Source organism: Flavobacterium amniphilum (genome assembly GCF_023634845.1).
Lineage (GTDB): Bacteria > Bacteroidota > Bacteroidia > Flavobacteriales > Flavobacteriaceae > Flavobacterium > Flavobacterium amniphilum.
In genome coordinates, this window is sequence record NZ_JAMLJL010000002.1 from 230,686 (window position 1) to 288,356 (window position 57,671).

A 57,671-nucleotide genomic window follows, 5' to 3' on the forward strand; every position below is an offset into this window, starting at 1 on the left:
CTATCTAATCTTTAAATTATTATTGCCATAAATTTTTAAAATATTAATTCATTCAACATATAATGCTAAAATGACTAATCTTCACTAATATAATAAAAACCAACCACATCCCGTAAGAAAAATATTAAATTCAGTATAAATACGTAATACAAAAAGTACATTAACTTTCAATAAACGGCTCCAGAAAACCAATCAACTCACTCCCTTCCCTGTTCCAGCGGATCCCGTTACCGTTTGGGATGCGGATTTCATATACGAGTCCGTGCTTGTAATGAAAGAACACATTCCACCAGGTGGCGTGTTCGATAATGTGCTCCACCAGTTTGCGGACCTGCTTTTCTTTTTTGGCGGTGTTGCCTTCCATGGCGCCCCAGAAATCAGTATGGCCCCGGCCGAGGTGTTTCTCCCAGGCGCGTCTCGCCTGTGTGATTTCAATGTTATACGGTAGCAGGCAGCTTTTAATGAGTGTTTCCTTTTTGGGCGGCAAGGCAGTCTCGTCGGTGGCACTCGACTCGGTGAAGCGTTGCCCCATCACGGCCAGCAATTGGATAAACGGTAATTCCGTTAGCAGACGGGCATATTCCCTTGTAAAGTCTTCAACCGTTTGATGTGTGGCATACAACTTCCGGAACTGCGTGAGCAACTCTTTCAGGTCAATGTGGATTTCTTCTTTATACTGTGGAAGCAAATCTTTGGACTGTCCTTTGATCATCATCGCAATCAGGTTCGCATGAAACCGCCCGAAATTTTCCTCATCCAGAAAATTCCCGTAGCGGTCGAGCCATGCCTCCGGCAGGTATTGTAGTATGTTTTGCCGGAAATCTTCCGGTAGATTGATAGACATTTTTAGACTTCTTAGATTATTAGACTACTTAGACTCTTAGACAATTTACAAATTCCTGAGGACTAAGAGCTATGGACTATTCACTTTAGACTTCTTAGATTATTAGACTACTTAGACTTTCTTAGACTCTTAGACTCTTAGACAATTTACTAATTTCTAAAGACTATTTACTAAGGACTATGGACTAATCACTAAGTACTTCTTCAACTCCCCTTTCAGGTGACTGTGCTGCCATTTGAGGGTTTCGAGTTGGAGCATTGCTTTCTTTTGTGCAGCCGGACCGTTTTCACTAATTTTTTGTTTAGCGATTAAATGCAAATAATCAGCATGCTTATCTGAAGGTCTGTCATCATTTGTTTCTTTGGCTGCGAAATATTCGGAAAGATACAAATTAGCGATACCTTTTTCATACTTCTCCCTAATGTCTTCAATCATCTTACGGTATTTATGCTGACTGCGTTCATTCTTTCTCAGTTCATCTTCCAGGAATTCAATTATTTTTGAATTTTCCTCCTTCAGACCGGGATGTACAAACTCCTGCTTTTGTTTTTCCAGTAAATGAATACTCATATACGTCAGGCTTAAACCCGCCTGAGCAGGTAAATCGCGTTTTCCGGTTTCGTACATCGCTATCCGGCTTATCGGAACTTTTAATATAATGGCCAACTCTTCCTGTGTTAGCCCTAACGCTGTCCTTTGATTCTGTTTTTTATTTATTCTTCCCATGACAAATGCCATGCAAAAACCATGACATTTTTTTAGACATCTTAGAATTTTAGATTTTTAAACTTCCTTAGACTCTTAAACCGGAATTCTTTAAGCACCGTCATTTGTGGGTTGACGCAAAAAATTCTGTGATAAATTTTTTGTGATAATTTTTTTTATCACAGATTTTTTATCACAAAAGTGTGATAAATTTTTCGTGATGATTTTTTTTATCACAGAAATTTTATCACACTTTATTTAGACTTGCTTAGACTCTAATTACTAATTACTAGTCACTAATCACTCCCGAACAAGCTTCTTAGTCACAACACCCTTCTCATCAACAATCTTCAAAACATAGGTTCCTTTCGGGTAATTCCCGGCATTGATGGGATAAGTATCCAACTTGGTTGCCTGGGTTTTTAAATACAGCTTGCCATAAAAATCATATACTTCGATTTGGATTTCATTTTTGACTTCTCCAAAATTCACCACAAAAGTATCTTTGCTTGGGTTGGGTTGTATTCTTATGGCAGTTTCAGCTGCAGTTCTACAGGTATTATTTCTTGTAATATGGTAATTGATGATTGGAGTGCAGGTGTTTCCGCCTAACGTACAAATCTTAATGTATAATTCTTCTTCTATGAAGGCTGGTGCATTTGATGCGACAGTAATGGTACCATCGGCATTAAAGGTAAGAAAGCTTGGCAAAGACTGAACAGCTATTGTTGCATTACTCGCGTTCGCCTGTACACCATTTATGGTCACCGGATTACCTGAGCCACCTAAATTAGTAAACACACTTGGAATTAATGTGGGGAATTGTGAATAACAATTATAATAGGCATATTTTGGATCGGCAATAATTTCAGGATCTGGCAAGGTAAAACCAAAACGGCACAGATTACCGCTTACCCAACCGGAGTCAGCCGAAATATTGGTTAACGTTATTGTTGTGAAAGGTGTGGCTGAAGAAACGGTTATGGTAATATCACTATTGTCTGCATTATTTGGAAAATTACCTTGTATTCTATCCGGCCCGATAATATTGACACCGCATGGATTCGACAAATACACGGGAGAAGCGCCATCTATAGTGATTTGCCCGACATCCTGAGAGTTTACAACAGCATAACCTATGGTTGCATTTATAACAGGCTCACTAAACGTATACGTGATAAAGCCGGTTGCACTGTGGCCTGTCCAGGGTTGATCACCATCAAATGCCATACTAAAACAACCGTTGGCAACTGTTGGGGGAATATAGGCGTGATCTGGATAACTCCCTGTTGAAGTAATTTCTACTCCGTTAAATGTACAAGGATTTGAAGCTTTCTTGTAGCTGTCATACTCTGTTAATGTCCCGGCAGAACCAATGGTTTTATTTGATTTTTGTGAATACGAGAAAGTATTCGACAGGATAAGAAATATAGTGACCACTACCTGTACTGTTTTTTTCATGTGTTAAGTTTAAAGGGTTAGATTTGAATCTAAAAGTAAGATTAAAATTATTAATTAGCTAAATATTTTATCGGAAACAACATTAAATCAGATTGTTAGATTGTTGGAATGTTGAATTATTAGACTTCTTAGATACTTTGCAACCCTGTAACACTGAAAAAAAATCCCCAAGATAACTTGAGGATTTTTTTTTAGACTTCTTAGATTCTTAGACTATGGACTAATCACTAATCACTAATCACTAATCACTAATTACTAATTACTAAGGACTAAGGACTAACCCTTGATAATTTTAACCGTTTTCTTTTCCTGTCCGGAAGTGATATATCCTACGTAAATACCTTGGTTCAATCCCGAAGTATTTAACTGATAAAGGGAACTGTTCAGATTCGAGCTGCTGATCACTTTCTGGCCGTTGACAGCGTACACTTCGATGCTGTCAATTACATCATCTGATGAGATCATTACAAAATCTTTAGCCGGGTTTGGAAATACAGCAAATTCTTTTTCCGTGAACGGATTATTTGAAAGCGTATCGTAATTCAAACGTGCAATACGGTTCTTCCCAATGTTATCATAAGCGGTAAAAGATCCTCCTATCAATATTTTATTGTCAGACAGGAATTCAATAGCGTTAATAGTTCCGTTTGCCCCGCTCACATTACTGTAACTATTGTTAACCGAACCGTCCGGGTTTAAACGCACCAGGTTATTGACACTGGTACCGTTATAATTTGAAAAAGAACCGCCAATCAATAACTTGCCGTCTGCTTCCACTTTAACATCATAAATAAGCGGAACGTTAAAACCCGTCCCCATTACAAAACTGTTGTCCAAAGAGCCGTCAGCATTGATACGTGCCAATCCGTTTACCGTAATAGTATTATATTGGGTAAGATTACCTGCAATGATTATTTTCCCGTTCGGTAAGATATTGATTGCATCAACCGAATCATTGCCTCCGGTTGCCGGATTGAAAGTGGTGTCCAAAGATCCGTCAGCATTCAAACGCGCAATATTGTTTCTGGTAACTCCATTGTATGAAGTAAAATCACCGCCGATGATAATCTTTCCGTCTGGTTGTACTGCTACCGAATAAATGGAAGAAATATTCGTATCGATACCTGTTCCCGGATGAAATCCTGTATCGATAGTACCATTGGCATTTAAACGGATAATTCCTTTTCTTGAAAATCCGGTATAAGAAGCAAAATTACCGACAGCAATAATTTTTCCGTCGGATAAAAGCTGAATGGCATTGATCTTTCCTCCATTGGCATCAAAACCTGAAACGAAACCGGTATCCAATGATCCGTCGGGATTAACGCGCACGATATAATTTTTCACCGTATTCTGAAATTTCTTAAAGGCGCCTGCCACTATAATTTTATTGTCCGGCTGTAATGCCAGGTCAAGAACAGAGTCATCAGCCCCTTCTCCGGTAGTGAATCCTGTATCCAGTGTACCGTCTTGGTTTAAACGCGCCAATCTGTAGGATAAAACCCCGTTGTAACCTACAAAATTACCCCCGATAACTACTTTATTGTCTGGCTGGGACTTAATGACACCAATAGTGCCGGCAGCACCCGTTCCAAGATTATAGGGAGTTCTCGGGTTTCCGTTTGCATTTAAACGGACCAGGTAAGCTCTTCCTTTTTTATTATAATTAGTGAAAGTTCCGGTAACGATAATACTGCCGTCCACCTGTGGTACCACTGAATAAAAAATACTCAGGGGAGCATACCCTGTCGTAAAGGAATTATCCACGGCACCGTTGGTATTTAAACGGAATACGCCGGTTTGCACATCCTGCGCGGCCTGATCACGGTTCGCAACCAATATTTTTCCGTCCGTAAGCACCGCTATATTTTGGACTCCTTCAGTAGCTGAGCTGAAGGCAACTGCAGTAAAATTAAAACCATTGTCAATGGCACCGTTACTTTCCAGACGCACCATTCTGTTCAAAGCCGTTCCGTTATAGGATGAAAAAAGACCACCAACTAAAATTTTACCGTCGGCCTGCAAAGCAACACTGTTTACGGCCGTATCAAATCCGGAACCGGTAACAAACCCTGCGTCCGGACTTCCGTCAGCATTCAACCGTATGATCCTGCCATTCGCAATACCATTAAAAGTACTGAAACTGCCGGCCAGGATAACTTTTCCGTTGGTTTGTATTTTTAGGGTACCAATGTTAGCGTCTGCCCCGGCACCCACATTAAAACTGCTGTCTGCCGAACCATCCGTATTCAAACGTATTACCCTGTTTTGTGTTACCCCTTTATAAGTTGTAAAATTACCGCCGGCAATAATTTTCCCGTCAGATTGTAAAGCGAAAGCATTCACCGTATTATTGGCACCTGATCCCACATTGAAAGAAGCGTCAATTGTTCCGTCAGCATTCAGACAGGCAATCCGGTTCACGGCAGTTCCGTTGAATGAAGTAAAATTTCCCCCGATAAGAATCTTTCCGTCTGACTTCAAAGCAATGGCCTGGATTGAATTGTTCGCAGCCGTACCGGGATTGAAAGTAGTATCCAATGACAGATCAGCATTCAATCTGGCGATCCTGTTTCGGGAAATTCCCATGTAGGTAGTGAAATTTCCACAAACGATTATTTTTCCGTCGGGTTGTGTAACGCTTGAATAAATCACATTATTCGAAGTTCCTCCGTTTCCGAAACCGGTGTCGGAAGTGTTAAAGCTCGTGTCCAATGTTCCGCCTTGGGAAAAAACGGACAACGAAAAAAACAACAAAAATAAAAATGTAAGTTTTCTCATATTATAGATTTGGGTTAAGTTACACAGGCATGGTATTCCTGTACAATACCCGAACTGTGAATACTCTTTTTTATTGTCCTGAAAAACAAAAAATCCCAAAGAATTAACCTTGGGATTTTTTTTTTAGACTTGCTTAGATTGTTAGACTTCTTAGACTTCTTAGATTCTTAGACTATGGACTAAGGACTAGTCACTAATTACTAGTTACTAGTCACTAATTACAAATAAATTCAGATCATCTGAAATCATAAAGTCTCTAAATAATTTTTCAGTTTTTCAAATAAAACCGTATTCCCTTTTTGGGAATAAGACGCCAGATTGTGGTTAAACTTAGAGATGTCAAACAAAAAAGCTTTTAGATTATCCGTTGACAGTTGCTCAAAGTGTCTTCCGAATCCCAGTTTTTCAATATAGGCAGCATTTACAAATTGCTCAAACTGATCTTGTAACGGAAAGGAATACACGGGCTTTTTTAAATAAACAGCTTCCGATATAAAAGAAAAACCGCCATTGGCAATTACGGCTTTGGCTGAGGCTAAGTCTGATACAAATCCTTCCTCGCTAAAGGTTTTGAAAATGATATTTTTATTGACCAGGTCTTTGTTAAAGCCATAGACATAAAAAGTAACTTCAGGGATTTGATGTAAAACTTCGGTTACTTTATTGATATTGCTCGAACTTTGGTACATCAAAATATGATGGCCTGCCTGGGGTTGGGCATTTATAATAGCTTCCCTTACAATAGGCGGAACTAAAATCGTGTCCGCTTTAAGAACTGTTGCGTCAAAAAAGCTACTGATAAAATAATGATCCGCTTTAGGCACTTTTACTTTAACAATAGATTTTGAGATACTGAAATTATTCTTTTCGGAAGCAGGAATGGAAATATCCAGTTTGCACCGGTTGATGACTTGCATATTGTCTATGCTGATTAAAGGCAAATCGTGCTTTTTGGCAAATAAAGTGGTAAAGGTTTCAAAATCGCTGATCACTAAATCGGGTTTGAAATTTTTCTTCAATTCCAGATACTCGGCAAAATTTTGAAAGAGCAGCTTAGAGGCGTTTCTCACATTCAACAAAACTGTTCCTGTTTTAGATACTTTAGAGTCTTTGAACGCAAAATGCATCCCTTCGATTTCATGTACCCGCTTGGGAAAGTTTTTATTTAAAAATTGATACGCTCTGGAGCTTGAAACCACTTGGACATCATGGTTTTGTGCCAGTAAAAAATCGATGATGACTTTGCTTCTGGTGGCATGACCCATACCCTCACCCGGTACTCCGTATAAAATGTTCATTGACTGTTATTTTGAATCATACAAATATAAAACAATAGGCTTAAAGCAAGATTGCTATCCTTCTTAGACTTCTTAGATACTAATACGGAAGTAAAACCTGTTTGTGATAAATTTTTTGTGATAAATTTTTTTATCACAGATTTTTTATCACAAAAGTGTGATAATTTTTTCGGAATGATTTTTTTTATCACACTTTTTTTAGACTTCTTAGACTCTAATTACTAATCACTAATCACTAATTACTAGTCACTAATCACTAATCACTAAGAACTCTACAACTTAAAAAACCGTTCCGCATTCTCCGTCGTGGCTTTCGCTACTTTATCCAAAGAAATTCCTTTGAACTGTGCGATGCTTCCCGCGACATACGGAAGGAAAGCCGGTTCGTTGCGTCGCTCGTGGTATTTCTTCAGTTGGCCGGCCGGTACGTTCTTCGGTAACATGAACGGTGCATCGGTTTCAATCATGATTTTATCCAGCGGAACATAGTTCACGACTTCTTTCAGATGGGCAAAACGTTTCACATCACTGATCGATCCGGTAAAGCCGAGATAAAATCCCATGTCGAGATACGCTTTGGCTTCGGCGAGCGAACCGGTAAAACAATGCACGACGCCCAAAGGCAGCTTCGGTAAATACTCTTTGGTCACGCCCACAAAACGGTCAAAGGCCGCACGCTCATGCAAAAACAACGGCTTTTGTACGGCGACGGCCAATTCCAATTGGGCGGCATAACATTTTTCCTGCACGGGACGCGGGGAAAAATCGCGGTCAAAATCGAGTCCGCACTCACCTACTGACACTACATGCTTTTGCTCGAGCAATTTCTTTAAAGCCGGAATGCTTTCACCGTTAAAACTTTTAGCATCATGCGGATGGATTCCCGCTGTGCTGTACAATACACCCGGGTATTGTTTGGCGAGTTGCGCCGACAGCTGACTGTTGCGCACACTCGTTCCGGTCAGTATCATCTGCGATACTTCTTCTTCCAAGGCATCCTGAATGATGTCGTCTGCGTCATGCTCGAACTGCCTGTTTATTAAATTTATTCCTATATCTATGTACATATTTAGATTTTTAGATTGTTAGACTACTTGGACTTCTTAGACTATTTAGATTATTAGACTGCAAAGATTTTTGGATTTTTAGACACTTAGTACCTTAACCACTGTCTTTAATCAGCAGTGTCATCAACTCTTAGAACGGGTTGTACTACGGAATTATATTTTTCGTAAGGAAACTTCAACCCTATTGTACTCCATCCCGAACTGGTGGATAAAATTACGTCTTCCCAATACGGAATGGGAATATAGGCTTTTCTTCTTTCTTCATACCATTTGTCCAGCTCAGCTTCTCTCGCCAAAATTGCTTCTTCGGTTTCGGTTTCTTCGGTTTCTTCGCTTTCATCTTCGGTACAGTCTGAATCTTCATTGCTTTTTTTAATCGCTTTAATCGCCTTGGCAACTGCAAACGGAGCCGGTTTTTCATCTGCATCCTCATCATCATACTCCCTTTCGTCTAATCCCAGATCCCAACGCAATTCATTAATTAAATGCTCTCTTAAATTTAAACTATACAATAGGGTATCAAATCCATACATGGATATAACATGATTGCATTTTTGGGTGGGTTCCGAAATGAGGTACCGGTGTGAATTGACCGGAATCAGGATGCTTGCCTTTTCCATCCATTTTTCCATGACGGCAATACATTCTGCTTCTGTTTCGGGTCTTGTTCCCCATGCCTTCAGCCAACTTGGCTGGATACTTGAGAAAACATCAAACTTAAGATGTTCCAAAGGATTGGCAAAACGCTCTTTGATCAATTCTTCATCGCGCCAATTATGAAATAAATGATTTTCTCTTAATGTAATTTCATTTGTTTCGAAATCTTCCTCTTCAAAGAAATCGCATTTGTCCACTCTGTGGAGTATTTTTAAAAAACTTTTAAAATCATCCGGAAATTTAATTCCCCATTTGATTTCCAAAGCATTTACTTCTTCATCAGAAAGCGGATCAACCCATTTGGCTCCTTCAAAAAGATCATGCTTTTGGCTCCACCAGTTTCCGTCTTTTTTACTTTCGGAAAGATTGGCCCATCTTTTTTCAGTGGTTTCTTTTACCCAGTATAAAAACTCTTCAAAATTATTTGGTATTATAGTGTTCATTTTTTTTGATTATTAGATTTTCCGATCATCAGATTGTTAGACAAATTACTATTCACTAAGGACTAAGGACTCTTCACTAATCACTAATCACTAATCACTAATTACTAATCACTAATTACTAATCACTAATTACTAATTACTAGTCACTCACAAAAAAAAGGCTTTCCGAATTCCGGTCTGATACGCTTCCAGATTTCGTGGTCGTAGCTTTTATTGTCGAGCATCAGGAAGAGCACTGCCGAATGCTTACACGTCAGAAAATAAAAAGCGGTTTCTTTTCTCGTTTCCAATACTTTGAAATCTTTTTTACATTGGTCTTCAATGGTTTTGAAATCGGATTCCAATTTTGCCTGAATGCCTTTCACCCAATTGAAAAACTCATCGGGAACCAGTTCCAGAATTTCCGATAAGGGCTCATTGTTTTTCAGTTTCTCCCAGATATCCACACTGGACACCTGTGTGATGATACGGTGCAGACGCATATACTCTTCAAACTTTACCTTCAGACGGAAATTGTTCGCAAAACGGATCACAAACCCTTCCTTGTTTTCAGTTTCCAGATTTTTCAGCAACTGAATGTCTTTGATTCCGTCGTATTTTTCAACCAATGGGAATCCGATATCTTCCAATGCAAATTCGTTCCCGGTTTGCGTATCGATTACCGCCAGTAATACCAAAGCCGAAGTAGCGCCATAATCAACTACGATCCTATTCTCAGGGTAAATGATTTCAAACAGGTAGGTTCTCGACTGGTCGATCTTCTCCCAACAGTCTTTGTACTGACCATGCAGCATTTCGGTCGCTTTCAATGCCTGTTCGCTCGTAAAAGAACCACGGCTTGCCATAAACGGTGTTCCGTTGGCCCAGTATAAAATGCCGAGTGAACCGTCCATTTTGTCATAAACTTCAAAAGAAGTATCGGGAATTTCCAATTCCGGTTTTTCGCCCAGATTGAAAAATTTCGGAAACGGACGTGCCACCACATTCATTTCACTGTCAAGGATCAAACCACGGCAGGTAATCGTGATGTCGTTCCATAAACGGTCAAACTGGGCATCCTGTGTATAGTTGTAGATGTACAGATCATAATCAGGATGTTTGTTCACCCTGATATAATTCTGTGCTATCATTTCCTGTAATAATTGTGTATTCATGATCGTAATTAATGGTATGCAAATGTTCCAAAGAACCTGCGCAATTAATTTACGCGGTCACTTTGATAGGCATACTCTTCAGTATTTTTCATTTTCGGAATTTCTTCTTTCAGTACTGCAACCAATTGGTTCACATACGTTTGAATCACTTCCATGTTGGTTTCTGGTTCACGCAACAGAAACGGTTTCAGCTCCGGAAAAAATGCCATGATTTCTTTTTTGGTGTACAATTCGGTTCCGGATGCCAAAGCTAAAGTTTGTCCTAATTGGAACGCCATCATCTTTTTTAAACCGGTTGCATCGGTTCCTTTTCCGAAATCATTCAGTTGCAGTAAATTAATTTCAGCCAGTGTTTTAACTTTCAAATGGACATCTCCTTTCAGAGCTGCTTTCACGACGGTACGGAATTCGGTTTTGGAAACAAAAGACAGCAACATGCGAAGCGAACGGATCAATTTCAGATGTACGTCCCTTTTCAATGTCTTTGTAATTTCATTCCCGAAATCCTGATGATGAAGATCATACGTGGCCAGCACCGAATTATTCAATTCATCGGCCGTTCCTTTATACACGCTAACAATGCATCCGTTGGAACAAACCGCAAGGTTCGCATTGATTACTTTATCCTGGTATTCTTCCGCCAGTTGTTCTTTTAAGGAATTGCTGAGCGTCAGTTTTTCCAGAATGGTTTCCGGCATCGCATCAATCAGGAACACCACATCATAATCAACTGAATCGGCCGAACCAAAAAAAAGGTATGTTACGTTAGTATTTTTCATTCAGCATATCGATTACTTCATTATTGCAATACAATTTTCCGTTTTCAGAACGGTAGGAACCTAATTTTTCAATTACAGCCAACCATTCAGCAATCCGTTTTTGAATGTTTTGTTTATCAACATCACCAATAGCTTCCCGGTAAATAAACGGATGCATTTCAGGCCAATAAGCCACCGCATCGGTTTTGGTATAAATTTCAATTCCATCACGTATCAAAGCCATATTCTGGACCACATAAAAAGCAATTATTTTCCAGATATCACTGTCATTTGCATTTTTTTGGTTGAAATGATCCAGAAGCATGAAATCAATTTTCCGGATCACAGTGATCTTATCGTTAAAATCATGAATCCCTTTTAAAACCGGTTTGATTTCTTTCCGGTAATCCGTCCGCGTCAGGAAAGTGAGCACTGTTCTCACCGCTTTATAAACCGAAAGTGTTTTGTTTCTTTTTTGCAACCGGTCAATTGGCAACGGAAATAATTGTTCATGCAAATGATACGTTTGGAACAAAGCATTGTTCAGGGAATCGATCCATGATTTGGTGTAAATCGTATCCACCATTATACCTTCTTCAATAACCGCCAGTGTTGCATTCCAGTCGAAGTTATAAGTTTGCTGCAAACTCAGGACAAACCTTTTGCGTTCTTCCTGTGTGGAAGGCATTTCCTCTTTCGGAATAACAATAATCACATCTTTATCCGTAGAATCAGATGAACCATAAAAATAATAAGGATATGGTATTGCATTCATTTTGTTTCATTTAGAAGACAAAATTGAAATGTGCCTGCGCAATTATTTTTCGCAGTTATTTTTTGGCTTCAAGTAACAAAGCGACACCATACGGTTTAAACTGTCCGGTTTCACACCATTCCTTACGAATTGTTTTCTCATCGTGTTTCACGAGTCCGACAGCCGGGTCGGCGACATAAAATGTATTTCCTTCGATAGCATAGAGCACAACAAAATGATTATCATTCCAATGCAACATTGCCGGCAACGGTGCTTCCCTCAATTCTTTGATTTTCAGTTTAACCCCAAGAGTCCTGAATCCGAAATGCTCGGCGGCTTCACTTAAATCAAACAGATTTGTCCCTTCCGCTTTATCCAGTTTTGCAACCGTATTGATAGAATCCCTCGGAATCTTTTTGCCGTAATATTCAAAAATCATCTGCAGGCAGGTTGGTCCGCATTCGGGTGCATTGCTTTGCAGATGAAAAGGAAAATCACCGTTTGGTTTTTTACCATTATAGAATTTGGCACCAATACTAAATCCGCTGATCAAAATCAGGTAAATAATATTTTTCACGATAAATCCTTTATTAAAAATTCCCATAATACACCTGAAAACAAGGCAGTTTTAAATCGTTACGCCACATATCCACCACTTGGTTACGGTCATCGAGAATGAATTCGATCTGGTATTTTCCGCCAATTTCCGCGTCGAAGATTTCCCTTTTGATAATGCTGTCTTTTCGGCTGTCACCGGTAGCACGCATCAGCAATGCGTCATATCCGATGTTGTACTGTTCCAGGAAACGCAGCGTTGGTTCACGGTGTTTCTCTTCACGTCCCGACAGTAAAATAATGGCAAACCCGAGATCTTTGTAATTTTTCAAAACATTCGCCACGGGTTCGTTCAGTAAATCCTTATCGCAGTTGGCCGCATCAAAAGGATTTCGTCCGTTCATTAAAGCCAGCGTTCCGTCAAGATCACAAATCAAAGCCTTCGGCAATTGTGCATCCTGCTCGGCATATTCAAGATCTTTTCTTCTGATTCTTTTCACCGGCTGGAAATCGAAATTATTCTTCAGACTCTGCAATTGGTGGTACATCGCATCAATCACCTTCTTCGGGACATTACGGTCACGTTTGGCATTACGTTCGTACAATTCTTCCAATGGCAGATCGAACAGTTTGAATTCTATATCCGCCAGTTCCTGATACTCACCGATATTATTTTTGATGTATTCCTTTTTTGTATTACAACTGTCCAATACGACGTTCCATCCACTGGAAAGCAAAGCCTTCACTTGTTCGTATACCATTTTCGAAATCATTTTTTCTGCCTCAGGCTCCATCGCTTCCTGAAATTGTGAAAAACGGATTTCATCACGGCTGATACGGAATGTTTTCGGTTCCGATTTTACGATCCATTCGGCATATGTACTTTTCCCCGAAGCCGGGCAACCTATCAATATTGTCAGTTTGGGTGTCTTTTTCATTTTTCTTATTATAATCTTGGATCCAATTTCTTCTCTATCTCTTCATTATTAATCCGCTTCAAAAGTAAGAGTTTCATTAGATAATTTTCTTCATTTAAATTTTTATAGGGAATTTCCAGCATCTGACGGTTGATTTCCCAGTCATTGATGGATTGCTCCAGTTTCTTTTTGATATTCCGTTTGTCCAGATAATGCTCAAAATTCGTATCAAAATTAACACCGTAAATCATCGTCAGGTATTTGTTGTTCCTGATTTTGAAACAAGGCGGCAAACCTTTCACATAACTTTTCACGGTTTTAATCATGATCCCTTCCTCGTTTTGCGCGGTAAGCATTTCCATGAAAGCTTTGATTTTATTTACCTCATCTTCTTCATTTTCAGGAGTGAATCGCAAATGCAAAAAAGCATCATCATTAACGGAAGCATAGGTTAAATTAGAATTTGGAATCACTTCTTTACCTGAATCATAAACGATCTTCAGGATGTTGAACGGCTTGAAATGGATTTCCCCTTCCCCACCGAAAATTTCAATCTGTTCCCTGAAAATATCCAGTGACTTCGCCTGTGTTTCCAAATCATACAACTTGAATTGTCCCAATGCTTCATATTGTCTGACGATATGGGATTTGTGTTTCGATTTGAATTCTTTACCGGAAAGATTCTTTTTATCATCCACATAAGCTGTATAATCTGCTTTTTGTTTCACTCTGCTGATTTTCGCATACAAATCACTATTCTGCAAATAAGCATTGTGGGTGTCCAACGCTTCATAATAAGCACAATATTCCTTTTCGATCAGATTGCCTCCCATAATTTTCCAGGGAAGCATTTCCGAAGCGATGATCATGGCATCGAAACCGGGATGCATTTCCAGCATTTTCTGATGGAGACCAACGATACTTTTTTGGGCAGCTTCGGTATCGATATGTTCTATCCGGTAACCGTTTCTCGAAACAAAATAGGTTTCCTCCAATTTGTTTTTCAGGTAAATGGTACAATAGGACCCCATGTATTTCTTTTGGACAACCAATTCGGTTTCGCCACGGCTCAGGAAATAGTTCACGGCCTGACGGATACTTTCAATTTCATTGTCCGGCAGATATTTCGGAGCCGGTGAAATCGTAGGTGAAAATTCATTGACTTTATTTTTACAAAACCATTCAATCCGGTTTTTTACTCTTAGCTCTAACATTTCTTTCTCTTTTTAATTGGCATAAACAATCATGGCACTCGTTGGATGAACTCCGTTGACACAATCCCCGATTCCCGAATATTCCATCCGGTTAGGGAAAATTTCGCCGACAAAAGTGACAAACTCTTCCCTATTGAATTCAAAATCATGGTCGTCATGGCGAAATTCTTCGGTCATTTCATAGTTCACGTTGAAATCGGAATTGGGTGTTGTAATGAACAATTGTGTGAACGATACATTCTCTTTGATCCAAACCAATAGTTTTTTAGCTTCTTCCAATGTATTATGCTCGATTACTTCACTCAAAATCACCTGTCCGCTAAATCCTTTCAGGCTGTCCACATCCGAAACCCAGTTCAGGTTATCCACACGCTCGATTTCCATGATCTTATTGGCCGTTGCTTCATAATCAACTTCGTCATATGCCCAGTAATCATTCCGGTAGCCTTTTTTCATCAGGGATCTGAAGTACTGCATTTCCCCGCAGCCAAAATCCAGCACCGGTTCGTCATGACTGATTTTATCACAGATGAATTCCTTACGTGACTGGTGCGTATCGGTGAACAAAAACTGTATTCTATTATCGAAGTACGCTTCCAGTTGGGGCTTGAACTGTTCAAACTGTTTGGGTGAACGCATCAGCCTTTTAATAAACAGATAGTACACAAAATACGGTACGTTTTTGATGTTCGTCAGATTCGTTACGTGTTTCTGGATGAAATAATCATCTATGAAGGTATGCACCGAATATTTATTGGTAAAATGGCAGAACAAAGCCACCAGTGAAAACTTTTGAAACGCTTCCCGTACCGAATTCCCTTCTACAAACAGTGTATAATTATTTCCTCTTTTGGGAGTCAGTGTGATTCCGTCGATATACTTTGACAACAAGAAGTTTCCGTTCTTATACCATCCGGAATCCAGAAAGAATGTGGGTACTTCAATTGTTGCAGGAACAGTATCCACATCAGCATAGGTTTTATCCAGCCAGGAAATTACGGTCGCATTCAATTGTGTATTTTCTTTATACAAATGGTTGAAAAATTCGGTACCGATGTTCAAAGCCAGCAGCGGACTGCAGTAACTCTGGTAATCGATTGGATTTCCTTCTTCGGGCATGTAACTGTGCTTGGTATCCTGAAACACACAGTGGTATTCATTTGCACTGACACAGTTACCAATTAACACGCCGTCTTTCAGGGATGTGCAGTACAAACCTTCGTCGGTATTTGGGTTCTTGTGTAATATATCCAAAAAGTAAGGATTTTTGGACTTCAAAATCAGTATCATATCTTCTTAATTAATTTCTTTGACAAATGTCTTATGCCGTTGCGCAATTATTTTGCGTGGTTGTTTTTTTGTTTTTAAGTGTTGGTTATGAAGAGGGAAAACAGAATCTGTCACATCTTCATCAATTTTATATTGCAAAGATGTCCAACAGTGTACGCAGTTATTATACGCACTTACATAAATATATATTCTGTAAAAGATAATCCGTCCATGAAAAACTTGTCAGCTGATTTAATTTGAATTCCTTTGGCTGTTTCAGAGAAAACCAGTTTCATGGGTTTGAATTCAAAATGAAGCGGAACCGTTGTTGCCGAGTTGGCATGCGGAACTTTAAAACGCGGAAATTGTGGGTATAAATCCGGAGCAGTACTAACCCTGCTTAATTCTTTCCCAAAATAAAAATGCGTCAAAAAGCGTTTGTCCATTGTAAAACTGCTATATCTTTTTATATAATAAGCAAACGGAGCTTCGGTTTTCATTCCTTGTTTACTGTATAAAAGAAAGAAATCAACATCGAAAAAAACAACCATATCATAGCCGGTTTTATTTTCTATCCTGATTATATTATCTGTCTTCGGAGTTTCATACTGTCCCGAAAAAAAATTATATCCGGTTTGTAGCGTATCTTTAAACTCTTCGGTAAACTTAATTTCTTTTTGGACCGGCTGGTATAAACTTCTGTAAAACGAACTGCTTTCATTCAGCTTTGTATTCATCTTCCCATTTATCGTTTCATTCATTCTTTCCACAACTGTACTGTTCATTTTCTCAGTGCTGTTTGTTTTTCCATCATTCACAAGAAAAATAAAAATCAATATTACGGCAATAATACACCCCAATAAGGTTCCCATAAATTTAAAATCCTTCAATACCCTGTTACGTTCACGGATTTCCTTGGGGTCTGTCGGATGGTCAAATAAATAAAAGAATCCTTTAAACATGGTTTCGAAGAAAAAAACAATACCAGGTTTACTGATATGGTCAATCGTTACATTCATGATTTCCCACTGCTTCTCCCTGATTTGTCCCACTTTTTTATTCAGTTCAAGATCTCCAAGATCTATTACTAAATCTACTAAAGCATCAAATTCGGGTGTGTTACCCTGAATGCTTCCTTCATTGATTCCATTGTAAAATTGGTTCAGTTTACCGTCAACCCTATTGAGCATACTGTCCCGAACCGACCTCGGCAATACTGTTCTAAATTTTAAAATTGCATTGAACTGGAAGAATTCATTTTCCTTTATTTTTTCTGCCACAAAGTGATTCAGGGCATCCGACAGCAGTAAGTCGGTATCCCGGTATAATTCGGCAAAATCATAAATGTTATAATCCGGTTCAGGATAGTTTTTCAGATAATCCATCTTCCCGACGGCAATTCCGTAAAAATCTTCATGCGCATCCAAAAACTGTATGATGGCACTTTTATTCCTGAGTCTTTCAATCAATAAGGTTACATCATTTGTGTTAAAAGCATCATTCTGCAACCGGAGTTCCATTTTAAGCATTTTTTCGGCTCTGATAATATCCTCATTATCAAACTCAAAAAGTCTTTTGCCATTTGACTTCTTCAGGTACTCATAACATTTAATAAAACTCATTTCCGGTAAATATTAGCTTAAAATTAAAACGGTTCTTACAATATTAAACAAATATTATAAGAACCGATAATTGAACAATACAATTGTTTCTTTAAAAAATTAAAAAGAGGCAATAATGATAAACAGCTGGGCTAAGTTTTGATCGAAGTAACTGTTTAAAACGGCACTCTTTGGTATAAGAGCAATAATTCAGTGGAGCTTGTTATCAATTTTGGTACGAAGTAACTCCATTGCACGGCATCTTATATATTTGAAGAAGTAAAAAACGTAAAGTGTATTTTTAACCGGGGCATCTCGTTGCCGGAATCGAACCGGACAGTCATGCCAATTTTACGATTCCCCTTTACATTGGACGAAGTAACACTTCACTACGACATTCTTCTTTTTCTTTCCATTGTTTGTTTCTGAATTTCTTCCAGTTACGCTGGCGGTTGCTTAGTGTTGAATTTGTGGTTTCCCATCCGTGTGGAAAACACCGGCTGCATCCCTGCAAATCACCGTAGCGTATTCTTGAAATTTGTATGTTAGACATTTTTGAAGGAAAATTAATCCCTCCGATTTCATTTTTTCCCAGTGCTTTATAAAAGCGTTTAAATTTTCTCATGATGTTTCTATTGAATTATACCTCAATAGAATGCACCTTTTCGTGTTGTTTTATAATTTTTCATATTCTTTAAAATTAATCAGGGCAACAAGTTAAAAAAGAGACTCTTCCGTAGTCTTACCATTAGACGATACACCAGGAATCGAACCAGGATTGACGGTCCTTAAACGAAGTAACTCTTCTTTACGGCACCTGATTATTATAACAAGGCAAAAAGCAATAAGTGAAATTTTATGCGCTCTACCACTGAGCTACTCTCCCATTTTTATTTTTTTGTGGAAGAGACGGGATTCGAACCCGCGACCTCATCGTCCCAAACGAAGTAACACTTATCTACGGCACTTGTTTTTATTATACTACAAATTTATTTTTACCCTGCGCAATTATTTTACGCAGGATTTAATTCTTTAATAAAAAGTAATTAGTGACTGCAAAACATAATTCTGTTAGTACTTAATAATCATAACTAATCAATAATAATTAATATCTAAAAGATTATAATTAATATCTAAAAGGTTATAATTAATATCTAAAAGGCTATAATTAATATCTAAAAGATTATAATTAATATCTAAAAGGCTATAATTAATACCTAAAAGATTATAATTAATATCTAAAAGGCTATAATTAATACCTAAAAGATTATAATTAATACCTAAAAGATTATAATTAATATCTAAAAGGCTATAATTAATACCTAAAAGGCTATAATTAATATCTAATCACTAATTACTATTCACTAATTACTATTCACTAATTACTATTCACTAATCCCTTACAAAACAATTCTGTTTATATATTGCAATGCCGAAGTTTTATCTTCCAATGCATGCAACACATCAAACACTTTGTCTGACCAACCTGCAATCAGGTACACATCATTTTGTTTAATATCCAACGGAACCTGACCGTAACCAGCCAAATCGAACAAATACAACTTGGCATTTGGTGCCATCGCTTTATAACGGTTCCAGGAATTTTCAAACGAATGTGTTGTGTTGTTACTGTTCCACATCTGAACATCGGTAAACAACATGACTTTATCCACGATTTCGTTTCGTTTGATTAAATCTTCGATTACCAGATAACCATTGGTTGCATAACCTACTTCACCTTCACGGCGGTAAAATTCCTGGACATTGGCCAAAACATTACGTTTCGACATATTGATTACTTTCCATCGGTCACCAAACATACCACTGATCACATTTTTACAACGGGACTGCATCAGCATACCCAACATCAAACCGATGTCATACAACAATACTTTACTGTTCTTTGAAACCGGCTGCTGCATCGAACCCGAAACATCACAGGCTATAACTACCGAAGTACGTGCATCAAAACCTTTGATATTTTCGGAACTGTACATTACCGCATCTTCCAAGGCATCCAGAACCATAGTTGTATAGCGTGATTTTAACTCTTTGATTTCACGGTAGGCCGACAGGAAACGGAATGGCAATTGTTTTGAATTGGCAACTGCATTGGCATTGCTCAAATAATTGCAGACTTTTTCCATATGCGCAAACGAAACACCGGCCTCTATAATATTACGCAGGTTACGCAACATAGCCATATAACCCAAACGGTTGCTGTCAATCAATGCTTCCCAAATTTCCTTAAATGCTTGTTGTTTTTCGGCTTGATTCTTAAAAGCACGCTGACCAACTTCAGACAACTGGGTTTCCCATGTATACGGAACTGAAAGTGTATTCGCTGCAATTTTGTTGAAAACCAACTGTTGTGCCTCATCTTTTGCTTTAGGATGAACCAAAAACAGAGCATCACGCAATTTCACTTCACCCTGACGGTTGTATTTCGCAAACTGGTATTCATCAAAACGGTTGAAGGATTCAGCAAGACCTTTTTGTATTTGTTTTGACAAACGGTTCAGTTTTTTGGTATCGGTACGCTTGTTTGCCATTTGGTAGTAAGCCAGCAACTCTGTTATTTCATCAGCACGCTGGATTACCTTTTGCATCATGGTACTCACCAGATTATTACCAGAACTGATTTTAGCCAATTCGACAGTTAAAACCATCGGCACCGAACGCATGTACATTTCATTACGTACATACACCGCCAGTTTTGCAATAAACTCAGGATTACATTTTTGAATCAATTGCTGGATTCTTTTCAAACGGTCTGAATCCTTTTCATAAGTAACATCATTTAATCCCGAAGTTACCACAGCTGAATACAATTCCATTTCAGGAGAAAGACTATATGCTTTTGCACCTTCGTAGTTTGTTACTACATTTTTTGCTTTGTTAAAATAATTAAATTTCATCTTGGATACTTTTAAATTAAACATTTGTTCCTTTTGACATGGCAAAGATGCTTTGTCTTATACGCAATTATTCCGCGTAGAAAATAAAAGTTCCTGAAAAAAATAATTAAAGAATAAGAAATAGCTTATATAACAAGGCTTTAAGCTAATACAAAATAAAAAAAGCTGTGTAAATTTCTCATATGGGGAAAAAATAGCACAGCTTAAAAAAACCAATAATCTATTAGGACTAATTACTGTTGCTTGTTAAGGCATTTTAGGTATTCCAACAACAACAATATAAAATTAGATTTTAAAAAGACATTTTTTAAAAGTATAAATACCTGATTTTAAATCTTTTAAAAAAATAAATCAATTTTATGAACTTTCCTTATAATAATTATCTTCGCCCTATTGAAAAGTAATTGTATTAGCTATAATTCACAGCTATAAAATATGTATACAAAAAAGAATATCTTCCTTTGGGTTCCAATCTATTTTTGTGGTTTTATCTCTTTCACTCTCTTATATGAATGGTGGAATATAAAAATCAATAATGAAAGTAACCAGTATGCCTGGGGACCGGTCAATGATAATCCGTGGTATTATGAGACTCCTAATCTATATGCCAATGTTATGTTGACAGAAGGAATTGTCCTGCTTTTCCTGGTTGTTATGACAATTAAGGCATTAACCCAAAGACCCAATAAATTCAACTATTGGTTTTTATTTTGCCTGCTGTTCACAGCTTACCTATTTTTTTCAGCGAATGTATAATAGTCTTTTTATAGAATAGGCCACTAGTACTAATTACAATAAATGGAATAAAAAAAGCGTCCCAAACAAATGGAACGCTTTTACAATAGCATTAAAAGAACAAACCTACTACTCCTTCACTATTTTATTTTTAACAACTCCTGTAGCCGTTTCAATAACAACAACGTACATCCCTTTTTTCAGTCCGTTCATGTCAACAGCTACATTATTACTGCTACCATCATATTCTTTCTCGTTCACCAGACTGTTGTTGATATCAAATAAGGAAATCTTTTTGATTAACTGATCGCTTTTCAGACTCACATTCAGATTATCTTTTACCGGGTTTGGATATAATTTCTCCGTTTCGGCCAATTGAGCCATTTCTGCTTCGTCTTTTACTTCAACCACTGTTACACGGCATCCCTGATCAACTCTCAGAAGTGCTCCTCTTGTCATCCAGGTTGGACTGCTTGTTGCCACAGTAATTCTATAGTATCGCTCCTGTCCTGCCAATGCTCCTGCCGTGATATTACCACCCAGCAACACTTTTGAAGGCACCGGTCCTTGAGTCCAGGTTACACCACTTTCGTAGGCAAAATCCTGAAGATTCTTGTTTTGATCAGGTGCTGTTCCTGAGTACCATTTATAAACACTGTAATTACCGCTCGTTGACCACCATCTGTTGCATTCGGTGATTTCAAGAAAATAGGCCGGTTCCAATTCACAATACTTCATATTGATAAATAAATCTGAAATACATAAAGTTTGTGGATCACCATTTGTTGGCGGATTAATTTGCCCCATACCCAATCTGAAATCCGGTTTTGCGCCTTCACAAGTCACTTGTGGTGTATAACTTGTAACTGTAGCGCAACCATTTCCTGAATAGGTTACTTTAACACGGTAAGCAAATCGTGTTCCCGCAAGCAATTGAGTGTAGCCACTTCCTGAATAAACCCCGTCCGGTGTTGTATCGGCAGGGAAACTTGGTGAAAGTGTCATCTGGCTCCAAGTAGTTTGTGCAACTGGATATAATTGCTTTCTTTCTACACTGAAGGTGTAATAACCCGCTCCGCATAATGAATTGTCAAAACCGGTCAGGCTCAGTTTCACATCATAATACCCAGGGTAAGTGGTACTGGTTGTTACTGTTGATTGTAATGTTACCGTAATTGCCGCAAGTAGTTTGGGACTGGCAAATAATAGAAACATACAGAAGAGTAATGCTCTTTTTTTCATGGTTAAAAGTTTTAAAGTTTATGCTGCAAATGTATTTTCAACATTTCCGTCAACAACCATAAAAACAGCCATTTGTGACGAATACCCTATATAATAGTGATGAATTTCGTATTTATTTACTTACATATTTTTAAAGCTGGGATGAATCAGATTCTTTTTGGGACGATTTAAATCTGTAGTATTTAGCCTACAGGAAATATCCTATTCAGAATTCGGTCAAAATCATATCAGATGAATGGTATCAAAATAGAATTTTATCCAATTCCGGAAGATACGTTTCGCCAACCGGGATTTCATGATGCAATATGTAAACCGCTTTTTTACTTTTCTGTTCAATTTTATCAATACGGATAATGAAGGAACGGTGTATTCTCAGAAATTCAAGCGGATCCTGAACCTGGGAGACAAAATCCCCTATTTTACCCCGCACCGTATAGGTTTTTAATTGGGTCACGATATCAACATAATTCCCGGAAGATTGCACAAATAAAATATCGGAAGTCTTGATACGGATTTCTTTTCCCGATTCTTTAAATGAAAAGTAATTGTCTTTCATTTTGATTTTCTTCAATAAGAGACGGAGTAATTCCCTTACGATGTCTTCGTTATACGTCAATACCCTGATTTTAAAGAAAAAATAAATAACAACTCCCAATAAAGCCAGCATCAACCCAATAAACCAGAAAGTTTTCCAAAAAGGCTTGCTGATATGCACCGGAATGACAATGCTTTCATTGGAAAAACTTCTGCCGTCGTCCATTACTTTTACCAAAAGCTTGTAATCACCGGGAGGAATGTAAGAATACGATAGTTTGCGTTCTTTGGTATTTCTCCAACTTTTATCCAAACCTTCCAGTTTGTAACGGTATTCAATTTTTCCGTTACCGGTAAATGAAACTGCTTCCACACCAAAATCAAGCTGGTTTTCATCATATCCCAACGATAATTTCTTTTCATTTCCGATTGCATAAAGCTTATTGTTTACTTTCAACTCTTTCAGCCGTAAAAAATAATGCTTTTGAAGTTGCATTTCTGCAAATTGCCGCTTCGATAATGAACATAAACCTTTTGATGTACCAATATAAATGCTATCCTTAATTATTTCCACATCCTTGATCTGATTGCTGATCAATCCGTTTGCCGTGGTGATGTAATCAACTTCATAGGTTGACGGGCCGGTAAAACGGATCCTATTCAAACCATAATTAGTACAGGCCCAAATCGTTTTGGAATCTTCAATATAAACCTCGGTTACAATATCATCAGACAATCCCTTGCTCTTGTCAATGGCATAAGTCAGGCCAGTAACCAAATCATAAACAACGACACCTTTACCTAATGTCGCTGCATACAATACTTTATTGGTATACGAATAATCCAAATCATCTATTCGGTATTTCAGTAATGCTTTTTTTGTTGGAAACACTCTCCTGTTCTCCGAAATTTTCAAACCGTCAATGGTTCCGAAATACGTTTTATTGCCAATCCGGGAAATATCATGAATTCTGAAGTTCATCGTATCGGCCACTCTTTTGTTATCCTTCCATACGGCATACAAACCGTACATCGACATGCTGAGCTCATTTGGGCTATCATCAGAAATCTTGGTCACCTGTGTATAAGTCCGGCTATACAGCTTATCATTAAAGTACATTTCGCTTCCGTTACAGGAAACCATAATTTTATCTTTTTGGTAAAACTCAACAAAAGCAGGAAAATTGACTTCTGCCTTCCGGAGCATGGCAATGGGTTTTACCGGTTCTTTCTTATAAACATCTCCGTTATAAGTACCGATAAACAGATTATTCTTATCATCCTTCGTAAGCGACTGAATCACATTATTCTGAATAACATACTTTCTGATTTTATTTGGCGGCAGATAATAGACTCCATAATCAGTGGTACTTATCCATAAACCCCCATAACAGTCTTTTATAAAATTGGAAACCGTTGCATGCGGTAAATACGAAGCGGTGCATTTTCCATTCAAATCATAAAACTTCAATCCGTTATTCCGGTAACCCACCCAAAAACCGGTACTGCCAATACTGCCTCCGGCAACCGGTACCGTTCTCCCGATTGGTACAACCAATGTTGGCTTATTCCGGTGGTAAACATGAACCATACTGTCGGCAATCATAAGCTTACTGTCTGATTGCAATGCTACCAATTGCCGCTGCACTCCGGTATATTTCGGGCGTATGAAATCTGATTTTACATTTGAGCAATAAACAATTCCTTCATTTGAACCAATTTTAACAGTGTGCAGGTATTTTGAGTTGTTATAAAAAACATCATCATTTCTTTTATTATGCTTTCCATACGGGTAAGCATGCTCGGTAAGCTTTCCTTTTGCATCAATGGAAAAAAACATGGCGCCGCCGTTACAAAAATAAACTGTGCCGTTATTGGATACAATCAGTCTCTTTATGTATAAAGTTGACTGCGAATACTTTTTAATATAAGCATCTATAACATGGTTATACTTAAAAGGGACAAAGCGGTTGGTACCGTTTTCAAAATAAAATATCTTCTTATTAAATGTACTGCACCACACCTGCCCGTTTTGCTGCGGAAAGAAATCAAAAATGGTAATATCGGTTAAACCGTCTTTGGGTGCATACTTTTTAAACTCATATCCGTTGTATTGGCACAAACCTCTGTCAGTGGCAAACCAGACAGAACCGTTTTTATCCTGGAACACATCATATACTTCATTACTGGGAAGGCCTTCTTCGGTAGTGAAGTTTATAAAATCCTGTGCAGATATATCAAAAAAAACAAATAGAAAAAGAAAAGACAAAAAGTAGTTTAATTTCATAGTGGTTGGGGCTTTAAGAAATTTAATATGTCATTCAGTAATTTCAGCTAAAGGCTTCCAAAAATAATAATAAAAATCTTACACTGACTTTTGTTTCTAAAAGCATCAGAACTTCTATTTTTCTGACAACCAAAGCTTCATGGATGCAATTTTCTCAAATATGCAATTCTGTTGCGCAGGATAAAAAGTATTGCTACATTTGGTAAAATTACCGGCATGGACCTACAGAAATTATTTTCCGAATTACTGCTCAAAATTGGTTTTCCGGAAGAAACTATCGAAATCAGATGGAACCAACTCGTGAAAGCCTATTCACAGAAGTCAAGAAAGTACCACAATCTGACGCATTTGGAAGAAATGATTGCCGCTTTTCAACTCTATTTTGACCAATTGACTTTTCCGGATGAAGTACTCTACGCTATTTTCTATCATGATTATGTATACAAAAGCACCCGGAAGGATAACGAATTGAAAAGTGCAGAATTTGCTGTCCAAATTTTACCTGCCAACTCTAACACAGTAAACACAGAGCGGATATTCAACTTAATCATGGCTACCAAAGACCACCACGGCAATGAAAACAATGACCAAAAGTGGCTGATTGATTTTGACTTGAGGATTTTAGCCAAAGAATGGGATGATTATTATATCTATGTAAACCAAATCAGGAAAGAATACAGTATCTATCCCGATATTCTTTACAAACCCGGACGCCGGAAAGCAATGGAACACTTTCTGGAAAACGAATTCATTTACCAAACCAATACATTCAGGGAACTATATGAAACGAAAGCCCGTGAGAATATTTTATCCGAAATTGAATTACTTAAGTAATTAGTTCTCAGCATTCCATAAACAATAAACAACAAACTCATAACTCTAACCCGTGGCTCAAAATAAAAACGCACTCATCCGTTACAAGACAATAGATAAATGTCTTCAAAACCATTACCGTACCTGGACATTAGAGGATTTAATCGAAGCCTGTTCCGATGCATTGTACGAATATGAAGGAAAAGAATCTCCGGTAAGCAAGCGTACTGTCCAATTGGATATCCAAATGATGCGCAGTGAAAAACTGGGATACAATGCTCCTATTGTGGTGTATGACAAGAAGTTTTATAAGTATGATGAAGAAGATTTTTCAATTACCGATATTCCCTTGACCGAAACTGATATCAATGTTTTAACCGAAACGGTTTCAATGCTGAAGCAGTTTAAGGATTTCTCTCTTTTCAGCGATGTTTCCGATATACTTCAACGGTTGGAAGATAAGGTATATGCCGAGAAATCCCATACCCAGCCGGTTATCCATCTGGATAAAAACGATAAACTCAAAGGATTGCATTTTTCAGATGAGATTTATCAGGCCATTATCAAGAAAGTGGCATTGGTTATTACGTATAAATCTTTCAAATCCAAACAGGAACAGGTATTTACTTTTCATCCTTTCATTTTGAAGGAATACAATAACCGTTGGTTTGTCATTGGGAAGAAAAAAGGAAGCCAACCTATATCAAATTTAGCTTTGGACCGTATTGTTTCAATCGATTATGATTTCAGTATTCCGTATCTGGAGGAAGATTTCAATCCGGAAGAATATTATAAAAATGTAATTGGTGTTACGGTTAATGAAGGGCTAAGACCGGATCGTATCGAAATTAAAATTGATGCAAACAATGCTCCTTATGTACTCACAAAACCCTTTCACAGTTCCCAACGGTTGATACAAACCAATGAAGACGGAAGCATCATTATTAATGTATTTCTTATCATCAATTATGAATTTGAACGCTTATTGCTTGGTTTCGGTGCCAGTTTAGAAGTAATAAAACCCAACTATTTCAGGAAACGGATCAAGAAAATCATTACCGGAGCGGCAGCGATTTATGCAGATGAGGAGTCTACTGAAAAATAGATTAATTCAATGAGAACACTATACTTATAGGGATATGGTCCGATATTTTACGTGCCTCTTCCAAGGTTTGGAACTTTTTATAAAAATGTATTGCCTGTTTATTGATTAAATTGGTTTTTTGTGCCTTATACCAAATATTATCAAACTCGGAAGCCAGACAATTATCATTTTGACAAGTTTTTTTCAGTGAAGTCTTTTGATTACGGAATGCTGATGTATACCCCATACTTTTTAAAGGTGTAAACACTGAATGCGACTGCGGACAATTAAAATCGCCTACAAATAAAAGGTTCAGATCAGGATATAATGATGGAAGGTTTTTAAAGTATTTAATCTCTGTCTCCGGCTGTTTACTTTTGGTAATGGCATGAAAATTAGCCAGTGTAAATTCCTTAGTTCCTGATTTAAATGTCGCATAAAATGGTTCTCTGTCAATTAATGTCTGGTATTTCTTTTCCAGCCACGGAGCGCCTTTAAGTTTAAGCAAACTGGTCTTCCATAAAAAAGCGTACCGCTCTGTTTTATAAGAGCTTCCTGTTGTGGGGTTACTCACAACATAATCCCATTTTGAACCTTTACGGTTAAGTGCTTCAGCTAATTTCGCCACAGCTTGGGCACCTCCATATCCAGCCACCACTTCCTGCAAAGCCACAACATCGAAATCTTTTAACGTAGTCGCCATAAATTCGATGTCCTGATCGGATTTTGATTTTCCAATATTTTCAATATTCCAGGAACATAATTTTATTTGGGCTGTCACTGAATTCAGAAACAATAAAATTATTACTAAGTAGGTATAAAAACGGGACATTCTTTTGTATCTCTTTAATCTTCCCAGTGGCAGAGTGTCAAACCAAATTGACGGGCTTCTTCTACTGTTACTTTTTTAATCACATGCTTACAGGAACTTAAACCTCTGCAATACTCCTTGTAATGGTATCGGGTAGCTCCTTTTGAAAAACAAATATACACTTTATCATCCGGAGAATGAGTAGTACAACACAAGAAGAAGATAATACTGATTAGTTTCATGGTATTTGAATTTTAAAGCATTCCTGAATAAACACTATTCTGTTTTCAAGGTATACTTGATTCCTTTTTTATCTTTGCCCTTCAATAAATCATAACCTGTCCATTCGACCTCTACATCAAATGCTTTTCCTGTAGAGTCAATAAGCATTCCGGCCCCGTACTTCCCTTTTACGATAACATTCCCTTTTACATTATTCCCCAGACTGTCGGTCCCCACAACATCATAATTGTATTCATAATCGTTATAAGATCCAGTCCTGTATTCATATTTCCGTTCCGGATTCTTGTGATAAGTTTGCGCCTCTTCGGGTGTTATCGTCTTGATGTCCTCCGGGAGGATTTTATTGACAAACGTTGCTATTTTTTCTTTAGGTTTTGGTGCTTCGTCCTTACAGCTAACAAAAAGTACCCCAAAGAAAGATACAAAAAATAGTTTTTTAATCATAAGCGTTTTTTTTATTTAAAGTTAGTGATGCAATGGATGCTTGTTTTACGGGAAACAGTAAATAGAATATTATTCAGAATCAAAATTTACAGGAATTTTAGTTGTTTTAATAATAGGTTCCTTTAAAATTTTCTTTTCATATATTGGGGTAATTTTATATTCTGTATATTTTTCATCTTTAAATTTTTTATGTTCAACTATAGCAGATACTTTAATGTTAGCATCAATTCCCTGCATGAGATTATCATTACTCAGAACTATATAGTATTTACCTTGCAAAACATTTTGATTAGTAAAGCTTTTATATCCCCCAATTCCTTTTCCAAAATCAAATCCTCTATATTGCTTCCCGGAAAAAAATAAATCCTTATTTGTTTCATCAACCAAACCGTAAGCAACATCTTCTCCAGTAGAAGGCAACGCTAAATCGGTTACTGCTCCTAAAGCTAAAGCTCCCAATGGGGACGTTGTTAGTCCGGCAATACTTTTTACTGTAGTTGAAATTGTCCTTTGATTATTCTTCCAAGCAATATTTGATTCTTCATTTACACCAACCCAGTATGCCCATGCAATGACATTTTTAGATTCATAATTTGTCAGAGTATTATTTGGTAAAGTAAAAAAAACTGCCGTTTTATTGCCGTTTTCATTAGTTGTTGAATGAACTCTCTGAACTTTGTCAAGGATTATTTCTTCTCTTATTTCTTCAGAAGCCAATACTTTTCTTATACCGGGAATTTTAATACTGTCCTGTTTTATTAAAATATTTTCAGTATAAACATTCCAAGTTGTATCCTGCTTAACTATCCATTTGATTGCTGTATTAAAGTTTATAAATTTTTCTTCTTTTGGAATGCGTTGAATTTTAATCTTACATATTCTTCCTGAAAGTGCACTATTGTAAAACTTAAACCTGTAAATAGATTTCTCATCAACGTTAAATACTTTGTTTTCAATTTTTTTTGCTTTAAAATCCGAAAACTTCAAAGTTCCTGGAAAATCCAAAATATGTAGTTCCTTTAATTCTTTACCGTTTACTTCATTAAAATTGAAGACAATTTGATCTCCTTGAGCAAAGCCGTAAATCAATTCTGTTTCGCTGAGAGCACCTATTTTAATTGTTTGTTCGGTAACATCTATCGGTGTTTGGGAAGAAACCAAACTCGAAATCAATACTGAAAAAATTGCTGAAAATAATTTTCTGTTCATAAAACCTAATCAATTTTATTATTATCATTCTTATTTGATTCAACAAGAAACCAAGAAGAAGCATAAGCAGTGAAAGTGCCAAAAAGTCCGACACCCCCGGTCATTAATATTATTGCAATAAGTCTGCCTTCAGTAGTTACCGGATATTTATCTCCATAACCAACAGTTGTTATGGTAACATAAGCCCACCAAATTGCATCCTCAGCAGTTTTAATGTTGCTTTGAGAGTCTCTTTCAACTTGTAAAATGGCAATAGATGAGAATATAATAAGCATAATGGCAATAATACTTACTGATGTAAAAGTGCTTTGAGCTTTGTTTTTAAAAACATGGCTCACAATATTCTTTGTAGAGCGAAAAGCTTTTAATATTCTTAACAATCTTATAAGCCGCAGTATTCTACCAACTCTGACATAATCAATAACTGGAATAATCGAAATTAAATCAATCCACCCCCAATACATAAAACGCAATTTATTGGGAGCCTTTCTAAAATGAATAATGAAGTCAATTAAGAAAATCACACAAACTGCATTGTCTATAAAATTTAGTAACCTTGATGTTTCGGCAGGAAGAGTGAAAATTGCATCTGCAAAAAATGATCCTAAAATATAAATTGATAAAACCAGTATAACTATATTGAAAGGGGTTAATTTTTCTTCTTGGGTTTGTGACTGTGATTTAGGCATATTTGATAAATTAATTCAGTAAAAAAATTTTAAGCTTGCAAAATAAGAGTAATACCCCTCTATATTACTTATTATTAACATATTAAATTTTAATAATGCCATGACTTAGAAAGGTCAGTTTCTTTAATAAACGTGTCAGATAGTGCGAAAACATATTTATGATCTGTAATAATAAAACTAAAAGAATTTATTCCTTAACGATTCACCATAATTACTTGTATTAAGTAAGTATAATTACTTAATTTTTGGTTTTCCTTTCTTAATTTGTCTATACAAATAGAGCTACGTTTATTTAACTATTATTTACACATTTAAAAGAAGCTGTAATTAAACAGCTTCTTTCTAATTACTTCCCTAAATACGTTGCAACTGCTGAAGCTGAAACTCCCACAGCTTTTACAGCTGCTAAAAGTTGTTCTTTTGTTACACCCCATTTATTACACCAATACGCAACTTCCCAGCTTTCGTGAATATTCACTTTTGAAGCGTCCTGTGGGATTTTTTTACTTAAATCATCTGACATAATTATATAATTTTAATATTATTCGATTTATATCCACACTCATTTTGAATCAATAGTTTTAACCATAACAAAATTGAGTAATAGCACCTTACCCATATATAAATCTTAACTTACTTCTAATTTATACTTTTGACGGGCTAAAAACTATATTCGCTAACTAGTGTGACAAGCATTACAGCATGTCTTACATCCATTTGATTTTGGATACGTTTTCTTAGCTTCTGCAACTGCATCTTTGCAGTTTGAATAACTGCCTAAATATTTTCTATTTGATTCACTTGGCAAATAGATACAATTCTCTGTATGCACTTCATGATCTCCATTAGATTGTGCATTTTTGTTTACGTAGTACTTCATAATATTAATTTGTTATTTAAAAATTCTTAATTCAAAGGTATTCCTGCATTTTTTGCTTCTTCTTTTTCAATTGCTTTCCACTTGTTGTAATTCAATTCGTCCTTAGCCTGCAGGTAGGCCGCCGCAACAAGTCCGGCATGCACATAAGCATCCATTGTATTCCCGCTTTTTTTTAGCAATTTCATATTGTCTCTCACTATCCAATGCGACTTGGTTTTCTATTTTTTGCATGTCATTAGCGACCTGCTTTTCCATACCTCCTCCAAAGAAGAAATACAACAATCCTATTGCAAAAATTAAACTGATAATTCCTTTTACGCTTTTACTCATCTTTTTTTTATCTAAAATCATTATTATACTTCATGTTAAAAGAGCTCTCCGACATCAATAACAAACCAAAAAATTCGAAGAAAGCCAATAATGCCGGAATAAAAGTCCAACAAAATATAAGATATAAAATACCCTGTACTGATTTGCCAAGGTAAAACTTGTGAATTCCAATTCCTCCAAGAAAGAAGGCTAATACAATAGCTGTAATTTTACTTTTCATAACTTTAAATTTTAGATAATACTTCTGCCTTTTTATTCTCAAATTCCTCCTGTGAAATGATATCAGCATCCAATAGTTTTTTTAGCTTTTGAAGTACTTCCATTGGATCTTCTTTTATTTCTTGCACCTGAGGAGATGGGACTGCTGCATTAACCGTAATACCACCACCTGCAGCAGCTCTTTTATTTTCAAGATCAATCTGTCGCCTGTAATTCTGCATCTCTTCTTCTTTACCTTGTCCAAACTGATAAAGTCTTCTGGCTTGCGCTTTTGGCAAATAATCCATCATATCGATTTGCCCTCTTACGGTTTTGATTTTAAAATCAGCACCTAGAATGTTTTCTTTTATATGACAATCTGCAATGTCTTTCCATAAATAATCCTGAAAATCCATTGAAAGTCCAAAGTTTTTGGGTCTGCAGAATATTATCCGCTTATTTGTCAATGTTATACAATCCGGTGAAAGGTTAATCGCTGGCTTTTTTTGCACTGCTATGTATTCTATTTCTTCTCCACTCGTAAGCAATCCCGATACTCTGCTTAGAAGTTTTTCAACTGCTTTTGGGTCTTGCTCCTCGTTCAGGAACTTTTTTAAATCGTTTATCATAACTTTTATTTTTTTAATCATTACTAGTTTCTGCACCAAACATTATCCCAATCTGGTCACTCCCATTTATAAAATATTTCACTCCATTCTTTATGGTTGATCCTTCGACATTGTTTACATCAAAATCTTTATCCAAAATTCCAATGTCTTTAAGTATTTTTCCACGCTCATTAGGACTTAAAGCGGGATCGACAGCTGCAATTACTCCACCCATAACCATTATTATATTTAAACCCGAATTAGTTGTTCCATCACCTTGACCAATCATCATTACACTTCTAAGTGATTTGTCTTCCTTGTTTATTTGCATAATAAGACCTATATGTGAATTTAAAGTGGCACTGAATGTCTCATTATCTTTTCCAGATGAAGTCTTAATCTCTCTAATCAGTAAATCTGAATCCAAATCATTTTTCATAAAACCATTGAAATTTTCCTTAAAATCTTCTCCTGAATCAAGAATTTTCTTAACCTGGTGTATTTCAATGCCGCTTGTTTCTTTCTTCTTATCATCCTCACTCCCAAATGCCATGATTATAAAACCGGAAACGATAAAAACAGATAATAAATGACGTACTCTTTTTTTCATATTTGTTTAATTTTAAAATTGGTTATTTCTACTTTATAAATGAACAAAGGCAATGCAATACCTAACATATACATCAGAAAATCGATTGCATCAAATGTCCCGCTGACCAATCTGAGGTATTGTCCGGTTTCTGAAATAGTCGCTATTACCGGTAGTCCGAAAATCCACAAAATGTTTTCTTTTTTTAGATGATTATCCCACAAATACAAAATGATACTCATATAGGAAAACATCCATAATCCGTCTGGTAATGCGTAAATAATAAAATCCGGAATGTTTTCGTCTTTTCCTGTAATTGCTCTCAATCTGGCAACACCTTTATCCAGATTGCATTGCTCAAACCAACTGAACATAACTAATGACCGACTTCTGAAAGCGACATAAATCAGACTCCCGATTATGAGTGTTAAAAAATGACCTATAAATAATTGCTTCCATTTCATAGCCAAACTTACTCCCATTAAAAACCAATTCCTTACGGGAAACCGTAACGCATAAAAAAAGCCTGTAATTAATTACAGGCTTCATCTTTTAAGAAATAAATTATCATACCAATCCTAAATCTTTTGCTATGGCTACTAAATGGGTTGGATTATTGGCTTTAAAATAATCTTTCAGTTTGGCTATCCTTTTTTCAATGGTACTCTTACTGTTGGGAGTAATACCAAGTTCCTTAAATTTATACTCCATCGCATCCTGTGGGACACCAAGAGAAAGCTGTTTCAAAAGCTGAATGTCAAAATTATCAATTTCACTGGTCGTTTTATCCTGATACACAAATTGCAAATCAGGCGACAGGTATCTGTCTTCACCACTATAAACTAATTGTATCGCTTTCTTTAGTTCAGAACTGCTGTTACGGCTTTTCAATACATAAGCCTCAACTTCCGTTTCATCCAGCAACTTTTTAATAGTATAGGAACGCTCATCAATTGAAAAGGCTATCACTTTAATATGCGGGTACACTTTTTTTACTTCTGCAATCAATTCTTCCCCCGACTTTAAAACAGTGTCCCTGTGATCGGCTTTAAATGATAAATCTGATACCAGTAGCTCAAAGGGCTTTCTGTCTAATTCTGCTTTTTTTATTTTAAGCAAAGCTTCATCACAATACTTGGCATAAGTCACATCGTTAATGCCCAACTCGGTCAGTGCTTTTTCTGTGGCGATATTATTAAGGTCTATGTCGTCAACTACCAATACTTTTGTAAACATATCTGAAATTTATTTAGGAAAGGTTATTTTTATTTTACATCCCTTGTTGATGGTTTCAAAAATAAATGTTCCGTCAATGGCATCAATACGGTTTTCCACATTCTGGAGTCCGCTCTTTCTGATTTGGTCTTTTAAAATTCCTATTCCGTTATCTGTGTATTCTATCATAATCAAATGGGAATCCATATCAAATCCAACAATAACAAAAGTAGCCTGACTGTACTTTTTCATATTAACCATAAGTTCCTGCAATACCCGGTAAACGGCAATTTTTTTCTCATTAGTAACCTTTGGCCAATTAACCGGATTATTTGTTTTGATTATGACCTGTCGCTCTCCCGTTTTATAACTGTTAAGCATTTCTATCAAATACATTTCAAACTTCTCTCCTGTGTCAATGGTATCGTTTTCTTTCGAAATATTACGCGAACGCTGGTAAATACCGTCCAGTAAATTGATTAGTTCTTCTTTGTACTGTGGTTCATGAATGGGTTTTGTTTCCGCATAGGACATAGTATGGAAAACGTCATTAGCTAATTCATCATGGACTTTCTTCGCAATTCTTGTCTCTGTCAAATAAGAAGTTTTCAGACGATCTTGTTTTCTTTTGTTCCTGAAGTAATTAATTAAAAGAATAAGCAGCGTCAACAATACTGCCGCACCTGAAATCCAGATATTCTTCTCATTCTGGCTTTTCTGCAATGCCAGATCCGTCGCAATGTTTTTGTTTTTGAGCTTTAGGTTTTCTTCCTTTGCTTCTTTAGAATCATACTTGATTTTTGCAAACTGGTTTTTAGCATTATTCCGCACTTTTCTAATACTGTCATTTAAACTGTTAAACCGCAACGCATATCGGTTTTTGCCTTTTTCCTTATTATAACTCATTAACAGTTGCAGGGCTTCCAAACGCTCATCAACACTATTAACCGCAGTGGCTTCTTCATAGGCATGATTGGCATTTTCCAGGAATTGGCCAAAATCCTTGTCTTTATAATATTCAGATAAGTGCAGATAGCTTTCAATACTACCGTAAGCATCTCCGTTCTTAATTCTCGTTGCCAACGCTTTGTTCATTAAACGAAGACCGGTTTGATTTTCATTTTCTTTAAAACAGGCAAAGCCTAAATTATCAATAACTCTTGCTTTCCTGTTTTGATAAGCTTGGGTATCCAAAAGACCTGATTTTAAAATATCTTCAAGAACCAACCGGGCTTTGGCATATTTCCCTTGCTCAATATAGACTGCGGCAATGTTATTTTGTGGAGATTGTCTGTCAGCTTCTGTTTTGGCTAATTCTCCCGATTTGGCATACCGCTCAATGGCGTCATCATAATTACCCAATTCTTTTGAAATAACTCCTAACAAGTTATAAGCAGCCGCATCGTAATCTTTTAATTGATACGATAGTAATTCTGTAATGGTTTCTTCACTACCGGTATAATCCCCATATACCTGCTGGGTTTCGGCCATCTTGTAAAGGCAATACCCAATATTGGCAGAATCCTTATCCAGTTCAAACAAAGTCTTGGACTTATCAAAATAAAAGAATGCACTGTCATATCTTTCTGAACCATAAAAGGATATTGCCTTATCCCTTAATACAAATGCAATGGTGCTGTTTGGATTTGAATCTGTTTTACCCGGTATCGGTTCCTTCTTGCAGGAGCTAACTAAAGTTAACAGTACTAAAATAAAAAACGGGGACCGTATCATATAAGTTACTTTCCCCGAATTTACTAATTAATATTAAAAAACCTACAATTCAATTATGGTTTTGGCGGTGGCGGTGGAGGCACAGGAATCGGATCATCACCGGGCCCAGGATCGTTTACAAGAGTTGTCATGAGTGTATCAAGGGAAATTGAATCGGTTTCCCTAAGAGTCATGTTTTCAATACCGTGTTGAACCGGTTTCTTTTTTGATTCGTTTACCATGCTGTCCACACTGTCTGCATCGCAGGAAATAGCCATTAAACCCATTGCTGTAAGAACAGCCACATATATTAACTTTTTCATGTTTTAATTCCTTTTAAAAAACACATAGGTCTGGCCGTCCGAAAACCACTTCCGGATCTTTAAAACCATCTCTAGGATTACTTTTAGAGTACTCTGTTATTTTTTTTGGGAAGTATAAAGCCGGTTATCACACAAGGGGTTATCTAAACTTCCCTTTTCAGATTCCAATGCGGAAAACCGTACTTTCATTAGAAGTAGTTTTGTACATTTGTTCCTATCGCGAAATAGAACAAGAACTAATTCTGGGACAAAGATTTATCTATTTTACTGGGTTATAGCAATGTAATTCCGGTAATTCCGATGAATTCTGATAGTTCCTTTAAATTCCGGAAAATGCCTATGTCAAACATTACTTCTGAAGACTACATCAAAGGGATAAAAGCAAAATATGAAGTGGAGAAAAAGGGAATTTATACCGACTTTTTACTGGAAGCTTCCCCTGCATTACTACGTGATTTATGTCTGATATTATATGATAATGGTTTAACCAAAAATGATGAAACTATATTTAAAATTTATTTTAAAACAAACTCATCCGAAGAACTTAGGAATATAATCTACAATTACCATATCCCTAGATTTAAAGCAATACAAAACTTTTTAAAATCAACTGAAGAGAACAAAACAAGTAAGCAAAATCTTAATTTAATAGCTGTTCTGCTCGATTTTGAACCAAGACCTTTGGCAAGATTTCTTGAAAGAAATGGTCAACTGCCTGAAGAAGATAAAACACAAGGAATTATAACATCAAATCCTTCAAATGAAAAGGAGCTTCAAAAAAAAGAAACTCCACAAAGTTTGGTTTCATTACAAAATAATCTTCTTATACAAAACCACGAAACAAGATTCAGAGTAAATAAGAAAGTTATCATCATTGGCTTACTTACTCTATGTATAATTATATTCTTGTTTGCTTACAATCTTACAGCCCATAAAGACTGTCTCGAATGGAAAAATGACCGTTACGTGGAAGTTGATTGCAAAACAGAAACCAATGGTTTCGTAAATTTGGATTCAAAAATTCCTTATAGTGAAAACCTACTTCAAATCAGAAAAATAATTCCCACAGACACCACGACTTATTTCAAAAACGGAAAAGCAATAATATGGTACTGCAAAAACGGAAAAGAGAACATCGAACTTTTCAATACTCCCGGACATCATCCTGTAAATGGAAAACCGTTGCATTGCATTACTGAGTATATGATCAACAAATACCTAAAGAAATAAAAAAGCAATATAAATTCCGCGCAACCTTTTAAACAATTCCTGACTATTGGGTATAACTAATCTTTATACCCATGAAAAATTATCACAGAATTTCTTTGATCGGCTTACTTACAACAACATTGTTTTTCTCTTGTTCAAAAGATGAGGATAACCTACAAATACAACCGGAAGACTTGAACAGTTGAGCTTATATCCTTGATGCTAATCCGGAAATTACAACACTGACGCCAGAAACAATACATAACTTATGCGCTCCAAATGCCATGGCACTAATAAAGAAAGGATCTTCACAAAGTTACACTCTTATAGTAGGAAGAAAACCGGTAGTAGCACAATGGAATGTTCAATCAGGAAGTGGTATAACGTTTAATGATGGGGAACTTACGGCAACCGGAGCTGTTGTCAAAATAAATTTCTCAAATAACTTTACAGCAGGATCCGTAAAGGCTGTCGGAACATTGTCATCAGGAGAAATGTACGGTCCCATTTTAAATTTTAAAGCGGGCAGGCTGTTTTAATTCCGGAAACTGTCAGACTGGCAAATACAGCTCCAAACAATTAGTAAGCAATCTATAAGATTAAATTGTCTTTTTAGTCTTTTATTCTTGCTGGAAAAGATGTATCTAAGTCGGGGTTGACCCATACTTGACCCATACTTGACTCATACCAAAGCCATATCAAAGCCATATCAAAGCCATATCAAAGCCATATCAAAGTAATGGTTGACCCGTAGTTGACCCGTAGTTGACCCGTATCAAAGTGCTGTATAATTACAATACAATTGCTGTTTTAGTAAGAAATCATTGTTCCAAAGTGTATTACGCATTAAACATATAGTACAAAACAATCCAGGATAACGGCAAACCATAAAAAACCGTCTCGTTGTGCACAACGGGACGGTTTACTAATTAAAATTCAAAATAGTACTATTGCAACAAGTCCAATAATTCTGTTACAGGACTTAGTTGTTTTCTTTAAATATATGTTCTCGATGATTTATACCCCATTCAGTAATTTTATGAATTAAGTGCTCCATTTTTCTTCCATATGGAGTGATTTCGTATTCTACAGTTATAGGTTTAGTGTTCATTACTGTTCTTGTAATGAGTTTGTTTATTTCTAATTCTTCCAAATCTTTTGATAGTTTTTTAGCACCAATGCCATTTGTTGTCTTCTTTAACTCCATGAATCGCATTTTGCCATGTATAAGTAGCGTAGCAATTATTTGGATCTTCCATTTTCCAGATAATACCCCCATAGTATCTGAAATGGCTCTTATTTCTCGATTACATTGTTGTGTTAGAATAATTTCTTTTTTCATTTTAGTAATTTAGTTTAGTTAGTTTCTTCTAAGAAACCAGTTTCCTATAGGAAACACATATCAAAAATATGCTATTTGTATTTAATTTTGAGAATTAAAAAGTAAAAATAAGATTACAAAATAATGAAAGCGAAAATTTTTTTATGGATTGTAGCGGGGTTTTGTGTTATGATTCTCAGATGTTCGCTAATTAAAAATGACACTTCAAAAGCTATGGAAAATACTACTAATACTAAAAAAACAGATTACGATAACGGTTTTGCATGTGATGTGAATACCGGAAAGTGTACAATATCTCCCAATTCCAATGATGAGATTGAATCTTCATTATCAAATATTAAAAGTGGGAAATTGATTTATGTAGGAGACCCAATATGTTCCACTTGTTTGGCATTTTCATCAGAGATTAAGGAGTTGAAAAAAGAGTTTGATGGAGTATTAGACTTTCAATTGGTATTAGGCGGGCTTAGACCTTATGGAACAGAGCCAATTAGTAACATGAGAGATTATTTACTACCGCATTTTGATAACCTGGCTAAAATGACTGGGCTCCCTATCAATAATAAGGTCCTGTATGATAATTCATTTATCCTTGATACTGAACCTCCTTCCAGAGCAGTAGTCGTAATGAGATCGCTTGCTCCTAAAGTAGAAAATGAATTTTATGAGAGAGTGCAAAAAGCCTTTTATTTAGATAATAGTAATACAAACTATGTTGAAGCTTACTTAGATTTTGTAGAGGAATTTGGAATTAAAAAGGAAGTATTTAAAGAAAAATTTGAATCTAATGAAATGAAAGAGTTAGTGAAATCAGATTTTGAATTTGCCCGCCAAATGGGAGTTAGATCATTTCCTACGGTGTTGCTTGAGTCAAATGGCCAATTTTCAATTATTTCCCAAGGGTTTTCAAAAAGTGAGGACATGATAAATAAAGTGAGGAGTCAATTATATTCGAAATCAAGAGAAAACTAATATAAAACAGATTAAAATTAAATTAAAAAACATACTGCAATGACTAAACCAAAATTAGATTTACCAATTCAATGTTTTAATATAGATCATTATACTTTGATTGTACCTAATGCCAAAGTTGTTTCTGACTTTCATCAAAATGTGCTAGGGTACAAGTTAATAAACACAATTTTAGTTAATGCAGGTTCAGCTTCTGAAGGTAAGCATGATATGCTGAACTATGTTCTTGGTTGGCCAAATAATGAAAAAGGGGTAATGGTGGTAACTGAAGGCTTAACTAAGGAGTCTATTTTTCATAAGTTTTATGAGAAGTTTGGACAAGGTATACACCATGTAGCTTTTGAAGTAGATGATATTGAAGATATTTTTGAGCTATTAGTTACTAAAGGAATAGAAATGACTTCAGATAAGATATTAAGAGATCCGTTATCAGGATTGAGACAATTTTTTATTTCAAATAAATATGCAGGGGTCTTCATTGAGTTGATAGAAAGAAAAAGTGAAACGGAGGATAAAACTTCTGAGAAACAAGGTTTCTTTACTCATGATAATATGTCAGGATTAGCAAATACGATGAAGTCCTATTTAGATGATCCTAACTTGAAAAACGATGATGATATTAAGTCTTTAGATAAAACAAATTATTTTGAAGTTATAGAGAGTATTGAAGTCGATAGAATTGACAATATTCAAATTAACGTTGCCGAAGTTCAAAGTGCAAAAAAGTTCTTAAATAGTGTTTTGGGGTTTAGTATAGAAGGTGAAAAAATGATTAACCCTAATGAAAAGGATAAGTTTTTGAGCTTAAGTGAAATTCAGGAATCACAAAACGGAGTTATTCCGGTAGAATTAGCATTAAAAACATTCAATTTTGAGAAAAGCAAAAATATTCTTGAATCCTTGAATTTAGATTTTAAAGTTGAAGGAGAAGCCATAAGGTTAGAGAAAGAATATGCTGGTTATCCGCTAACCTTGTTGCATGACTAAAATTTTTAGCGTAGAGTTTTTAGCTGAAAAAGTAAAATTAATAGAATTTTTAAAAAATCCTTTTAATCTTAAATATTGGACTGTACATACCAATTTGGTTGTAATGGAAGATATGTGCTATGAAATTACTAGTTCAACTGGAGAAAAAACAAAAATAAGTGTAACCCATAAGAATCATTCTTTAGATGATTCCCTAGATTTCACATGGATTTTAGAAGGGGAAATTAAAAAACAATTTCGGTTTTTAATAAGTAATGGAATCAATGGTAAAATGAGTGTACAGGTATTTATTCCTTCCACAGCTTTAAGTAAAAAGTTATTAGATCTTCAACGTTTATTAAGCGTTGAGTTTAAAATATTGGAACAGCTTCTAAATGATGGAAAATACGAACTGACGGAATCTGAGAAAATGATAATGAAAGAATACCATAATAAATATGTTAATGACAGAGCAAGTGTTACCTAAATTCGAAGGAAAATTCAGTAACGAAGAAGATGCCTTAGCAAAGGTGAAAACAGATTTTGGACAAATAATTACTGTAAATTCTGTTGGGTGTTTGAACCCTAAATCAACAGAAGATGTACAAAAGATAATACATTATTGCAATAGAAACGAAATTCCAGTTAACACAAGAGGGATGTCTCATTCGGCAAGTGGTCAGTGTTTAGTAGATCAAGGTATTGTTATTAATATCAAGACCATGAACAAGATTCTTTCAATAGATTTTGATGGAAAAACGGGTTCTGTTGTTGTAGAAGGTGGTATTACTTGGGAAAAACTTGTAAGAGAAACGTTAAAGCTAAATGCAACCCCACCCACGCTTACAGATTGGCAAAAATTGACTGTCGGAGGAACCATTTCAACTGGAGGATTGGGTTTTATGAGTCATGATTCTGGAATCCAGGCAGATAATGTTCTTGAGTTAGAAGTTGTTTCTGGCGATGGTGAAATTAGAATATGTTCGCTTACTGAGAATAGTGATCTTTTTAACCTTGTAAGGTCTGGATTAGGACAGTTTGGAGTAATTACAAAGGTTAAAATGAAATTAAATCGTGCTCCAAAAATAATGCACGTTACAAAATTACTTATTGATAATGCTAAGGAGTTTCATGATTTAAGTACGCAACTACTAAAAGAACCTGATTTTGAATGCATACATGCTTTTTTAATTCCCAACACAAAGGTTGAATTTGGAAAGAAAATGGGGCAATCCGTTGTTGCAGAAAATTCCGATTACTTTGCTGAAAAGTGCAAAAACGAAGAGGAATTTACCTTTTTTGTAGAATTGGTACAGTATGAATATGAAGATCAATTTTTTTTAAAAAAGGAAATTCCTTTGAATGGTTTAAAACATAGTTATCAAGAAGATTTTTTTAGCTATGTAACAAAAGAGCCTCCCTTAATAATTACTGAAAAGGAGAAAGGGAAAACAGCTCATCCAGAGTTAGCTACTTTTATCCCGTTTTCACAGTTTTCTGGTTTTATGAATGAATTTCAATTGATGCATAAAGCTACAGATATGAGCGATGGCCCTGTACTTTTTATTCCAATGAAATCGTCAAGCATTCAAACTCCTTTATTTGTAAAACCTGAGGAAGATTTTTACTTTATTGGAATATTAAGAAACGCCTATCCAAATACAAAAGAGCGCATAGAATATTTAAGTGAATTAAACAATGAATTGTATCAGATCGCTATAAAATATGGAGGAAACAGATATCCTTGTGACAGTATTAATAAACCTGGAAACCCAGAAGAATGGGCGGTACATTTTGGAAACCAATGGCCTGATATGACAGCTGGTAAATTAAAGTTCGACCCTAATAATACCTTTCGCTCTATGTTAAATATATTCCACAAATAGAATAGATCAATTTATATTATGATTTTTTTAGATAAAAATGAGTTCCCGTCTGATTTCCCAAAAAGTATCAAGGAAGAGGTAATTAGTGAGTTAATAATTTCTGACTGGAACAGATATCCAGTTGCAGAGTCACAAGAGCTTATAGCTTTAATTGCTCAATTGAATAGTGTTCCTACTGATTCATTGATTCTTGGGAATGGATCTTCTGGCTTAATTATGAGATTCTTAGGGGAGCTTTCAAAGCACTATAATAGAATTGTTACACCAAATCCAAGTTTTGAACTATTTGATATTTGCCCAAAATTATTCGATCTAAACCATATTACTTGGGATTTTAATAATGAATTAGATTACGATTATGCGGGGTTTCCTAGAGGTAAGAATTCAATTTATGTGTTTTGTACACCAAACAATCCAACAGGAACTTTAATTGATCCAATATTTGTTGAAACTGAAATAGCTAACGATCCATCTAGTGTTTTTTTAATTGATGAGGCATATGCAGAATTTGCGAATGATTCATACGCACATTTGACTCAAAAATATAACAATGTCATTGTTTTGAAAACATTCTCGAAAGCTTTAGGAGCTGCAGCAATTAGATTAGGGTATGCTATGTGTTCAGATACTATCAAGAACCAATTGAAAAAAAATGATCTTCCCTTTAAGTTCTCACCGTTTACTATCATTTCCGCCAAAGTGTTACTAAATAATTTTGAGAAAGTTATTCAACCTAGAATTGAAAGAATTATTGAAGCTCGTGAAAAAATGTTTCACACTTTAAATGAAATGCTTTTAGAGGGGGATGTTAAGGTTTATAAATCTCATGGAAATTTTATTCCAATTCGGTTTTACAATGAGAACTTAAAGAATGAATTTATACAGCGATGTACTGATTCAGAGGTAATAATTGGTAAAGTTAGAAATTCTCCTAATTTTTTTCGAATAACAATCGGATCAGAAAAAGAAAATACTAAAATCATTCGAATTATAGAAGGTTTAGTTTTAAAGCCTATTTGTATAAGCGATGGAGTATAGTAGTTGATTGCTCAGTATTCTATAAATATACAAGGCAGTCCTATGGGCTACCGTCTGTTAAAGTACAATAAAAGTGCGTTAAGAATACAATATCCTTTACATATTAAAACAAAAAGCCGGAACAATTGCTCCGGCTTTTTTATAAACTATGAAATATTAATATTTCAATAAGTCCAATAATTCTGTTTCAAAGCGTCCTTTTGGTAAATATTGGTCTTCTAATGACTTCATAAACGGAATGGCACTCTCCAAACTTCCTACTCTTTTTACAGGTGCATCTAAGTATTCGAAGCAGTTCTCCATGATCATCGCCGAAATATCACTCGCCACGCCTCCAAATAAGCTATCTTCCTGAAGGATGATCACTTTACTGGTTTTCTTAACCGATGCATAAATTGCTTCTGTATCCAATGGTTGTAAAGTTCTTAAGTCTAATAAATCAGCAGAAATTTCAGGGTTTTTGGCCAATGTTTCCAAAGCCCAGTGTACTCCCGCACCGAAAGAGATAATCGTTACATCGTTTCCTTCTTTCAATAAAGAAGCTTTCCCTAACGGAAGTGTGTAGTAATCCTTAGGTACATCCTGGTATACACTTCTGTACAATTGCTTGTGCTCAAAGAACATAACCGGGTTCGGATCGTTAATCGCCGTATTCAGTAATCCTTTGGCATCATAAGGGAATGCCGGATAAACCACTTTTAAACCGGGTGTTTTGGTAAACCAGGCTTCATTGGTTTGTGAGTGGAAAGGTCCGGCTTGTGTACCACCTCCACAAGGCATACGCACTACCACATCTGAGTTTTCCTGCCAGCGGTAGTGTTGCTTTGCTAATAAATTCACAATCGGATTGAAACCGGTCGATACGAAATCGGCAAACTGCATCTCAACCACTGCTTTATATCCATTAATAGACAATCCGTTTGCTGCCGATACAATGGCACTCTCACAAATGGGTGTATTGCGCACGCGTTCTTTACCAAACTGCGCCACAAATCCATCGGTAATTTTAAACGCTCCTCCATATTCAGCAATATCCTGCCCCATGATCACTAAATTTTCATGGCGCTCCATTGACTGTCTCAAACCATTTGAAATGGCATCAATCACACGGATATTTTCCAATTCATCAAAATGATCTATTTGCTCGTATTCCCAAGGACGGTAAACGTCGTTCAATTCTTCATTCAAATCGGCTACAATCTCAGGTTCTTCCTGTACTTTAGCCCAATCAGTATCTATTTCTTTCTTGATTTCGGCACGGATGGCTTCATCTTCTTCCTCAGAAAGAACCGCTGTTAACTTCAGGTATTTTCTGTAATTCTCAACCGGATCTTTTTCGGCCCACATATCCATCAATTCCTGCGGAACATACTTCGTACCGCTCGCCTCTTCATGCCCACGCATACGGAAGGTCATGAATTCTAACAATACAGGACGGGGATTGTCAACCATCGATGCCTTCAACTCTGAAATCAAATTGAATACTTCTAAAATATTATTACCGTCAACCACATGGCTTTCCATTCCGTAACCAACTCCTCTGTCGGCTAACTGTGCACAACGGTATTGCTCATTAGTTGGTGTCGATAATCCGTAACCGTTATTCTCAATTACAAACAACACCGGTAAATCCCACACCGAGGCAATATTCAAAGCCTCATGGAAATCACCTTCAGAAGTAGCTCCTTCACCAGTAAACACAGCTGTTACTTTACCGTTTTGCTTTAATTTGTTAGCCAAAGCGATACCATCAGCAATTCCCATTTGGGGTCCCAAATGTGAAATCATACCAATGATTTTATACTCTTGTGTCCCAAAGTGAAAGCTTCGGTCACGGCCTTTGGTGAAACCGTTTCTTTTTCCCTGCCATTGTGAGAACAATCTGTGCAAAGGAATATCACGGGTTGTAAATACACCTAAATTACGGTGCATCGGTAAAATATATTCATCTTTGTCCAAAACCGAAGTAATACCCACGGATATCGCTTCCTGACCAATTCCGGAGAACCATTTGGATACTTTACCCTGACGGATAAGGATCAACATCTTCTCTTCAATTAATCTTGGTTTCAGTAACTTTTTATATAAATCTAAAAGCTGCTCGTTGGTTAAGTTTTTTCTTTCGAAGTCCATTTTTTGTATGGTTTTTTAAATCGCTCCCAAAATTAAAAAAAAATAACAGATATATCTGGTTTTGTGATATTTTTTAAGAATGTTAATAACTTTTAAAATAGATATAGTTTTTTTATATTTACATTTGTCAAATAAGGTTTTATCCTGAAAAAAGTTATTAACAAAAACTAAGTACAATGCAAAACATTCCAAGTGTTGACTTACGTGATTTCCTATCGGACGACCCGGTACGTAAACAAAAATTTGTAAATGAAATCGGAAAAGCCTACGAAGAAATAGGTTTCGTAGCATTAAAAGGTCACTTTTTAGATGACAAATTAGTAGAAGATTTATACGGTGAAGTACGTAACTTCTTCAGTTTGCCATTAGAGGTGAAAGAAAAATACGAAATCCCTGGGATTGGAGGACAAAGAGGTTATGTTTCTTTTGGTAAAGAGCATGCCAAAGGCCGTTCAGCCGGTGATTTGAAAGAGTTTTGGCACTTTGGCCAATACGTGTGTGAAGGTTCAAAATATGCAGCAGAATACCCTGCAAATGTTGAAGTAACCGAATTACCGAAATTTAACCAGGTTGGTAAAGATGCTTACCAGATGCTTGAAAAGACAGGCGTTTATGTATTAAGAGCTTTAGCTATTTATATCGGATTGGATGAATTTTATTTTGACCAATACATCAAAGACGGAAACAGTATCTTGAGACCAATCCACTACCCTCCTATTACCGATGAACCTAAAGACGGAGCTGTTCGTGCAGCTGCTCACGGTGACATCAACCTGATCACTTTGTTAATGGGTGCTCAAGGTAAAGGATTACAGGTACAAAACCATGACGGCCAATGGATTGACGCCATTGCCGAACCGGACGAATTAGTAATCAATGTAGGTGACATGTTATCACGTCACACCAACAATAAATTAAAATCAACAATTCACCAGGTGGTAAACCCACCAAGGGAATTATGGGGAACTTCCCGTTTTTCCATTCCGTTTTTCATGCACCCGGTTGGTGACATGTCCTTAAACTGTCTGGATAAATGTATCGATGAGAACAACCCTAAATTGTATGAAGACATCACAGCCGGTGATTTCTTATACGAACGTTTAGTTGATTTAGGATTAATCAAGAAATAATAAATTCCAATAATTTAAAATTCCAAATTCCAACTCGTTTGGGATTTGGGATTTTTTCTTTTTGTAATTTTACACAACCATGGATTTACAAGACCAATTAAAAAACTTATTCCCCGATCACATTCCTTCCAATGAACCGGAAGAAGTTGAAGAAACAGAACATGAATTATACGTTCAAAAAGAGCCTATGATTTGTAAATATGAGAAAAGAAAAGGGAAACCCATCACCATAATCGAAGGATATGAAGGTGAAGACGAAGACTTTAAAATTCTGGCCAAAGAAATCAAGACCAAATTGAGTGTTGGCGGCAGTTTTAAAGACGGAAGCATCATCATTCAAGGCGATTACCGTGATAAAATTATGACAATTTTAAAAGAAAAAGGATTTAAAGTAAAACGCGTAGGCGGATAATAAAAGAGAAAATGAGCGAAATTAAATCATCAGAATTAATTCTGAACCCAGACGGAAGTGTTTACCACTTAAACTTAAAACCGGAACATATAGCACACGATATCATCTTTGTAGGTGACCAGCACAGAGTAGAGAAAATTACTAAGTTCTTTGACTCAATCGAATTTTCAACCCAAAAAAGAGAATTCAAAACACAAACCGGAACACTAAAAGGAAAAAGAATTACGGTAATGTCAACCGGAATCGGACCAGACAATATCGACATTGTAATGAACGAATTGGATGCATTGGTAAATATTGACCTTGAAACACGTCAGCCAAAAGAAAACCTGACAAAACTGAACATCATCCGTATTGGTACCTCAGGATCGTTACAGGCCGATATTCCTTGTGAAAGCTTTGTAATGTCAAAATACGGATTAGGATTGGACAATATGTTACGTTCTTATTTAATCGATGACATTTCTGAAAAAAACATCGAAGATGCTTTCATCGCACAAACCAATTGGGATTTACGCAAAGGAAGACCATATGTTATTGCTTGTTCTGAAAAACTGGAGAAATTTATCGAAAGTGACCAGATTCATAAAGGATTCACCGGAACTGCAGGTGGCTTTTACGGTCCTCAAGGTCGTGTATTGCGTTTGAATATTCAGGATCCTGAGCTTAACCAAAAAATGGATGCTTTCAATTTCAACGGCACCCAAATGACCAATCTTGAGATGGAAACTGCTGCTATTTACGGATTAGGAAAGCTTCTGGGACACGAAACTTTATCTTTGAATGCCATCATTGCCAACCGCGCTACCGGTACTTTCAGTGAAGATCCATACAAAGCTGTTGACGCTCTAATTGCTTATACATTAAAAAAACTATCTGAATAAATGATTCACTTTTACGCCTATCAGATCGAAGAAATTATCAAGGAGACTAAAAAATCACACCTGATAAACATAAATTGGGATTACAGTTTTAAATCTTCGGCTGATAAGTGGTCAAAAAGTGAGGTCATGGGCCATTTAATTGATTCTGCAATAAACAATCTCAGAAGGTTTACAGAATCACAGTTTTCTGAAAAACCTTATCTGGTAACAGCTTATAATCAGGATGAATTGGTAAGAGTCAATAAATACCAGAAAAAAAAGTTTGAGGATTTATTAAAATTATGGTGTCAGCTTAATAAGCAAATTGCATTTATCCTTAAAGATGTTTCGGAAGAACAGTTAAAAACCAAAATCAACTTATATGATTTATCAATTTGTGATTTGGAGTTTTTAATCGAAGATTATATCACGCACATGAGACATCATTTAAAACAAATTTTTGAAGAATGAATTTAGTATTTGAAACAGACAGACTGCTACTTCGTCCTTTAGAAGTTACAGATGCAGATGATTTCTTTGAAATGAATAACAATCCCAATGTCAACCGCTATTTAAGAAATCCGTTATTGACAATAACCGACACAAAAAAGTATATCGATAAAATCCGCAATGAATATGCAAAGAATGGTATTGGAAGGTATGCTGTTGTTTTAAAAGAAAACAACAGGTTAATTGGGTTTTCAGGTTTAAAATTCAGGGATAAGGAAGAAAATAACCATTCCAATTTTTATGATTTGGGTTATCGGTTTTCAGAGGATTACTGGCGAAAGGGTTATGCTAAAGAAGCTGCTTTATTTTGACTAAATTACGGGTTCACTGAAATGAATCTTGAAATAATACATGCCTGTGCCGAAGATGAAAATATCCCGTCCAACAATTTGCTTAAAGCCGTCGGTTTTAAATTAACAAATCAATATTTCGTTAATGACATTTTGCACAATTGGTATTATTTGGAAAAATAAATTATAATGAATTTTAAATTAGAAACAGAGCGTCTTATTCTTCGGCCACTTGAAATGGGTGATGCCGAAGGTATGTTTTTGCTGGACAGCAATCCGAATGTACATACATATTTAGGAAACAAGCCGGTAAAATCAATTGAAGAAAGCATCGGCTACATTCAAAATATTCAAAATCAATATAAAGAAAACGGTATCGGACGCTTTGCCGTTATTCTTAAAGAAACAGGTGAATTTATTGGCTGGTCCGGTATAAAATTCATTACGGAAGAAGAAAACAACCACAGTCACTTCTATGAAATTGGTTATCGTTTTCGTGAAGAATTCTGGGGTAAAGGCTTTGCATATGAGTCGGCGAAAGCATGGTATGACTATGCTTTTAGCGGATTGAATATAACCGTTTTGTACGCATCTGCTCATATAGAAAATGCAGGCTCAAGAAAAATTCTTGAAAAAATTGGTCTGCGACTGAAAAACGAGTATATCTGGAATAATGAAATACCTTGTGTTTGGTATGCTTCAAAATAAAATTAGCATTTACAATTACTAATAAATATTAAATGAAAACTGTCAGAATAGCCGGCGTACCGGAACATTTTAATTTACCTTGGCATTTATGCATCGAAAACGGTGAATTTGATCAGGTAGGTATCGATTTACAATGGACCGATGTCCCGGAAGGAACCGGAAAAATGTGTCAGATGCTACGGAAAAATGAAACCGATATTGCTGTAATCCTTACCGAAGGTATTATCAAAGACATTTCAGCCGGCAATGAAAGCTCAATTGTTCAGGTGTATGTGCAATCGCCTTTGATCTGGGGAATTCATGTAGATGCCAAGTCGGATTATAACAAATTATCAGATCTTGAAAATAAGAAGGGGGCTATTTCACGTTTGGGCTCAGGTTCACATTTAATGAGTTTTGTCAATGCACAAAACCAGAATTGGGACACCAATAATCTCCAATTTGAAATCGTAAATACGATCGATGGCGCTGTCGAAGCTTTATCAGAAGGTAAAGCCGATTATTTTATGTGGGAACGCTTCATGACAAAACCTTTGGTTGATATCGGAACTTTCAGAAGAGTTGCTGATTGTCCTACTCCATGGCCATGTTTTGTTATTGTTGTCCGGAATGAATTCCTTAAAAACAATGAATCTTCAATAGAATTAATTCTGGAAATCATCAACAGTACAACTTCGGAATTTAAAATGATTCCAAGTATCGACCGTACTTTGGCATCCCGTTACCATCAAAAACCGGAAGATATACAAGAATGGTTAAAATTAACCCGTTGGTCACAAAAACAGTTGGATCAGATTACTTTTCAAAAAGTACAGGAACAATTATTTGCGTTAAATTTAATTGAAAATAAAATGTTGTATGAATCGGTCGTTAAATAATTCGTTATTTTTACCGTTTTAAAAGCAATGACAACAACTACTTTCCTTAATTTATATACCAAATATAAAGAAAGGCTTTCTCTGCCAAAGCCTTGGGATACTGTAGTTATTTTTCTCCTGAACATTCTTTTATCAATACCGACATTCATTATTGCCCATCAAAATTTAAAAGAAGCTGATCTTGAAATTCCGGTTGACCGAATTTTACTTTTTATAGCAATCCTGACGGTGTACCAACTTATTTTAAGAAAAATCAAAAGGTATATAATCATTGGTGTTTTTATTTATTCTTTAATGCTTTTATACGGAACACTGTTTGGCGGTTACAGTTTTTACAGGGTATATGACGATTACCGTTCCATGATGTATACGATGGGAGATAATCCTTATCCGCAGGATATTATCATCAGTAAGTTACTTCCGTTTCCAAACAAATCAAAGGTTCTAAACGCAATTGATTTTAAAAATCCGAAGGTACGCAACTTTGCTTTGTATGCCACAACGAAGCATTTCACGGATATAAAAGGTAAAAAAGGATACAGCGATTACCGTACAATTATTCAATGTTTTGCCGTTTTCAAGGAAATCAAAACCAAATGGAATTATGTAAACGACCCATTAGGAAACAATTACATTGCATCCGCATCGGAAACATTACAACATTTTTCAGGTGATTGTGATGATCATGCGGTTCTCATGGCTGCAGGAGTAAAAGCCGTTGGCGGTGTTCCCAGGCTTATCCATACCGATGCACATATTTATCCTGAAATGTTAATTGGAACCAAGAGAGATTTAGAAAACGTAATCTACCTTATCCATGATGTACTCTTCAAAGAAGAAAGTAAAGGCAAGGAAATTCACTACCATATTGACGAACACGGCCAAATTTGGTTAAACTTAGATTACACCGCTTATTATCCCGGAGGAAAATTCATGAGTGAAGAGATTTTAGGGCAGTTGACACTTAATAATTAACTACCAGTTTACTTCAGCTTTTCCGATACTTTTAAGATAATCATTTGTTTCTTTAAAATGATCATTTCCAAACCAGAAACCGCGGTTGGCACTCAGTGGTGAAGGATGGCCTGTTTCCAAAACCAAATGTTTTTCCCTGTCAATTCTTACACCTTTTTTCTGTGCAAAACTACCCCAAAGCAAAAAGACAACATTTTCAGTATTCTCGGAAATATATTGAATGACATTATCGGTAAAAACTTTCCATTTCAGATGTTTATGGCTATTAGCCAAATCCTTCCGGACAGTAAGCGAAGCATTGAGCAACAAAACTCCCTGCTCAGCCCAATGTTCCAAATTACCAGAAGTGGGAAAGAAAACACGGTCAAATTCATTATTGATTTCGGTAAAGATGTTTTTTAAAGATGGCGGAATAGCAACTCCGTCATTTACGGAAAAACACAAACCATTTGCCTCCCCTTCACCATGGTAAGGATCCTGACCAATAATAACGACTTTTAATTCGTTCAGTGAGCATTTGTCAAAAGCATTGAAAATCAATTCTTTTTGAGGAAAACAAACATAGTTTTGATATTCTCCATCAACCTGCTTTATCAATTCATCAAAGTACGTTTTTTGTGATTCGGCGTCAAAAAAAGATTGCCAGGAAGGATGAATGGTAAACTGCATTTTCTTTGAATTTTAAGCAAATATATTACTTTGAAACTTTGTAACTTTGCTACTTAGTCACTTTCTGTTAAAAATGATTTCAATAAATAATAAAACCCTACAAGACTTACAATTTCAGACTGTTTTAGAAACTATTTCGGAATTTTGCATAACCGAAATCGGCAATGAAAAAGCATTACACATCGAGCCTATCAAAAACAAAGATAACTTGATGCAGTCATTATTACAAACATCCGAATACCGTTCGTCTTTCGACAATAACAACGCTTTACCCAATCATGGTTTTGAACCGATAACCAATGAAATTAAATTTTTAGGCATAGAAGACAGTTTTCTGGAATTAACAAGCTTCAGGAAAATCCACTCTATATCTGAAAACACCAATATTTTATTGCAGTTTTTAAAGAAATTCCATGATTATTATCCTGCTTTACATTTAAAATCCAGTGAAATTGAAATCACTAAGGAAATTACCAAATGTATTGATTCAGTAATGGATAAATATGGAGAGATAAAAGATGATGCCACACCCGATTTACTGGAAATCAGACGCAATATGAATGTGGTACGTGGTAAGGTCAATCAAAGTTTCGGAATGGCTTTAAGCCAGTACAATTCATTAGGATATTTGGATGAAATCAGGGAAACTGTAGTTGAAAACAGACGTGTTCTGGCAGTTTTGGCCATGTACCGCCGAAAAGTCAAAGGTTCCATTTTAGGAAGTTCCAAAACTGGAAGTATTGCTTACATTGAACCGGAAGCAACCTTGCGATATTCACGTGAATTGGCTAATTTAGAATATGAGGAACGCGAGGAAATTATCAAAATCCTTAAAAATCTGACCAATAGCATCCGTCCATTTACATCACTTCTGGTTCAATACCAGGAATTTTTGAGTGATGTGGATGTAATTGCTGCCAAAGCAAAATATGCCCGGAAAATTAACGGATTACTTCCCAATATCACTGAGGAACGCAGAATATATTTCCGTGATGCCTTCCACCCTATTTTGTATCTGACCAATAAAGCAAAAAAGGAAACAACCTATCCCCAAACTTTTGATTTTAACAACGAGAACAGAATTGTGGTTATTTCAGGACCGAATGCCGGTGGAAAAACGATTTCGATGAAAACCGTAGGTTTATTGCAATTAATGCTACAATCAGGTATGTTGATTCCAGTTCATGAACGAAGTGAAACCTGTTTGTTCGACCGAATCATGACGGATATCGGCGACAATCAATCCATTGAAAATCATTTAAGTACATACAGCTACCGATTAAAAAACATGAATTACTTTCTAAAAAAATGTAATGCAAAAACATTGTTTTTAATCGATGAATTCGGTACGGGTTCAGATCCTGAATTAGGTGGTGCTCTAGCCGAAGTTTTCCTAGAAGAATTCTATCACCGGGAAGCATTTGGAATTATTACAACCCACTATTCCAATTTAAAAATGCTGGCAAATGAATTACCATATGCTACCAATGCCAATATGCTATTCGATGAAAAATCATTGGAACCGATGTATAAATTGGTTATTGGTCAGGCCGGAAGTTCATTTACATTCGAAGTGGCGCAGAAAAACGGTATTCCGTACGGACTCGTAAACAGAGCCAAGAAGAAAATTGAAGGCGGCAAAGTACGCTTTGACAAAACCATCGCCAATCTTCAGAAAGAGCGTTCCAAATTGGAAAAAACTTCCCAAAACTTAAAAGAAGAGGAAAGTAAAGCAAGAGAAGAAAGCAAGAAAATGGAAAACATCAATGCCAAAATCCAGGATAAACTGGAACGCTATCAGGAATTATATGATGCTAATCAGCGTTTGGTATATATGGGACAGAAAATTGATGATATTTCTGAAAAATACTTTAACAACAAGAATAAAAAGGAGCTTATCGGTGAATTTTTGAAAATGGTGGAAATAGAAAATTCCAAACGTAAAAAACTGACTGCCAAAGAGAAAAAAGAAAAAGAAGTGGTTGTTAAAAAAGTCATCGAAGAAGTTCAGGTAAAAGTAGAAGAAATCCGCAAGGAGAAAAAAGAAAAGAAACTTAAAGCAAAAATTGAGGAAGAAAATAAACCGAAGGTAATACTTAAAATTGGCGACAGGGTAAGAATGATTGACGGAAAGTCGATTGGAACTATTGATAAAATAGAAAAAAACAACGCTGTCGTGAATTACGGGATTTTCACTTCAAAGGTAAGCTTGGATCAATTAGAATATATTCAACCCAAATAAAAATGGAAGGAATACCGCAGGATAAAAAAATAATATTGTTTGATGGCGTTTGCAATCTTTGTGATTCGTCCATTCAATATATTATCAAAAGAGATAAAAATGATCAGTTCCGTTTTGTGGCTTTACAATCAGAATTGGGACAGAAAATCTTAATACATTTGGGAATTTCTGACCGGAACATTGACAGTATTGTTTTATATGAACCCGGAAAAGCTTATTATTACAAATCAAGCGCCGTAATCAGAATTACAGTTTATCTTGGCGGTTTAGTTAGTTTACTTTCAATTTTCAAACCTTTTCCAAGAAAATTCAGGGATTCTGTTTACGATTATATCGCCAGAAACAGATACAAATGGTACGGAAAAAAAGAATCCTGTATGATTCCCACACCCGAATTAAAAGCAAAATTTTTAGCATAAAAAAAGCGGCTTGAAAGCCGCTTTTTTTATATACAATTTATTCTTTTTCCCATTTTCCAACTACCGAAGTAGCTAAAGCATTCCCAAGTACGTTTGTTGCACTTCTGAACATATCACAGAAATGGTCAATCGGTAAAATCAATGCAATTCCTTCAACAGGAATATCAAACATTCCGCAAGTTGCCGCTACCACAACCAAACTGGCTCTCGGTACACCTGCAATTCCTTTACTGGTCAGCATCAACACCAAAAGCATAGTCATCTGAGTTCCTAAATCCAACGGAATTCCGTAAGCCTGTGCAATAAAAATACTCGCAAACGTCATGTACATCATACTTCCGTCAAGGTTAAACGAATAACCCAATGGCAACATAAAGGAAACAATTTTATCTTTAATCCCGAAACGAACTAATTCCTCAGTTAATTTTGGAAATACCGCCTCACTACTCGTAGTTGAAAATGCTATAAACAAAGGTCCTGCAATATGTTTCCTTAAATCGAACATTTTTTTTCCTAGGAAAATAAAACCAATAAGTAGTAAAACAATCCACAATGAAGAAATCCCGACTAAAAAGGAAAGGAAATATTTAGTATATGTAATGACTAGTTCATTTAAATCGCGGATAGCAAAAACACCTGCAATAGCTCCAAATACACCAATTGGCGCAAACTTCATCACATAATTAACCATTTTTAAAATGATATGCGATGTTTTATCCAATGCATTGATAACCGGTTTTGAATAATCTCCCAATGAAGCTGCAGCTAACCCAAAGAAAATAGAGAAAATAACGATTTGCAAAATCTCGTTGGTTGCCATTGCTTCAAACACACTTTTAGGAATAATATGTTCAATAAAATTCTGTGCTGAAAAATTTTGGGTCTTTTCGGTTACTTCCGATGCGGTTGTCAAATCCACATCCGATAAATTTAATCCTTTTCCGGGTTGTAAAACATTTACCCAAAACATTCCGATTAATAAAGAAATGAATGATGCTGTAAAAAACCATCCTAATGCTTTACCTCCAATACGTCCTACTGATTTGATATCTCCCAATTTTGCGATACCCACAACTAAAGTTGTGAATACTAATGGCGCGATAATCATTTGTACTAATCGGATGAAAATAGTCGCTAACATTTTGATATAACCGCTGAACTCTTTTGCCGCGTCAGCCGAGTAATTATTATGGACGAAAATTCCCAGCACGATACCCAATATCATTGCTATTAAAATTTGCGCAGTCAGGTTCGAAAAAATAGATTTTTTCTGTTCCGGTAAATTTGCTTTATGATTCATTATTTAGTTTGGTAAGTTTTGTTTAGTAAATAAAAATCGGCTATCACTAATGCTGCCATAGCTTCAACTATAGGCACAGCTCTTGGAACCACACAAGGGTCGTGTCTTCCTTTTCCTTGTTGCTCAATCAGTTCTCCTTTATTGTTCAGTACTTCCTGTTTTTGTAAAAGTGTTGCAACCGGTTTGAAAGCCACCCTGAAGTAAATATCCATACCGTTACTGATTCCTCCCTGGATTCCACCGGATAGATTTGTTTTAGTAGTTCCGTCTTCATTAAACGAATCATTATGATCGCTTCCTTTCATTTTGGCACTGCAAAAACCACCGCCGTATTCAAAACCTTTTACGGCATTGATGGAAAGCATTGCTTTTCCTAATTCGGCATGTAATTTGTCAAAAACCGGCTCTCCAAGACCAATTGGCATATTTTGAATGACACAGGTAACAGTTCCACCAACAGTATCACCCTGTTTTTTGATTTCCTTAATATATTGCTCCATTTTTTTGGCTGCAGCCAAATCAGGACAACGAACCGGATTCACTTCGATATTCGAAAAATCTAAATCCTGGTAAGGCTTATCGATGAAAATTTCACCAACCGATGAAACGAAAGCCGTAATTTTAATATCCGGAATTACTTGTTTGGCAATAGCACCTGCTACAACCCTACTGGCTGTTTCACGTGCGGAACTTCTTCCTCCGCCGCGGTAATCTCGGATTCCATATTTTTTTTCGTATACATAATCGGCATGGCTGGGACGATAGGTATCTTTAATATGCGAATAATCGTCTGATTTCTGATTGGTATTAGGAACAATAAAACCAATTGGGGTTCCGGTGGTTTTACCTTCAAAAATTCCTGATAAAAATTGTACTTCGTCTTCTTCTTTTCTTTGGGTTACGATAGAAGACTGACCTGGTTTGCGTCTTTGCATTTCCATTTGAATTGCAACAAGATCCAAGTCGATTCCCGGCGGGCAACCGTCGATAATCCCACCTAACGCTTCCCCATGGGATTCGCCAAAAGTCGTTATCTTAAATATAGTCCCGAATGAATTTCCAGCCATTTTATTTGTTTGTAAACAAAAATAAGATTTCTAATCTATCTTTTAAAGTTTATGCCATGAAAACTTAACCAATTTGTAACATTCAAAAAATATAACAATTCTGTTGAATTTTGTAAAACCACTTAATCAAAACACTATACCTTTGATTATCAAGAACAAAATCAAAAAAAAGGCTTTGCATTTATTAAATATCCCGAAAACAAAGGTTTTTTTATAGAATTTAATTTTTATTCGGGCACAATATTTGTAAATTTACTTACGTTAAAGAAAACTAAACAAAAAAATCATGAAAAAATTATTTGTATCAGCCTTTATGCTA

At 36.1% G+C, this 57,671-nt stretch carries 60 protein-coding genes and 1 tRNA gene (1 of these 61 running past the window's edge); 21 read left to right on the forward strand and 40 right to left on the reverse strand.

All coding sequences use genetic code 11. The annotated features are described in order from the left end of the window. Positions 1–160 precede the first annotated feature (160 nt). The 18 genes from NAT51_RS02920 to NAT51_RS03005 all read right to left on the reverse strand — a co-directional run bounded on the left by NAT51_RS02920 (position 161) and on the right by NAT51_RS03005 (position 20,396). Positions 161–844 carry a hypothetical protein gene (locus NAT51_RS02920; protein ID WP_250594960.1) on the reverse strand — a complete coding sequence of 228 codons (684 nt, stop codon included), beginning with the start codon at positions 842–844 and terminating at the stop codon, positions 161–163. A 177-nt stretch (positions 845–1,021) separates the two neighbouring features. After that, positions 1,022–1,570: a helix-turn-helix domain-containing protein gene (locus tag NAT51_RS02925; protein WP_250594962.1), complete on the reverse strand. Its 549-nt coding sequence runs from the start codon at positions 1,568–1,570 to the stop codon at positions 1,022–1,024. Between the two features lie 279 nt (positions 1,571–1,849). Next, positions 1,850–3,010, reverse strand: a complete 1,161-nt coding sequence (locus NAT51_RS02930) for a T9SS type A sorting domain-containing protein (RefSeq protein WP_250594966.1) — start codon at positions 3,008–3,010, stop codon at positions 1,850–1,852. A gap of 276 nt (positions 3,011–3,286) precedes the next feature. After that, complete coding sequence (locus NAT51_RS02935) at positions 3,287–5,791, reverse strand: T9SS type A sorting domain-containing protein (RefSeq protein ID WP_250594968.1); 2,505 nt, start codon at positions 5,789–5,791, stop codon at positions 3,287–3,289. Between the two features lie 245 nt (positions 5,792–6,036). Further along, positions 6,037–7,089, reverse strand: a complete 1,053-nt coding sequence (locus NAT51_RS02940) for an MJ1255/VC2487 family glycosyltransferase (RefSeq protein ID WP_250594970.1) — start codon at positions 7,087–7,089, stop codon at positions 6,037–6,039. A gap of 272 nt (positions 7,090–7,361) precedes the next feature. After that, a complete protein-coding gene (locus tag NAT51_RS02945) occupies positions 7,362–8,156 on the reverse strand; it encodes a TatD family hydrolase (protein ID WP_250594972.1) in 795 nt (264 codons plus the stop codon). A gap of 107 nt (positions 8,157–8,263) precedes the next feature. Further along, a complete protein-coding gene (locus tag NAT51_RS02950) occupies positions 8,264–9,256 on the reverse strand; it encodes an SMI1/KNR4 family protein (protein ID WP_250594974.1) in 993 nt (330 codons plus the stop codon). Positions 9,257–9,399: 143 nt separating this feature from the next. After that, positions 9,400–10,410 (reverse strand): T4 RnlA family RNA ligase, encoded by a 1,011-nt coding sequence (locus NAT51_RS02955; RefSeq protein ID WP_250594976.1) that lies wholly within the window; start codon positions 10,408–10,410, stop codon positions 9,400–9,402. Positions 10,411–10,454: 44 nt separating this feature from the next. Further along, positions 10,455–11,189, reverse strand: a complete 735-nt coding sequence (locus NAT51_RS02960; protein WP_250594977.1) for a hypothetical protein — start codon at positions 11,187–11,189, stop codon at positions 10,455–10,457. Next, complete coding sequence (locus tag NAT51_RS02965) at positions 11,176–11,943, reverse strand: hypothetical protein (RefSeq protein WP_250594978.1); 768 nt, start codon at positions 11,941–11,943, stop codon at positions 11,176–11,178. Before NAT51_RS02965 ends, NAT51_RS02960 begins: the two co-directional genes overlap by 14 nt. A 55-nt stretch (positions 11,944–11,998) precedes the next feature. Then, positions 11,999–12,499, reverse strand: coding sequence for a cysteine peptidase family C39 domain-containing protein (locus tag NAT51_RS02970; RefSeq protein WP_250594979.1), 501 nt, complete (start codon positions 12,497–12,499; stop codon positions 11,999–12,001). Between the two features lie 13 nt (positions 12,500–12,512). Next, entirely contained in the window at positions 12,513–13,415 is a 903-nt protein-coding gene (locus tag NAT51_RS02975) for a phosphatase domain-containing protein (RefSeq protein ID WP_250594980.1), read from the reverse strand. 8 nt (positions 13,416–13,423) lie between these two features. After that, the gene (locus tag NAT51_RS02980) at positions 13,424–14,608 is read right to left on the reverse strand and encodes a hypothetical protein (protein ID WP_250594981.1); all 1,185 of its coding nucleotides are present in this window, start codon (positions 14,606–14,608) and stop codon (positions 13,424–13,426) included. A 12-nt stretch (positions 14,609–14,620) separates the two neighbouring features. Then, on the reverse strand, positions 14,621–15,898 hold the full coding sequence (locus NAT51_RS02985) for a methyltransferase domain-containing protein (RefSeq protein WP_394799679.1): 1,278 nt from the start codon (positions 15,896–15,898) through the stop codon (positions 14,621–14,623). Between the two features lie 173 nt (positions 15,899–16,071). Further along, on the reverse strand, positions 16,072–17,499 hold the full coding sequence (locus tag NAT51_RS02990; protein WP_250594983.1) for a hypothetical protein: 1,428 nt from the start codon (positions 17,497–17,499) through the stop codon (positions 16,072–16,074). A 343-nt stretch (positions 17,500–17,842) separates the two neighbouring features. Beyond that, a complete protein-coding gene (locus NAT51_RS02995) occupies positions 17,843–18,103 on the reverse strand; it encodes a phosphate ABC transporter substrate-binding protein (protein WP_250594984.1) in 261 nt (86 codons plus the stop codon). A gap of 276 nt (positions 18,104–18,379) precedes the next feature. After that, positions 18,380–18,438 (reverse strand) — tRNA-Ser (locus NAT51_RS03000). Between the two features lie 440 nt (positions 18,439–18,878). Continuing rightward, entirely contained in the window at positions 18,879–20,396 is a 1,518-nt protein-coding gene (locus NAT51_RS03005) for a TROVE domain-containing protein (RefSeq protein ID WP_250594986.1), read from the reverse strand. 435 nt (positions 20,397–20,831) lie between these two features. On the opposite strand from NAT51_RS03005, the gene NAT51_RS03010 reads away from it, so the two are divergent. Further along, on the forward strand, positions 20,832–21,152 hold the full coding sequence (locus tag NAT51_RS03010) for a hypothetical protein (RefSeq protein ID WP_250594988.1): 321 nt from the start codon (positions 20,832–20,834) through the stop codon (positions 21,150–21,152). 108 nt (positions 21,153–21,260) lie between these two features. On the opposite strand, the gene NAT51_RS03015 is transcribed toward NAT51_RS03010, so the two are convergent. Next, positions 21,261–22,373 carry a T9SS type A sorting domain-containing protein gene (locus tag NAT51_RS03015; RefSeq protein ID WP_250594990.1) on the reverse strand — a complete coding sequence of 371 codons (1,113 nt, stop codon included), beginning with the start codon at positions 22,371–22,373 and terminating at the stop codon, positions 21,261–21,263. A 241-nt stretch (positions 22,374–22,614) separates the two neighbouring features. Beyond that, entirely contained in the window at positions 22,615–25,194 is a 2,580-nt protein-coding gene (locus tag NAT51_RS03020; RefSeq protein ID WP_250594992.1) for a ligand-binding sensor domain-containing protein, read from the reverse strand. Between the two features lie 216 nt (positions 25,195–25,410). Between NAT51_RS03020 and NAT51_RS03025 the strand changes: the two genes are divergently transcribed. Both NAT51_RS03025 and NAT51_RS03030 read left to right on the forward strand, forming a co-directional pair. After that, positions 25,411–26,028: an HD domain-containing protein gene (locus NAT51_RS03025; RefSeq protein WP_250594995.1), complete on the forward strand. Its 618-nt coding sequence runs from the start codon at positions 25,411–25,413 to the stop codon at positions 26,026–26,028. A 52-nt stretch (positions 26,029–26,080) separates the two neighbouring features. Beyond that, positions 26,081–27,112, forward strand: coding sequence for a helix-turn-helix transcriptional regulator (locus tag NAT51_RS03030; protein ID WP_250594997.1), 1,032 nt, complete (start codon positions 26,081–26,083; stop codon positions 27,110–27,112). A gap of 1 nt (position 27,113) precedes the next feature. Here the strand turns inward: NAT51_RS03030 and NAT51_RS03035 are convergent, their stop codons facing one another. The 15 genes from NAT51_RS03035 to NAT51_RS03105 form a co-directional block, all read right to left on the reverse strand. After that, the gene (locus NAT51_RS03035; protein ID WP_250594999.1) at positions 27,114–27,923 is read right to left on the reverse strand and encodes an endonuclease/exonuclease/phosphatase family protein; all 810 of its coding nucleotides are present in this window, start codon (positions 27,921–27,923) and stop codon (positions 27,114–27,116) included. Between the two features lie 14 nt (positions 27,924–27,937). Further along, entirely contained in the window at positions 27,938–28,144 is a 207-nt protein-coding gene (locus NAT51_RS03040) for a hypothetical protein (protein WP_250595001.1), read from the reverse strand. A gap of 34 nt (positions 28,145–28,178) precedes the next feature. Next, complete coding sequence (locus NAT51_RS03045; RefSeq protein ID WP_250595005.1) at positions 28,179–28,589, reverse strand: hypothetical protein; 411 nt, start codon at positions 28,587–28,589, stop codon at positions 28,179–28,181. Between the two features lie 69 nt (positions 28,590–28,658). Further along, positions 28,659–29,798 carry a hypothetical protein gene (locus NAT51_RS03050; protein ID WP_250595006.1) on the reverse strand — a complete coding sequence of 380 codons (1,140 nt, stop codon included), beginning with the start codon at positions 29,796–29,798 and terminating at the stop codon, positions 28,659–28,661. Between the two features lie 5 nt (positions 29,799–29,803). Then, on the reverse strand, positions 29,804–30,487 hold the full coding sequence (locus tag NAT51_RS03055) for a potassium channel family protein (protein ID WP_250595007.1): 684 nt from the start codon (positions 30,485–30,487) through the stop codon (positions 29,804–29,806). A 346-nt stretch (positions 30,488–30,833) separates the two neighbouring features. Further along, positions 30,834–31,010 carry a DUF3606 domain-containing protein gene (locus NAT51_RS03060; RefSeq protein WP_250595008.1) on the reverse strand — a complete coding sequence of 59 codons (177 nt, stop codon included), beginning with the start codon at positions 31,008–31,010 and terminating at the stop codon, positions 30,834–30,836. A gap of 153 nt (positions 31,011–31,163) precedes the next feature. Next, positions 31,164–31,367 carry a hypothetical protein gene (locus tag NAT51_RS03065; RefSeq protein WP_250595009.1) on the reverse strand — a complete coding sequence of 68 codons (204 nt, stop codon included), beginning with the start codon at positions 31,365–31,367 and terminating at the stop codon, positions 31,164–31,166. 26 nt (positions 31,368–31,393) lie between these two features. After that, a complete protein-coding gene (locus tag NAT51_RS03070; RefSeq protein WP_250595010.1) occupies positions 31,394–31,552 on the reverse strand; it encodes a hypothetical protein in 159 nt (52 codons plus the stop codon). A 152-nt stretch (positions 31,553–31,704) separates the two neighbouring features. Continuing rightward, on the reverse strand, positions 31,705–31,917 hold the full coding sequence (locus NAT51_RS03075; RefSeq protein ID WP_250595012.1) for a TM2 domain-containing protein: 213 nt from the start codon (positions 31,915–31,917) through the stop codon (positions 31,705–31,707). Between the two features lie 4 nt (positions 31,918–31,921). Then, positions 31,922–32,524, reverse strand: a complete 603-nt coding sequence (locus NAT51_RS03080; RefSeq protein WP_250595014.1) for a PH domain-containing protein — start codon at positions 32,522–32,524, stop codon at positions 31,922–31,924. Positions 32,525–32,537: 13 nt separating this feature from the next. Further along, positions 32,538–33,113: a hypothetical protein gene (locus NAT51_RS03085; RefSeq protein WP_250595016.1), complete on the reverse strand. Its 576-nt coding sequence runs from the start codon at positions 33,111–33,113 to the stop codon at positions 32,538–32,540. After that, positions 33,110–33,556 (reverse strand): hypothetical protein, encoded by a 447-nt coding sequence (locus NAT51_RS03090; RefSeq protein WP_250595019.1) that lies wholly within the window; start codon positions 33,554–33,556, stop codon positions 33,110–33,112. The genes NAT51_RS03085 and NAT51_RS03090 overlap by 4 nt, the downstream gene beginning before the upstream one ends. A gap of 103 nt (positions 33,557–33,659) precedes the next feature. Then, entirely contained in the window at positions 33,660–34,328 is a 669-nt protein-coding gene (locus NAT51_RS03095) for a response regulator (protein ID WP_250595021.1), read from the reverse strand. A 9-nt stretch (positions 34,329–34,337) separates the two neighbouring features. Continuing rightward, positions 34,338–36,041 carry a tetratricopeptide repeat-containing sensor histidine kinase gene (locus NAT51_RS03100; protein ID WP_250595023.1) on the reverse strand — a complete coding sequence of 568 codons (1,704 nt, stop codon included), beginning with the start codon at positions 36,039–36,041 and terminating at the stop codon, positions 34,338–34,340. A 53-nt stretch (positions 36,042–36,094) separates the two neighbouring features. Continuing rightward, positions 36,095–36,343: a hypothetical protein gene (locus NAT51_RS03105; protein ID WP_250595025.1), complete on the reverse strand. Its 249-nt coding sequence runs from the start codon at positions 36,341–36,343 to the stop codon at positions 36,095–36,097. A gap of 333 nt (positions 36,344–36,676) precedes the next feature. Between NAT51_RS03105 and NAT51_RS03110 the strand changes: the two genes are divergently transcribed. Together NAT51_RS03110 and NAT51_RS03115 are read left to right on the forward strand one after the other, a co-directional pair. Next, the gene (locus NAT51_RS03110; RefSeq protein ID WP_250595027.1) at positions 36,677–37,573 is read left to right on the forward strand and encodes a hypothetical protein; all 897 of its coding nucleotides are present in this window, start codon (positions 36,677–36,679) and stop codon (positions 37,571–37,573) included. A 263-nt stretch (positions 37,574–37,836) separates the two neighbouring features. After that, positions 37,837–38,091 carry a hypothetical protein gene (locus tag NAT51_RS03115; protein ID WP_250595029.1) on the forward strand — a complete coding sequence of 85 codons (255 nt, stop codon included), beginning with the start codon at positions 37,837–37,839 and terminating at the stop codon, positions 38,089–38,091. Between the two features lie 443 nt (positions 38,092–38,534). On the opposite strand, the gene NAT51_RS03120 is transcribed toward NAT51_RS03115, so the two are convergent. After that, positions 38,535–38,894, reverse strand: a complete 360-nt coding sequence (locus tag NAT51_RS03120) for a winged helix-turn-helix transcriptional regulator (protein ID WP_250595031.1) — start codon at positions 38,892–38,894, stop codon at positions 38,535–38,537. 123 nt (positions 38,895–39,017) lie between these two features. Between NAT51_RS03120 and NAT51_RS03125 the strand changes: the two genes are divergently transcribed. The 5 genes from NAT51_RS03125 to NAT51_RS03145 are packed head-to-tail and all read left to right on the forward strand — an operon-like array spanning position 39,018 to position 43,756. Then, a complete protein-coding gene (locus tag NAT51_RS03125; protein ID WP_250595033.1) occupies positions 39,018–39,866 on the forward strand; it encodes a DsbA family protein in 849 nt (282 codons plus the stop codon). Positions 39,867–39,905: 39 nt separating this feature from the next. Continuing rightward, entirely contained in the window at positions 39,906–40,853 is a 948-nt protein-coding gene (locus NAT51_RS03130; RefSeq protein ID WP_250595035.1) for a VOC family protein, read from the forward strand. Beyond that, complete coding sequence (locus tag NAT51_RS03135) at positions 40,846–41,319, forward strand: hypothetical protein (RefSeq protein WP_250595037.1); 474 nt, start codon at positions 40,846–40,848, stop codon at positions 41,317–41,319. Before NAT51_RS03130 ends, NAT51_RS03135 begins: the two co-directional genes overlap by 8 nt. Further along, the gene (locus tag NAT51_RS03140; protein ID WP_250595051.1) at positions 41,297–42,718 is read left to right on the forward strand and encodes an FAD-binding protein; all 1,422 of its coding nucleotides are present in this window, start codon (positions 41,297–41,299) and stop codon (positions 42,716–42,718) included. Before NAT51_RS03135 ends, NAT51_RS03140 begins: the two co-directional genes overlap by 23 nt. Before the next feature lie 18 nt (positions 42,719–42,736). Beyond that, entirely contained in the window at positions 42,737–43,756 is a 1,020-nt protein-coding gene (locus NAT51_RS03145; protein ID WP_250595065.1) for a pyridoxal phosphate-dependent aminotransferase, read from the forward strand. Between the two features lie 156 nt (positions 43,757–43,912). Here NAT51_RS03145 and NAT51_RS03150 read toward each other — a convergent pair whose 3' ends face one another. Further along, the gene (locus NAT51_RS03150; protein WP_250595067.1) at positions 43,913–45,889 is read right to left on the reverse strand and encodes an alpha-ketoacid dehydrogenase subunit alpha/beta; all 1,977 of its coding nucleotides are present in this window, start codon (positions 45,887–45,889) and stop codon (positions 43,913–43,915) included. A gap of 176 nt (positions 45,890–46,065) precedes the next feature. On the opposite strand from NAT51_RS03150, the gene NAT51_RS03155 reads away from it, so the two are divergent. The 8 genes from NAT51_RS03155 to NAT51_RS03190 all read left to right on the forward strand — a co-directional run bounded on the left by NAT51_RS03155 (position 46,066) and on the right by NAT51_RS03190 (position 51,655). Continuing rightward, positions 46,066–47,019: an isopenicillin N synthase family dioxygenase gene (locus NAT51_RS03155; protein WP_250595069.1), complete on the forward strand. Its 954-nt coding sequence runs from the start codon at positions 46,066–46,068 to the stop codon at positions 47,017–47,019. 79 nt (positions 47,020–47,098) lie between these two features. Continuing rightward, entirely contained in the window at positions 47,099–47,431 is a 333-nt protein-coding gene (locus NAT51_RS03160) for a translation initiation factor (protein WP_250595071.1), read from the forward strand. Positions 47,432–47,442: 11 nt separating this feature from the next. Then, positions 47,443–48,315: a nucleoside phosphorylase gene (locus tag NAT51_RS03165; RefSeq protein ID WP_250595073.1), complete on the forward strand. Its 873-nt coding sequence runs from the start codon at positions 47,443–47,445 to the stop codon at positions 48,313–48,315. Beyond that, positions 48,316–48,765: a DinB family protein gene (locus NAT51_RS03170; protein WP_250595075.1), complete on the forward strand. Its 450-nt coding sequence runs from the start codon at positions 48,316–48,318 to the stop codon at positions 48,763–48,765. Continuing rightward, the gene (locus tag NAT51_RS03175; protein ID WP_250595077.1) at positions 48,762–49,115 is read left to right on the forward strand and encodes a GNAT family N-acetyltransferase; all 354 of its coding nucleotides are present in this window, start codon (positions 48,762–48,764) and stop codon (positions 49,113–49,115) included. The genes NAT51_RS03170 and NAT51_RS03175 overlap by 4 nt, the downstream gene beginning before the upstream one ends. Before the next feature lie 168 nt (positions 49,116–49,283). After that, entirely contained in the window at positions 49,284–49,802 is a 519-nt protein-coding gene (locus tag NAT51_RS03180) for a GNAT family N-acetyltransferase (RefSeq protein ID WP_250595079.1), read from the forward strand. A 32-nt stretch (positions 49,803–49,834) separates the two neighbouring features. Beyond that, positions 49,835–50,680, forward strand: a complete 846-nt coding sequence (locus tag NAT51_RS03185; RefSeq protein ID WP_250595081.1) for a substrate-binding domain-containing protein — start codon at positions 49,835–49,837, stop codon at positions 50,678–50,680. Between the two features lie 27 nt (positions 50,681–50,707). Then, positions 50,708–51,655, forward strand: a complete 948-nt coding sequence (locus NAT51_RS03190; RefSeq protein WP_250595083.1) for a transglutaminase — start codon at positions 50,708–50,710, stop codon at positions 51,653–51,655. Here NAT51_RS03190 and NAT51_RS03195 read toward each other — a convergent pair whose 3' ends face one another. After that, the gene (locus NAT51_RS03195) at positions 51,656–52,324 is read right to left on the reverse strand and encodes a uracil-DNA glycosylase (RefSeq protein WP_250595085.1); all 669 of its coding nucleotides are present in this window, start codon (positions 52,322–52,324) and stop codon (positions 51,656–51,658) included. It lies immediately after the preceding gene. Positions 52,325–52,397: 73 nt separating this feature from the next. Between NAT51_RS03195 and NAT51_RS03200 the strand changes: the two genes are divergently transcribed. Both NAT51_RS03200 and NAT51_RS03205 read left to right on the forward strand, forming a co-directional pair. Then, positions 52,398–54,566, forward strand: a complete 2,169-nt coding sequence (locus NAT51_RS03200; RefSeq protein ID WP_250595087.1) for an endonuclease MutS2 — start codon at positions 52,398–52,400, stop codon at positions 54,564–54,566. 2 nt (positions 54,567–54,568) lie between these two features. Next, positions 54,569–54,985: a thiol-disulfide oxidoreductase DCC family protein gene (locus NAT51_RS03205; protein ID WP_250595090.1), complete on the forward strand. Its 417-nt coding sequence runs from the start codon at positions 54,569–54,571 to the stop codon at positions 54,983–54,985. A 37-nt stretch (positions 54,986–55,022) separates the two neighbouring features. Here the strand turns inward: NAT51_RS03205 and NAT51_RS03210 are convergent, their stop codons facing one another. Both NAT51_RS03210 and aroC read right to left on the reverse strand, forming a co-directional pair. Then, positions 55,023–56,285: a dicarboxylate/amino acid:cation symporter gene (locus NAT51_RS03210; RefSeq protein ID WP_250595092.1), complete on the reverse strand. Its 1,263-nt coding sequence runs from the start codon at positions 56,283–56,285 to the stop codon at positions 55,023–55,025. Next, positions 56,285–57,352: a chorismate synthase gene (gene aroC, locus NAT51_RS03215; protein ID WP_250595094.1), complete on the reverse strand. Its 1,068-nt coding sequence runs from the start codon at positions 57,350–57,352 to the stop codon at positions 56,285–56,287. Before aroC ends, NAT51_RS03210 begins: the two co-directional genes overlap by 1 nt. A 286-nt stretch (positions 57,353–57,638) precedes the next feature. Here aroC and NAT51_RS03220 point away from each other — a divergent pair, with 286 nt between their 5' ends. Next, positions 57,639–57,671 carry the beginning of a porin family protein gene (locus NAT51_RS03220; RefSeq protein WP_250595096.1) on the forward strand. It continues 456 nt past the right edge of the window, so 33 of the gene's 489 nt are visible here — the first part of the coding sequence; it begins with the start codon at positions 57,639–57,641; its stop codon lies off the right edge, out of view.

What these genes read in the sequence shown, in the direction of transcription:
- NAT51_RS02920 (WP_250594960.1), bottom strand. Translation starts at nt 844, where the DNA reads ATGTCTATCAATCTACCGGAAGATTTCCGGCAAAACATACTACAATAC.
- NAT51_RS02925 (WP_250594962.1), bottom strand. Translation starts at nt 1,570, where the DNA reads ATGGGAAGAATAAATAAAAAACAGAATCAAAGGACAGCGTTAGGGCTA.
- NAT51_RS02930 (WP_250594966.1), bottom strand. Translation starts at nt 3,010, where the DNA reads ATGAAAAAAACAGTACAGGTAGTGGTCACTATATTTCTTATCCTGTCG.
- NAT51_RS02935 (WP_250594968.1), bottom strand. Translation starts at nt 5,791, where the DNA reads ATGAGAAAACTTACATTTTTATTTTTGTTGTTTTTTTCGTTGTCCGTT.
- NAT51_RS02940 (WP_250594970.1), bottom strand. Translation starts at nt 7,089, where the DNA reads ATGAACATTTTATACGGAGTACCGGGTGAGGGTATGGGTCATGCCACC.
- NAT51_RS02945 (WP_250594972.1), bottom strand. Translation starts at nt 8,156, where the DNA reads ATGTACATAGATATAGGAATAAATTTAATAAACAGGCAGTTCGAGCAT.
- NAT51_RS02950 (WP_250594974.1), bottom strand. Translation starts at nt 9,256, where the DNA reads ATGAACACTATAATACCAAATAATTTTGAAGAGTTTTTATACTGGGTA.
- NAT51_RS02955 (WP_250594976.1), bottom strand. Translation starts at nt 10,410, where the DNA reads ATGAATACACAATTATTACAGGAAATGATAGCACAGAATTATATCAGG.
- NAT51_RS02960 (WP_250594977.1), bottom strand. Translation starts at nt 11,189, where the DNA reads ATGAAAAATACTAACGTAACATACCTTTTTTTTGGTTCGGCCGATTCA.
- NAT51_RS02965 (WP_250594978.1), bottom strand. Translation starts at nt 11,943, where the DNA reads ATGAATGCAATACCATATCCTTATTATTTTTATGGTTCATCTGATTCT.
- NAT51_RS02975 (WP_250594980.1), bottom strand. Translation starts at nt 13,415, where the DNA reads ATGAAAAAGACACCCAAACTGACAATATTGATAGGTTGCCCGGCTTCG.
- NAT51_RS02980 (WP_250594981.1), bottom strand. Translation starts at nt 14,608, where the DNA reads ATGTTAGAGCTAAGAGTAAAAAACCGGATTGAATGGTTTTGTAAAAAT.
- NAT51_RS02985 (WP_394799679.1), bottom strand. Translation starts at nt 15,898, where the DNA reads ATGATACTGATTTTGAAGTCCAAAAATCCTTACTTTTTGGATATATTA.
- NAT51_RS02990 (WP_250594983.1), bottom strand. Translation starts at nt 17,499, where the DNA reads ATGAGTTTTATTAAATGTTATGAGTACCTGAAGAAGTCAAATGGCAAA.
- NAT51_RS02995 (WP_250594984.1), bottom strand. Translation starts at nt 18,103, where the DNA reads ATGAGAAAATTTAAACGCTTTTATAAAGCACTGGGAAAAAATGAAATC.
- NAT51_RS03005 (WP_250594986.1), bottom strand. Translation starts at nt 20,396, where the DNA reads ATGAAATTTAATTATTTTAACAAAGCAAAAAATGTAGTAACAAACTAC.
- NAT51_RS03010 (WP_250594988.1), top strand. Translation starts at nt 20,832, where the DNA reads ATGTATACAAAAAAGAATATCTTCCTTTGGGTTCCAATCTATTTTTGT.
- NAT51_RS03015 (WP_250594990.1), bottom strand. Translation starts at nt 22,373, where the DNA reads ATGAAAAAAAGAGCATTACTCTTCTGTATGTTTCTATTATTTGCCAGT.
- NAT51_RS03020 (WP_250594992.1), bottom strand. Translation starts at nt 25,194, where the DNA reads ATGAAATTAAACTACTTTTTGTCTTTTCTTTTTCTATTTGTTTTTTTT.
- NAT51_RS03025 (WP_250594995.1), top strand. Translation starts at nt 25,411, where the DNA reads ATGGACCTACAGAAATTATTTTCCGAATTACTGCTCAAAATTGGTTTT.
- NAT51_RS03035 (WP_250594999.1), bottom strand. Translation starts at nt 27,923, where the DNA reads ATGTCCCGTTTTTATACCTACTTAGTAATAATTTTATTGTTTCTGAAT.
- NAT51_RS03040 (WP_250595001.1), bottom strand. Translation starts at nt 28,144, where the DNA reads ATGAAACTAATCAGTATTATCTTCTTCTTGTGTTGTACTACTCATTCT.
- NAT51_RS03045 (WP_250595005.1), bottom strand. Translation starts at nt 28,589, where the DNA reads ATGATTAAAAAACTATTTTTTGTATCTTTCTTTGGGGTACTTTTTGTT.
- NAT51_RS03050 (WP_250595006.1), bottom strand. Translation starts at nt 29,798, where the DNA reads ATGAACAGAAAATTATTTTCAGCAATTTTTTCAGTATTGATTTCGAGT.
- NAT51_RS03055 (WP_250595007.1), bottom strand. Translation starts at nt 30,487, where the DNA reads ATGCCTAAATCACAGTCACAAACCCAAGAAGAAAAATTAACCCCTTTC.
- NAT51_RS03060 (WP_250595008.1), bottom strand. Translation starts at nt 31,010, where the DNA reads ATGTCAGATGATTTAAGTAAAAAAATCCCACAGGACGCTTCAAAAGTG.
- NAT51_RS03065 (WP_250595009.1), bottom strand. Translation starts at nt 31,367, where the DNA reads ATGAAGTACTACGTAAACAAAAATGCACAATCTAATGGAGATCATGAA.
- NAT51_RS03070 (WP_250595010.1), bottom strand. Translation starts at nt 31,552, where the DNA reads ATGAAATTGCTAAAAAAAAGCGGGAATACAATGGATGCTTATGTGCAT.
- NAT51_RS03075 (WP_250595012.1), bottom strand. Translation starts at nt 31,917, where the DNA reads ATGAAAAGTAAAATTACAGCTATTGTATTAGCCTTCTTTCTTGGAGGA.
- NAT51_RS03080 (WP_250595014.1), bottom strand. Translation starts at nt 32,524, where the DNA reads ATGATAAACGATTTAAAAAAGTTCCTGAACGAGGAGCAAGACCCAAAA.
- NAT51_RS03085 (WP_250595016.1), bottom strand. Translation starts at nt 33,113, where the DNA reads ATGAAAAAAAGAGTACGTCATTTATTATCTGTTTTTATCGTTTCCGGT.
- NAT51_RS03090 (WP_250595019.1), bottom strand. Translation starts at nt 33,556, where the DNA reads ATGAAATGGAAGCAATTATTTATAGGTCATTTTTTAACACTCATAATC.
- NAT51_RS03095 (WP_250595021.1), bottom strand. Translation starts at nt 34,328, where the DNA reads ATGTTTACAAAAGTATTGGTAGTTGACGACATAGACCTTAATAATATC.
- NAT51_RS03100 (WP_250595023.1), bottom strand. Translation starts at nt 36,041, where the DNA reads ATGATACGGTCCCCGTTTTTTATTTTAGTACTGTTAACTTTAGTTAGC.
- NAT51_RS03105 (WP_250595025.1), bottom strand. Translation starts at nt 36,343, where the DNA reads ATGAAAAAGTTAATATATGTGGCTGTTCTTACAGCAATGGGTTTAATG.
- NAT51_RS03110 (WP_250595027.1), top strand. Translation starts at nt 36,677, where the DNA reads ATGCCTATGTCAAACATTACTTCTGAAGACTACATCAAAGGGATAAAA.
- NAT51_RS03115 (WP_250595029.1), top strand. Translation starts at nt 37,837, where the DNA reads ATGGCACTAATAAAGAAAGGATCTTCACAAAGTTACACTCTTATAGTA.
- NAT51_RS03120 (WP_250595031.1), bottom strand. Translation starts at nt 38,894, where the DNA reads ATGAAAAAAGAAATTATTCTAACACAACAATGTAATCGAGAAATAAGA.
- NAT51_RS03125 (WP_250595033.1), top strand. Translation starts at nt 39,018, where the DNA reads ATGAAAGCGAAAATTTTTTTATGGATTGTAGCGGGGTTTTGTGTTATG.
- NAT51_RS03130 (WP_250595035.1), top strand. Translation starts at nt 39,906, where the DNA reads ATGACTAAACCAAAATTAGATTTACCAATTCAATGTTTTAATATAGAT.
- NAT51_RS03135 (WP_250595037.1), top strand. Translation starts at nt 40,846, where the DNA reads ATGACTAAAATTTTTAGCGTAGAGTTTTTAGCTGAAAAAGTAAAATTA.
- NAT51_RS03140 (WP_250595051.1), top strand. Translation starts at nt 41,297, where the DNA reads ATGACAGAGCAAGTGTTACCTAAATTCGAAGGAAAATTCAGTAACGAA.
- NAT51_RS03145 (WP_250595065.1), top strand. Translation starts at nt 42,737, where the DNA reads ATGATTTTTTTAGATAAAAATGAGTTCCCGTCTGATTTCCCAAAAAGT.
- NAT51_RS03150 (WP_250595067.1), bottom strand. Translation starts at nt 45,889, where the DNA reads ATGGACTTCGAAAGAAAAAACTTAACCAACGAGCAGCTTTTAGATTTA.
- NAT51_RS03155 (WP_250595069.1), top strand. Translation starts at nt 46,066, where the DNA reads ATGCAAAACATTCCAAGTGTTGACTTACGTGATTTCCTATCGGACGAC.
- NAT51_RS03160 (WP_250595071.1), top strand. Translation starts at nt 47,099, where the DNA reads ATGGATTTACAAGACCAATTAAAAAACTTATTCCCCGATCACATTCCT.
- NAT51_RS03165 (WP_250595073.1), top strand. Translation starts at nt 47,443, where the DNA reads ATGAGCGAAATTAAATCATCAGAATTAATTCTGAACCCAGACGGAAGT.
- NAT51_RS03170 (WP_250595075.1), top strand. Translation starts at nt 48,316, where the DNA reads ATGATTCACTTTTACGCCTATCAGATCGAAGAAATTATCAAGGAGACT.
- NAT51_RS03175 (WP_250595077.1), top strand. Translation starts at nt 48,762, where the DNA reads ATGAATTTAGTATTTGAAACAGACAGACTGCTACTTCGTCCTTTAGAA.
- NAT51_RS03180 (WP_250595079.1), top strand. Translation starts at nt 49,284, where the DNA reads ATGAATTTTAAATTAGAAACAGAGCGTCTTATTCTTCGGCCACTTGAA.
- NAT51_RS03185 (WP_250595081.1), top strand. Translation starts at nt 49,835, where the DNA reads ATGAAAACTGTCAGAATAGCCGGCGTACCGGAACATTTTAATTTACCT.
- NAT51_RS03190 (WP_250595083.1), top strand. Translation starts at nt 50,708, where the DNA reads ATGACAACAACTACTTTCCTTAATTTATATACCAAATATAAAGAAAGG.
- NAT51_RS03195 (WP_250595085.1), bottom strand. Translation starts at nt 52,324, where the DNA reads ATGCAGTTTACCATTCATCCTTCCTGGCAATCTTTTTTTGACGCCGAA.
- NAT51_RS03200 (WP_250595087.1), top strand. Translation starts at nt 52,398, where the DNA reads ATGATTTCAATAAATAATAAAACCCTACAAGACTTACAATTTCAGACT.
- NAT51_RS03205 (WP_250595090.1), top strand. Translation starts at nt 54,569, where the DNA reads ATGGAAGGAATACCGCAGGATAAAAAAATAATATTGTTTGATGGCGTT.
- NAT51_RS03210 (WP_250595092.1), bottom strand. Translation starts at nt 56,285, where the DNA reads ATGAATCATAAAGCAAATTTACCGGAACAGAAAAAATCTATTTTTTCG.
- aroC (WP_250595094.1), bottom strand. Translation starts at nt 57,352, where the DNA reads ATGGCTGGAAATTCATTCGGGACTATATTTAAGATAACGACTTTTGGC.